This is a genomic window from Actinomadura livida (assembly GCF_014648675.1).
Taxonomy (GTDB): domain Bacteria; phylum Actinomycetota; class Actinomycetes; order Streptosporangiales; family Streptosporangiaceae; genus Spirillospora; species Spirillospora livida.
Genome location: NZ_BMRO01000024.1, coordinates 33,356 through 74,633, shown reverse-complemented (window position 1 = coordinate 74,633; position 41,278 = coordinate 33,356). Strand labels below are relative to the sequence as shown.

At 74.3% G+C, this 41,278-nt stretch carries 40 protein-coding genes; 32 read left to right on the top strand and 8 right to left on the bottom strand.

Annotation, left to right across the window (positions count from 1 at the left end; all coding sequences use genetic code 11):
* Nucleotides 1-401 precede the first annotated feature (401 nt).
* The 8 genes from IEZ03_RS35650 to IEZ03_RS35615 all read left to right on the top strand — a co-directional run bounded on the left by IEZ03_RS35650 (nt 402) and on the right by IEZ03_RS35615 (nt 8,224).
* Nucleotides 402-1,424: a 3-oxoacyl-ACP synthase III family protein gene (locus IEZ03_RS35650; RefSeq protein WP_184887339.1), complete on the top strand. Its 1,023-nt coding sequence runs from the start codon at nt 402-404 to the stop codon at nt 1,422-1,424.
* Between the two features lie 2 nt (nt 1,425-1,426).
* Complete coding sequence (locus IEZ03_RS35645; RefSeq protein ID WP_229808787.1) at nt 1,427-2,191, top strand: glycosyltransferase family 2 protein; 765 nt, start codon at nt 1,427-1,429, stop codon at nt 2,189-2,191.
* Nucleotides 2,188-3,372, top strand: a complete 1,185-nt coding sequence (locus tag IEZ03_RS35640) for a cytochrome P450 (protein WP_229808786.1) — start codon at nt 2,188-2,190, stop codon at nt 3,370-3,372. The genes IEZ03_RS35645 and IEZ03_RS35640 overlap by 4 nt, the downstream gene beginning before the upstream one ends.
* Nucleotides 3,369-4,874 carry a class I adenylate-forming enzyme family protein gene (locus IEZ03_RS35635; protein ID WP_184887337.1) on the top strand — a complete coding sequence of 502 codons (1,506 nt, stop codon included), beginning with the start codon at nt 3,369-3,371 and terminating at the stop codon, nt 4,872-4,874. The genes IEZ03_RS35640 and IEZ03_RS35635 overlap by 4 nt, the downstream gene beginning before the upstream one ends.
* The gene (locus IEZ03_RS35630) at nt 4,871-5,800 is read left to right on the top strand and encodes an NAD-dependent epimerase/dehydratase family protein (protein ID WP_184887335.1); all 930 of its coding nucleotides are present in this window, start codon (nt 4,871-4,873) and stop codon (nt 5,798-5,800) included. The genes IEZ03_RS35635 and IEZ03_RS35630 overlap by 4 nt, the downstream gene beginning before the upstream one ends.
* Before the next feature lie 49 nt (nt 5,801-5,849).
* Nucleotides 5,850-6,578, top strand: a complete 729-nt coding sequence (locus tag IEZ03_RS35625; protein ID WP_184887333.1) for a Clp protease N-terminal domain-containing protein — start codon at nt 5,850-5,852, stop codon at nt 6,576-6,578.
* A 30-nt stretch (nt 6,579-6,608) separates the two neighbouring features.
* Nucleotides 6,609-7,487: an alpha/beta fold hydrolase gene (locus tag IEZ03_RS35620; protein WP_184887331.1), complete on the top strand. Its 879-nt coding sequence runs from the start codon at nt 6,609-6,611 to the stop codon at nt 7,485-7,487.
* An 86-nt stretch (nt 7,488-7,573) separates the two neighbouring features.
* Nucleotides 7,574-8,224 (top strand): NIPSNAP family protein, encoded by a 651-nt coding sequence (locus IEZ03_RS35615; protein ID WP_221480851.1) that lies wholly within the window; start codon nt 7,574-7,576, stop codon nt 8,222-8,224.
* Here the strand turns inward: IEZ03_RS35615 and IEZ03_RS35610 are convergent.
* Nucleotides 8,165-9,652 (bottom strand): PucR family transcriptional regulator, encoded by a 1,488-nt coding sequence (locus IEZ03_RS35610; protein ID WP_184887329.1) that lies wholly within the window; start codon nt 9,650-9,652, stop codon nt 8,165-8,167. The genes IEZ03_RS35615 and IEZ03_RS35610 overlap by 60 nt on opposite strands.
* Nucleotides 9,653-9,752: 100 nt before the next feature.
* Here IEZ03_RS35610 and uraD point away from each other — a divergent pair, with 100 nt between their 5' ends.
* Genes uraD through alc form a run of 9 tightly spaced genes read left to right on the top strand, consistent with a single transcriptional unit; the run spans nt 9,753 to nt 18,827 of the window.
* Nucleotides 9,753-10,238 carry a 2-oxo-4-hydroxy-4-carboxy-5-ureidoimidazoline decarboxylase gene (gene uraD, locus IEZ03_RS35605; RefSeq protein WP_184887327.1) on the top strand — a complete coding sequence of 162 codons (486 nt, stop codon included), beginning with the start codon at nt 9,753-9,755 and terminating at the stop codon, nt 10,236-10,238.
* Entirely contained in the window at nt 10,235-10,549 is a 315-nt protein-coding gene (gene uraH, locus IEZ03_RS35600; protein ID WP_184887325.1) for a hydroxyisourate hydrolase, read from the top strand. Before uraD ends, uraH begins: the two co-directional genes overlap by 4 nt.
* A gap of 5 nt (nt 10,550-10,554) precedes the next feature.
* Nucleotides 10,555-11,421 (top strand): factor-independent urate hydroxylase, encoded by an 867-nt coding sequence (gene pucL / locus IEZ03_RS35595; RefSeq protein ID WP_184887323.1) that lies wholly within the window; start codon nt 10,555-10,557, stop codon nt 11,419-11,421.
* Between the two features lie 19 nt (nt 11,422-11,440).
* Nucleotides 11,441-12,328 carry an FAD binding domain-containing protein gene (locus IEZ03_RS35590; RefSeq protein ID WP_184887321.1) on the top strand — a complete coding sequence of 296 codons (888 nt, stop codon included), beginning with the start codon at nt 11,441-11,443 and terminating at the stop codon, nt 12,326-12,328.
* Nucleotides 12,328-12,813: a (2Fe-2S)-binding protein gene (locus IEZ03_RS35585; RefSeq protein WP_184887319.1), complete on the top strand. Its 486-nt coding sequence runs from the start codon at nt 12,328-12,330 to the stop codon at nt 12,811-12,813. Before IEZ03_RS35590 ends, IEZ03_RS35585 begins: the two co-directional genes overlap by 1 nt.
* Nucleotides 12,810-14,198, top strand: coding sequence for an 8-oxoguanine deaminase (locus IEZ03_RS35580; RefSeq protein WP_184887317.1), 1,389 nt, complete (start codon nt 12,810-12,812; stop codon nt 14,196-14,198). The genes IEZ03_RS35585 and IEZ03_RS35580 overlap by 4 nt, the downstream gene beginning before the upstream one ends.
* Nucleotides 14,198-16,531, top strand: a complete 2,334-nt coding sequence (gene pucD / locus IEZ03_RS35575) for a xanthine dehydrogenase subunit D (RefSeq protein WP_184887315.1) — start codon at nt 14,198-14,200, stop codon at nt 16,529-16,531. Before IEZ03_RS35580 ends, pucD begins: the two co-directional genes overlap by 1 nt.
* Entirely contained in the window at nt 16,519-17,835 is a 1,317-nt protein-coding gene (gene allB / locus IEZ03_RS35570) for an allantoinase AllB (protein ID WP_184887313.1), read from the top strand. The genes pucD and allB overlap by 13 nt, the downstream gene beginning before the upstream one ends.
* Nucleotides 17,832-18,827, top strand: a complete 996-nt coding sequence (gene alc, locus IEZ03_RS35565; RefSeq protein WP_184887311.1) for an allantoicase — start codon at nt 17,832-17,834, stop codon at nt 18,825-18,827. Before allB ends, alc begins: the two co-directional genes overlap by 4 nt.
* Nucleotides 18,828-18,882: 55 nt before the next feature.
* Here alc and IEZ03_RS35560 read toward each other — a convergent pair whose 3' ends face one another.
* Entirely contained in the window at nt 18,883-19,119 is a 237-nt protein-coding gene (locus tag IEZ03_RS35560; RefSeq protein ID WP_184887309.1) for a DUF397 domain-containing protein, read from the bottom strand.
* A 207-nt stretch (nt 19,120-19,326) separates the two neighbouring features.
* Here IEZ03_RS35560 and IEZ03_RS35555 point away from each other — a divergent pair, with 207 nt between their 5' ends.
* Both IEZ03_RS35555 and IEZ03_RS35550 read left to right on the top strand, forming a co-directional pair.
* On the top strand, nt 19,327-19,902 hold the full coding sequence (locus IEZ03_RS35555) for an RNA polymerase sigma factor (RefSeq protein WP_184887307.1): 576 nt from the start codon (nt 19,327-19,329) through the stop codon (nt 19,900-19,902).
* Nucleotides 19,902-20,906 carry a CU044_5270 family protein gene (locus tag IEZ03_RS35550; protein WP_184887305.1) on the top strand — a complete coding sequence of 335 codons (1,005 nt, stop codon included), beginning with the start codon at nt 19,902-19,904 and terminating at the stop codon, nt 20,904-20,906. Before IEZ03_RS35555 ends, IEZ03_RS35550 begins: the two co-directional genes overlap by 1 nt.
* Before the next feature lie 55 nt (nt 20,907-20,961).
* Here the strand turns inward: IEZ03_RS35550 and IEZ03_RS35545 are convergent, their stop codons facing one another.
* The gene (locus IEZ03_RS35545; RefSeq protein WP_373293726.1) at nt 20,962-21,603 is read right to left on the bottom strand and encodes a TetR family transcriptional regulator; all 642 of its coding nucleotides are present in this window, start codon (nt 21,601-21,603) and stop codon (nt 20,962-20,964) included.
* 234 nt (nt 21,604-21,837) lie between these two features.
* Here IEZ03_RS35545 and IEZ03_RS35540 point away from each other — a divergent pair, with 234 nt between their 5' ends.
* The 3 genes from IEZ03_RS35540 to IEZ03_RS35530 are packed head-to-tail and all read left to right on the top strand — an operon-like array spanning nt 21,838 to nt 25,022.
* Nucleotides 21,838-22,743, top strand: coding sequence for an AMP-binding enzyme (locus IEZ03_RS35540; protein WP_184887301.1), 906 nt, complete (start codon nt 21,838-21,840; stop codon nt 22,741-22,743).
* The gene (locus IEZ03_RS35535) at nt 22,744-23,850 is read left to right on the top strand and encodes an acyl-CoA dehydrogenase family protein (protein WP_184887299.1); all 1,107 of its coding nucleotides are present in this window, start codon (nt 22,744-22,746) and stop codon (nt 23,848-23,850) included. It begins immediately after the preceding gene.
* The gene (locus IEZ03_RS35530; protein ID WP_184887297.1) at nt 23,850-25,022 is read left to right on the top strand and encodes an acyl-CoA dehydrogenase family protein; all 1,173 of its coding nucleotides are present in this window, start codon (nt 23,850-23,852) and stop codon (nt 25,020-25,022) included. The genes IEZ03_RS35535 and IEZ03_RS35530 overlap by 1 nt, the downstream gene beginning before the upstream one ends.
* A 58-nt stretch (nt 25,023-25,080) precedes the next feature.
* Here IEZ03_RS35530 and IEZ03_RS35525 read toward each other — a convergent pair whose 3' ends face one another.
* Nucleotides 25,081-25,755 carry a TetR family transcriptional regulator gene (locus IEZ03_RS35525; RefSeq protein WP_184887295.1) on the bottom strand — a complete coding sequence of 225 codons (675 nt, stop codon included), beginning with the start codon at nt 25,753-25,755 and terminating at the stop codon, nt 25,081-25,083.
* 155 nt (nt 25,756-25,910) lie between these two features.
* On the opposite strand from IEZ03_RS35525, the gene IEZ03_RS35520 reads away from it, so the two are divergent.
* Complete coding sequence (locus tag IEZ03_RS35520) at nt 25,911-27,530, top strand: MFS transporter (protein WP_184887293.1); 1,620 nt, start codon at nt 25,911-25,913, stop codon at nt 27,528-27,530.
* 41 nt (nt 27,531-27,571) lie between these two features.
* Here the strand turns inward: IEZ03_RS35520 and IEZ03_RS35515 are convergent, their stop codons facing one another.
* A complete protein-coding gene (locus IEZ03_RS35515; protein WP_184887291.1) occupies nt 27,572-28,852 on the bottom strand; it encodes an RNA polymerase sigma factor in 1,281 nt (426 codons plus the stop codon).
* A gap of 251 nt (nt 28,853-29,103) precedes the next feature.
* Between IEZ03_RS35515 and egtA the strand changes: the two genes are divergently transcribed.
* The 4 genes from egtA to egtD all read left to right on the top strand — a co-directional run bounded on the left by egtA (nt 29,104) and on the right by egtD (nt 33,480).
* Complete coding sequence (gene egtA, locus IEZ03_RS35510; protein WP_184887288.1) at nt 29,104-30,312, top strand: ergothioneine biosynthesis glutamate--cysteine ligase EgtA; 1,209 nt, start codon at nt 29,104-29,106, stop codon at nt 30,310-30,312.
* A complete protein-coding gene (gene egtB / locus IEZ03_RS35505; RefSeq protein ID WP_184887286.1) occupies nt 30,309-31,727 on the top strand; it encodes an ergothioneine biosynthesis protein EgtB in 1,419 nt (472 codons plus the stop codon). The genes egtA and egtB overlap by 4 nt, the downstream gene beginning before the upstream one ends.
* The gene (gene egtC / locus IEZ03_RS35500; protein ID WP_184887284.1) at nt 31,728-32,462 is read left to right on the top strand and encodes an ergothioneine biosynthesis protein EgtC; all 735 of its coding nucleotides are present in this window, start codon (nt 31,728-31,730) and stop codon (nt 32,460-32,462) included. It begins immediately after the preceding gene.
* A gap of 64 nt (nt 32,463-32,526) precedes the next feature.
* Nucleotides 32,527-33,480, top strand: a complete 954-nt coding sequence (gene egtD / locus IEZ03_RS35495) for an L-histidine N(alpha)-methyltransferase (RefSeq protein WP_184887282.1) — start codon at nt 32,527-32,529, stop codon at nt 33,478-33,480.
* 22 nt (nt 33,481-33,502) lie between these two features.
* On the opposite strand, the gene IEZ03_RS35490 is transcribed toward egtD, so the two are convergent.
* Nucleotides 33,503-34,276, bottom strand: coding sequence for an SGNH/GDSL hydrolase family protein (locus IEZ03_RS35490; RefSeq protein WP_184887280.1), 774 nt, complete (start codon nt 34,274-34,276; stop codon nt 33,503-33,505).
* Nucleotides 34,277-34,565: 289 nt separating this feature from the next.
* The gene (locus IEZ03_RS35485) at nt 34,566-35,105 is read right to left on the bottom strand and encodes a cysteine dioxygenase (protein WP_229808785.1); all 540 of its coding nucleotides are present in this window, start codon (nt 35,103-35,105) and stop codon (nt 34,566-34,568) included.
* Nucleotides 35,106-35,239: 134 nt separating this feature from the next.
* On the opposite strand from IEZ03_RS35485, the gene IEZ03_RS35480 reads away from it, so the two are divergent.
* Nucleotides 35,240-36,247: a LacI family DNA-binding transcriptional regulator gene (locus tag IEZ03_RS35480; protein WP_184887277.1), complete on the top strand. Its 1,008-nt coding sequence runs from the start codon at nt 35,240-35,242 to the stop codon at nt 36,245-36,247.
* 4 nt (nt 36,248-36,251) lie between these two features.
* Here the strand turns inward: IEZ03_RS35480 and IEZ03_RS35475 are convergent, their stop codons facing one another.
* Nucleotides 36,252-37,715: an aromatic amino acid ammonia-lyase gene (locus tag IEZ03_RS35475; protein ID WP_184887275.1), complete on the bottom strand. Its 1,464-nt coding sequence runs from the start codon at nt 37,713-37,715 to the stop codon at nt 36,252-36,254.
* 155 nt (nt 37,716-37,870) lie between these two features.
* On the opposite strand from IEZ03_RS35475, the gene IEZ03_RS35470 reads away from it, so the two are divergent.
* The 4 genes from IEZ03_RS35470 to IEZ03_RS35455 all read left to right on the top strand — a co-directional run.
* Nucleotides 37,871-39,001 (top strand): ABC transporter ATP-binding protein, encoded by a 1,131-nt coding sequence (locus tag IEZ03_RS35470; protein ID WP_184887273.1) that lies wholly within the window; start codon nt 37,871-37,873, stop codon nt 38,999-39,001.
* A complete protein-coding gene (locus IEZ03_RS35465; protein WP_184887271.1) occupies nt 39,001-39,651 on the top strand; it encodes an ABC transporter permease in 651 nt (216 codons plus the stop codon). The genes IEZ03_RS35470 and IEZ03_RS35465 overlap by 1 nt, the downstream gene beginning before the upstream one ends.
* Before the next feature lie 55 nt (nt 39,652-39,706).
* Nucleotides 39,707-40,393 (top strand): ABC transporter permease, encoded by a 687-nt coding sequence (locus IEZ03_RS35460; RefSeq protein ID WP_132047983.1) that lies wholly within the window; start codon nt 39,707-39,709, stop codon nt 40,391-40,393.
* Between the two features lie 23 nt (nt 40,394-40,416).
* On the top strand, nt 40,417-41,278 hold an 862-nt coding region (locus IEZ03_RS35455; RefSeq protein WP_189241273.1), incomplete at its 3' end, for an ABC transporter substrate-binding protein.

Sequence of the window (41,278 nt, the reverse complement as noted above, 5' to 3'; positions counted from 1 at the left end):
CATCACCAACCGAGGCCGCCGCATCGCCGCAGTCGTCCCCGTCCCCATCGCCGAAACCGCCGACCAAGACCACGACGCCCCCTGAACCAGCCCGGTCAGAGCAGGCTCGGGCCTGACGGCCCTCCCGCGCGGGCCTTCACCCCCGGCCTGAAGGCCGGAGCACTGGCCCGCACACCGGTAGCGGCCGCCGTTCTCGATCTTCCCGCTGGTCAGCCCGCCGACCCGCCGACTGGCGGAGCCGCCGGAAACCCGGTAGTACTCAAATCGGATGAGTGGCGGTACTCACGGCGAACCGGGGTACAACGCCCACCCCTGGTTCCGTAGGGTCGCTCTCGCCGGAGCGTCCGGGGTCGGCGAGTCTGATCGTCCACCGAGCACGAGGAACCGGGGGACCCCAGCCCATGAGAGCCCGCATCGCCGCCGTCGCGGCGCACCTGCCCGAGCGGACGGTCACCAGCGCCGAGGTCGAGGCGCGCGTCGCGGCAGAGAGCGCCGCCGAGAGCGCGGCGGACGGCGGCTACCGGCCGCATCCCACGATCGTCGAGCGGATGACCGGGATCCGCGCCCGGCACGTCATGCGGGACGACGAGCAGGCGTCCGACCTGGCCGTCGCCGCGGCCCGCGACGTCCTCGCGCAGCGCGGGCTCCGGCCCGCGGGCGTCGACCTGCTGATCTTCGGTTCGGCCTCGCAGGACCTGATCGAGCCCGCTACCGCGCACATCGTCGCGGCCAAGCTCGGCGCGGCCTGCCCGGTCTTCGACGTCAAGAACGCCTGCAACAGCTTCCTGAACGGCCTGCAGATGGCGGACGCGCTGATCCGCACCGGGCAGCACGAGCGGGTGCTGGTCTGCACCGGCGAGAGCCCGTCGCGGGCCGTCCGCTGGAAAATCCGCGACCGCGCCCAGTTCGTGGACGCCTTCGCCGGCTACACCCTCTCCGACGGCGGCGCCGCGGCGCTCGTCGAGGCGGCCCCCGACGGCGGGATCTTCTACCGCGACTTCGCCGCCGTCTCCAGCGCCTGGCGGATCGGGACGCTGCCCGCCGGCGGCTCGATGCACCCCCGCGACCCCGAGTACACCTACTTCAGCGGGGACGGGCGCCGGCTCAAGGACGCGTTCCTCGCGGGCGGGCCGGAGATCTTCACGACCGCGCTGGAGAAGACGGGCCTGGCGTGGGACGACTTCGCGGTCGTCGCCGTCCACCAGGTGACGCTCCCGTACCTGGAGGTGCTGCGGTCGGTCCTCGGCGTCCCGGCGGACCGGCTCGTCGTGACGCTGCCCGAGCACGGGAACGTCGCGTCGGCGAGCCTCCCGCTGCAGCTCGCCACCGCGCTCGCCGAGGGGCGCTGCGGCCCCGGCGACCGCGTCGCCATGATCGGCCTCGCCGGCGGCATCAGCCTCGGCGTCCTGTTCGCGGAGCTGTGACCATGGATCTGCCCATGGATCTGTGGGTCGTCGTCCCCGCCTACGACGAGGAGCGGTCGATCGGCGCGACGCTGCGCCGCCTCGCCGCGCAGACCGACACGGGCTTCTCGCTCGTCGTGGTCGACAACGGCAGCACCGACGGCACGGCGCGGGTCGTGAAGGAGTTCGCGGCGGAGGAGGCTCCGTTCGACGTCCGGATCGTGCACGAGCCGGAGAAGGGCACGGGCGCCGCGTCCGACACCGGCGTCCGGCACGCGATCAGCGCCGGGGCCACGCACATCGCCCGCACCGACGCCGACTGCCTGCCGCACCACGGCTGGGTCGCGGCGGTGCGGCGGGCGTTCGGCGACGGCCTGGAGCTGGTGTCGGGGCCGCTGCTGCCCCGCACCGACGAGTTCCCGCTGAAGTTCTGGGAGCGGCGCCTGCTGCCCGCCGTCATCGATCTCGCCGCCCTGTTCGGGCGCTTCCGGCCCGGCAACCAGGACCCCGCCTACCTCGGCCCGTACGTGATGATGCCGGGCTGCAACCTCGCCATCACCGCGGACCTGTACCGGCGGGCCGGCGGTTTCCCGCGCACCCGGATCGAGGAGGTCCACGAGGACCGCGCGCTGGTCAACCGCGTCCGCTACATCACCGACGCCTACGGACTGCGCAAGGACGTGGTCATGTACGGGTCGGTGCGGCGGCTGCGCGCGTACGGCCTGGTCAAGACCCTCGGCTGGTACGCCGACCACCGCTACATGCCCGACGTCGTGGACATCCGGTGAAGCGGGGACGTCCGGTGAACTGGGAGCGGCGCCTCTACCTGACGGCGCATCCGTTCGCCTACCCGCTGCTGCGGGGGATCGCCAGGCGCGGCGCGATCGTCCGCGTCCCCGGCCTCGGCGTGGTGGTGAACGACGCCGCCCTGGCCCGGGACGTCCTCATGGACGGCGAGACGTTCCGCAAGGACGGGCCCGGCTCGCCCGGAGACCTGTGGACGCCCGTGCTGGGGCCGTCCGTCCTGCTCAACATGGAGGGCGAGGCGCACCGGAGGCTGCGGCGCCGCCTCACCGACCTGTTCGTCCCGTCCTACACCGAGGAGCTGTGCGACCGGGTGCTGGCGGAGCCGCTGGAACGGCTCGGCGGCCGGCTCCGGCGCGGCGAGGCCGTCGACCTGGTGGACGCGGCGCGGGTGATGGCGGCGGCGGTCATCAGCGAGGTCATCGGCCTGGACCTGCGCACGGAGGCGGCCCACCGGGACCTGTTCGAGCAGGGCGAGCGGGTCGTGTCGATGGTGTCGCTGCGGACCCGCCGGCTGTCCCCGGCGCAGGTGCGGCGCGCCCGCGAGGTGCTCGACCCGCTCGGCGACGCCGCGGAGAAGGCGTACCTGGGCGACGAGTCCACGGTCATGGGGCGGATGCGGGCGCTCGGCCTGTCCCGGGACGAGGCGCGCGGCGCCGCCGGGGCGTTCTTCCTGACCGGCACGGAGACCGTCGCGACCTTCATCCCGCGGCTGGTCGCCCTGCTGCACGACCACGGCCGGCTCGGCCAGGCCGCCGCCGACCCGGCGCTGCTCGACCGCGCCATCGAGGAGGCGATGCGGGTGACGACGCCGACCCCGGTGATGCTGCGCAGCGTGCACCGCCCGGTGGCGGTCGGCGGCGTCGCGGTCCGCCCCGGCGACCGGGTGCTGATCGCCACGCACAACTGCTGCCGCGCGCTCGGCCCGTTCGACCCGGGCCGCCCGCATCCGCCGGAGCTGCGGCGGCTGTGGTTCGGCGCGGGCCCGCACTTCTGCATCGGGTACCCGCTGGCCATGGCGCAGATCCGGCGGGTCGCCCGCGCGGTCCTCGGCGCCGCGCCGCTGGTCATCACGCGGCGGGCGGCGGCGCGGGGCGTGCTGATCCCGACGTACCGGCACCTGGCCGTCCGCTCGGAGTCCGCCCCGGCGGGGGAGGCGGCATGACGCTCGTGCAGCGGCTGCTCGACCAGGCCGCGGCGGCGCCGGGCGAGGTCGCCCTGATCGCGGGGGACGGCGCCGAACTCACTTACGGCGAGCTGCGGCGGCGGGTGCTCGCCGTCCGGCACGGGCTCCTGGCGGCCGGGCTCGCGCCGGGGGACGGGGTGCTGTTCTCGGTGCGGCCGTCGCCGGAGTCGCTCGTCCTCGCGCTGGGCGTCGTCGCGGCCGGGGGAGTGGTGGTGTTCGCCGACCCGGGCGCCGGGCCGGAGATGTTCACCGCGCGGCTCCGGCTGGCGCGCCCGCGCTGGTCGGCGGCCGAGTCGGTGCTGTACGCGGGGAGCCGGCTGCGGCCCGTCCGGGCGTACGCGCGGCGGCGCGGGCTGCTGCTGCCGAACCTCGCCGACCTCCAGATCCCCGGCGAGGAGCCGATGCGGCACATCCACGTCGGCCGCCGCCTGCCGGGCGTGCCGCGGAACGCCCTGTCGTTCGAGCGGCTCGCGTCCGGGGACGCGCCGGAGCCCGGCCCGGACGAGGACCCCGGCGCCCCCGCCGCGGTGATCTTCACCTCGGGGACGACGGCGGCCCCGCGCGCCGTCGTGCACACCCGGGCGTCCCTGGCGGCGGCGCTCGACCTGTTCCGGACGCGGCTGCCGCTCGGCCCCGGCGACGTCGTCCACACCGACCAGCTCATGCTCGGGCTGCCGACGCTGATCGCGGGCGCGCGGTGGTCGATGCCGCCGCTGTCCTGCCCGCCCGGCCGCTTCGCCCGGCTGATGCGGGAGCGGGGCGCCACGCACGTCTTCTGCGTCCCCGTCCACCTCGCCGACGTCCTGGACGCGTCGCCCGAGCTGCCGCCGACCCTGCGGTACGTGCTGCTCGGTGCCGCTCCCGCGCCCCCGGCGATCCTGCGCAGGGCGGTCGCGGCGGCGCCGTCCGCCGAGGTCCTGTCCGTCTACGCGATGACCGAGATCCTGCCGGTCGCGATCGCGTCGGCGGAGGAGAAGCTCGCCCACACCGGGGCCGGCGACCTCCTCGGCGCGCCGCTGCCGGGGGTCGGCGCGCGGATCGCGGACGACGGCGAGCTGCTGCTCTCCGGCCCCAACCTCTGCAGCGGCTACCTCGGCGCGGACCCCCATACGGAGCTGCCGACCGGCGACCTGGCCCGCCTGGACCGGCACCGCCTGATCCTCATGGGACGCAAGAAGGACATGCTGATCCGCGGCAAGTTCAACCTGTACCCGGGCCTGTACGAGCCGGCGATCGCGGCGCTCCCGGACGTCGCCGAGGCCGCCATCGTGGGCGTCCCCGACCCGGGGACGGGCGACGAGGAGGTCGTGCTGGCGGTGGTCGGCCCCGCCGACCTGCCCGCCCGGCTCCGCCGCGCCCTCCCCGGCGTCATCGACCACGACGCGCTGCCCGACCGCATCGTCGTCCTGGACGGGCTGCCCCGCTCCGGCCGGACCCGCAAGCTCGACCGCGACCGCCTGCGCGAGCTGGTGGGCGCATGAGGATCGCGGTGACGGGCGCCTCGGGTTTCGTCGGCGGCGCGGTGTGCCGGAGGCTGGCGGCCGACGGCGCCGTGGTTTTCGCCTACGGCCGCCGCGCCTCCGTGGACGCGGCCCACCTCGGCGGCGCGGTCTACCGGTCCTGGGACGTCACGCGCGGCCCGCTCGCGGACGCGCCCGAGGTCGACGCGGTCGTCCACTGCGCGGGCAGCGTCACCGACTGGGGGCCGGCCGCCGGGCTGTTCGCCGCGAACCTCACCGGCACCCGCAGCGTCCTGGCGGCCTTCCCCGGCGCGCGCTTCGTCCACGTCAGCACGGCGAGCGTGTACGACCCGTTCCGCCCGAGCGTCATGGCCACCGAGGACGAGGCCCCCGTGCGCCGCTACATGAACGCCTACGGCGCGTCGAAGGCCGCCGCCGAGCGCGCCGTCCTCGCCGCGCCCGGCACGATCGTCCTGCGTCCGCACGCGGTCTACGGCCCCGGCGACACGACCCTGCTGCCGCGCGTGCTGTCCGCGGTGCGGGGGCCGGTCCTGACCGCCGCGGGGACGGGCCGCCAGCGCATCAGCCTGACGTCGATCGGCAACCTGGTCCAGGCGTGCGTGCTGGCCGCGACCGGCCCGGCCGCCTCGGGCGTCTTCAACGTCGCGGACGCCGCCCCGGTGACGATCGACGACGCGTTCCGCGAGATCCTCCGCGAGCGGGGCGTGCGCGCCAGGCCCGTGTACCTGCCCGCCGCCGTCGCGCGCCCGCTGGCCGCCCTCGCCGAGGGCGCGTTCCTGCTGGCGAACCGTCCCGAGCCGCCGCGCATCACCCGTTACGCGATCAGCCATCTCGCCGTGGAGCGCACCCTCGACATCACCGCGGCCAGGGAGGTCCTCGGCTACGACCCGCGCCCCACGACGTTCGCCGGAGCCGCCGGCTGGTAATCGTCAACCTCGGGTTGACGATGGCGAAGCGTCAACCTAGAGTTGACGCATGACCGAACCCACCCGGCCCGTAGGGCAGATCCGGCTCGACGACCTGATCAACGGCATCAAGAAGGTGCACACCGACGCCCTCGAACAGCTCCGCAGCGCGGTGATCGCCGCCGAGCACCTCGGCGAGGTCGCCGACCACCTCATCGGCCACTTCGTGGACCAGGCCCGCCGCTCCGGCGCGTCCTGGACGGACATCGGCAAGAGCATGGGCGTCACGAAGCAGGCCGCGCAGAAGCGCTTCGTCGCCAAGGGGGCGTCGCCCGACCTCGACCCGCAGGACGGCTTCTCCCGGTTCACCCCGCGCGCCCGCAACATCGTCGTGGCGTCCATGAACGAGGCGCGGGCCGCGGGCAACGACCACATCGGCACCGTGCACATGGTCCTCGGGCTGCTGTCCGAACCCGAGGGGCTCGCCGCGAAGGCGATCGTCGGGCAGGACGTCCTGCTCGACACGGTCCGCCAGGCCGCGACGGAGGCGCTGCCGCCGGAGGCCGAGAGCGTCCCCGACCTCATCCCCTACGACGCGGACAGCAAGAAGGCCATGGAACTCACCTTCCGCGAGGCGCTGCGCCTGGGCCACAACTACATCGGGACCGAGCACATCCTGCTCGCCCTCCTCGAATTCGAGGACGGCACGGGCGTCCTCTCCGGGCTCGGCATCGACAAGGCGAAGGCCGAGGCGGACATCACCGAGGCGCTGAGCGCCATCGTCGCCGAGGAGGGATGAGTTCCGGGCGCCCGGGGAGTCCACCCAGGTATGAAGAAGCACATCAACGGAGTGGACCTGTGCGTCGAGACGTCCGGTGATCCGGCCGGCACGCCGATCCTGCTCGTGGGCAACACCGTGCTCACCTGGCCGGACGACCTCTGCGCACGCCTGGCAGCCCTGCGCCGCTTCGTCGTCCGCTACGACCTGCGCGGCACCGGGCACTCCCGCGCCCCGGGATCCGGCGCCGACCCCGAAGCACCCGAGTACACGCTGCGCGACCTGGTCGCCGACGCCGCCGGCGTCCTCGACGCCATGGACCTGCCCAGCGCGCACGTCGCGGGCTTCGGGGCCGGCGGCTGGATCGCCCAGCTCCTCGCCCTCGACCACCCGGACCGCGTGACCACCCTCACCCTCGTCGCCACCCGTCCCACCGCGCCCGGCCCCAGCGACCCCGACCTGCCCGAGCACGCGCCGGAGCTCATGGCCCACTTCATGAACCCGCCCGAGGTCGACTGGGCGGACCGCGAATCGGTCGTCGGCTTCATGCTGGAGAACGCGCGCCACATGGCCGGCCCGGAGTTCGATGAGGCCGAGTCCCGGGAGGCCATCGAACAGATCCACTACCGGACGCTCGCCACGCTCGACCCGGACGACGACCCGGGCGGGGCGCACCGCGCCGACCAGATGGGGACCGCCTTCGCCGCCCTCGACTGCGGCCCGCGCTGGCGCGAGCGCCTAGGCGCGATCAAGGCGCCGACCCTGGTGGTCCACGGCGCGGACGACCCGTTCTTCCCCGTCGGCAACGCCCGCGCGCTGGCCGCCGAGATCCCCGCCGCGGAACTGCTCGTCCTGCCGGGCACCGGGAACGGGCTTCCGCGCCGGACCTGGGACGCGGTCGTCTCCGCGATGCTCCGGCACACGTCCTGACCCGTGCCCGGGGTGGCCCGAAACTGACGGGAATCGGCCCGCCGGCGGCTCGCGGACAGACCGCCCGGCCGGTGATCCTTGCGTTCGTGAACGTGATCGAACTACGCCAGTACAGGCTGCACCCGGGCCGCAGGGACGAACTCGTCGAGATCTTCGACCGGGAGTTCCTCGAATCGCAGGAGGAGGCCGGCATCGCCGTCCTCGGCCAGTTCCACGACCTGGACGATCCCGACAAGTTCGTGTGGCTCCGCGGCTTCGCCGACATGGAGGCGCGGGGCGAGGCCCTGCCCGCCTTCTACGACGGCCCGGTCTGGGCCGAGCACGGCCTGGCCGCGAGCGCCACGATGGTCGACGCGTCGGACGCCCGCCTCCTGCGGCCGCTGCGCGGCCTCCCGGACCCGCCGCCCCGCCCGCCGGCCGGCGCCGCGCCGCCGCCGACCCGGGTGACCGCGTTCCTCTGGTCGTTCGGCGAAGGGCTGGCCGAGGCCGAGCCGGTCATGCGGGACGAGGTCGTCCCGCGCTTCGGCCCGGACGCCCTGGCCCTGGCCTCGCTGACCGCCGAGAACAACTTCCCGCGCCTCCCGCTGCGCACGGGCGACGGGCACGTCGTCGTCATCACGACCGGCCCCGACGCCGTCCCCGCCGGCCTCCCGGCGGGCATCCCGGAGCCGGAGCGGCTACGGCTCGCCCCCACCGGCCGGTCCCTCCTCGGGGCCGTCCATCAGGCGGAGGGCTAGGAAGAAGTCGACGCGGTCCTCCAGGCGGGAGAGGTCGCGGCCGGTGAGGTCCTGGACGCGCTGGATGCGGTAGCGGACGGAGTTGACGTGCAGGTGGAGCCGCTCGGCGCAGCGCGTCCAGGAGCCGGACACCTGCAGCCACGTCTCCAGGGTCCGGACGAGGTCGGCGCCGTGGACCCGGTCGTACTCGTGCAGCGGGTCCAGGAGGCGGACCTTGAACATGTGGCGGACGTCGTCGGGGACGCTCGCGAGCAGCAGCACGTGCGTGGCCAGCTCGTCGTGCCGGACCACGCAGACCGGGGACGGGCGCGTCGCGGCCAGCCGGCGCGCGTAGCGGGCCTCCTCGACGGCCGCGCGCAGGTCGGGGGCCGTCGCGACGTCGCTGACGCCGACCGCGATGCCGCCGCCCGCCAGGCCGGGCGCCAGGAGGTTCAGGGCGGCCTGGGCCTCGGCGGCGAGGTCATGGCCGGCGGCGGGGACGAGCGCGATGACCTCGTCGTCCAGGACCCCCACCGCACGCGGCCGGGGCAGGACCTCGGCGAGGACCGTGCGCAACTCCTCCGGACGCGGGGAGCCGCGCCCCGACGCGGCGACGGCCACGTACGGGTCGCCGGCCAGGCCCGCGTACCGCAGCCGGGCGGCGTCCCCGGCGGCGGCCGCGGCGACGACCTCCCGGTCCGGGTGCGCGGCGGCGTCCAGCCGGGCCTTCTCGATGGCGACGATCGCGGCGAGCTCGGAGGTGAGGGCGCGGCGTTCCGGGGGCCAGTCGCCGAAGTCGCCCTCGGAGGCGATGAACCAGTCCGCGACGCGCGACGCCGCGCCGGCCGCGACCGGGAAGACCGACATGCCGAGGTCCGGGACGTGGTGCGGCAGCCGCGGCGCGGTGAGGAACGCCGCGGCCAGCGCGGCGGGGTCGGGCGGGGGCGGCCCCGCGACGACCCGCCCGGCGGGCGTGAGGACGTGGCAGTGGCCGACCAGGTCGAGCACCGCGTCCAGGCCGGTGCCCTCGACCAGGCGGCGGTGCCGGTCCAGCACGGCGGTGAGGTCGGCGGCGCGGGCGCTGGACAGCTGCTGGACGACCTCCTCGGTCACCGTCGCGAACGCCACGTCCTCCGGCACCTTGAACAGCGGGAGCCGGTGCCGGCGGCAGGCGTCCACGAGGTCGCCCGGGATCGCGCCGAGCGTGAGGTCCCAGGCGGCGAGCGCCGAGACGCCCGCGTCGGCGAGGGCCCGGACGAACGTCTCCGAGTCGTCGGGGCCCGTCCGCCAGACCAGCCCGGTCAGCACCAGCTCCTGCCCGCGCAGGTAGCGGCCCGGGTCCAGGAGGTCGGTGGTGACGACCCACCGGATCGTGCGGTCCAGTTCGTCGTCCCCGGTGACCACCTCCAACCGCAGCCGCGGCATCGCGAGCAGAGAACGCAGCCTCATATGTAGCAAGCTACAAAAGCCGGGTGGGTGTGCGGGGGCGGAGTTCGGAGGTCCTGTCACTCGACCCGGTCGCGGGCGGCTGTGTGTACTGGCAGGCGTGATGGTCGGTGAGGATGAGCTGGCGGCGTGCTGCGCGTCCCGCCGGTGGCTGGCGGCGGTCGCCGCGGGGCCCCGCGGTGATCTCGGGGCGCTGCGCGAGACCTCCAGGCGTGTGCTGCGCGAGCTGGAGTGGGCGGACGTCGAGGAGGCGCTCGCCGCCCATCCCCGCATCGGGGAGCGCGCGGAGGGCCGGACCAGGGAGGCCGGCTGGTCGCGGGAGGAGCAGTCCGGGGTGGACGGCGCGGAGGCGGGCCTCAAGGCCGCGCTCGTCGAGGGCAACCGCGCCTACGAGGAGCGTTTCGGGCACGTGTTCCTGATTCGGGCGTCCGGCCGAAACGCGCTGGAGATGCTGCGTGAGCTGCGCGAGCGGCTGGGTAATGACGCGGAGACCGAGCGGCGGGTGGTCCGGGCGGAGCTGGCCGAGATCGTCGACCTGCGGCTGGCGCGGCTCGCCGGGGGAACGGACGCCGAGGGGGAGGGCCCATGAGCCTGTCGACGCACGTGCTGGACGCGGCGAAGGGCCTGCCGGCGGCGGGCGTGACCGTCCGGCTGGACCGGCGGGCGGACGACGGCACCTGGACGACGCTGGCAGAGGCGCACACCGACGACGACGGCCGCGTCAGGGAGTGGGACGCGCCGCCCGGGGCGGGCGTGCACCGGCTGACGTTCGACACGGCGGGACTGTCGGACTTCTACCCGGAGGTCACCGTCGCGTTCACGATCACCGATCCGGGGCGGCACCACCACGTCCCGCTGCTGATCAGCCCGTTCGCGTACTCGACCTACAGAGGGAGTTGACGGCGATGGCCGTCGTGCTCGGACCCAACCGCTACGGCAAGGCGGAGACGCGGGTCGTCCGCGTCACCCGGGACGGGGGCGCGCACCGCGTCAAGGACGTCAACGTCAGCGTGGCCCTGTCGGGCGACATGGAAGACGTGCACCTGACCGGCGACAACGCGGCCGTCCTGCCGACCGACAGCCAGAAGAACACCGTGTTCGCGTTCGCGAAGAAGCACGGGATCGCGGCCATCGAGGACTTCGGCCTGCTGCTCGCGCGGCACTTCGTCGACTCCCAGCCGACGATCTCCCACGCCCGGGTCGAGATCCACGAGTACGGCTGGGAGCGGATCACGGGCGGGCACTCGTTCGTGCGGAGCGGCGGCGAGGTGCGCACGGCGGTCGTGCACGGCGACGGCGAGGGCGGCGGCGAGTCGGTGGTCTCCGGGCTCAGGGACCTGGTCGTCCTCAACTCGACCGGCAGCGAGTTCCACGGGTTCGTCGAGGACGAGTACACGACCCTCGCCCCGACCGGCGACCGGATCCTCGCCACCGCCGTGACGGCCCAGTGGCGTCACCGGGGAACGGACACCCGCTGGGACGACTCCTACCGCGCCGCCCGAGAGGCCCTGCTCATGGCGTTCGCCGAGACGCACAGCCTGTCGCTCCAGCAGACCCTCTTCCAGATGGGCCGCCGGGTCCTGGAGGCGCGGGCGGAACTCTGCGAGGTGCGGCTGTCGATGCCCAACAAGCACCACTTCCTCGTCGACCTGGAGCCGTTCGGGATGGACAACGACAACGAGGTCTATTTCGCGGCGGACCGCCCGTACGGGCTCATCGAGGGCACCGTCCGCGCCGACGACGCCCCGCCCGCCCCGGCCGCCTGGAACTGAGAGAACAAGGGGCTGCACCATGGACTTCCTGCGACCGGCGACCTGGGCGGACGCCCTCGCCGCGAAGGCGGAGCGACCCGGCGCGCTGCCCCTGCAGGGCGGCACCGACGTCATGGTCGAGATCAACTTCGACGTGCACCGGCCGGAGGCGCTGCTGGACCTGACCCGCGTCCGCGAGCTGGCCGGCTGGGACACGGTGGACGGGGACACGGGCGGCGGGCGGCTGCGCGTCGGCGCCGGGGTGACCTACACCCGGCTGATCGAGGAGCTGGGCGGCCGGCTGCCCGGCCTCGCGCAGGCGTCCCGGACGGTCGGCTCGCCGCAGATCCGCAACCGCGGCACGGCCGGCGGCAACCTCGGCGCGGCGTCCCCCGCCGGGGACGCCCATCCGCCGCTGCTGGCGGGCGGCGCCGAGGTCGAGGCCGAGTCGGCGGCGCGCGGCGTCCGGATGATCCCTGCGGCGGACTTCTTCACCGGCGTGAAGCGCAACGCGCTGGAGCCCGACGAGCTGATCCGCGCGTTCTGGACGCCGCCCGCGTCCGGCCCGCAGTACTTCTCCAAGATCGGCACCCGGAACGCGATGGTGATCGCGGTGTGCTCGTTCGCGGTCGCGCTCCATCCGGGGGAGCGGCGCGTCGGGACGGGCCTCGGCTCGGCCGCCCCGACGCCGCGCCGCGCCGCCGCCGCCGAGGAGTTCGCCTCCGCCGAGCTGGACTGGGACGGCCGCGGCCCGCTGGGCGAGGCGGCGGCGCGGCGGTTCGGCGAGTTGGCGGCGGAGGCGGCGTCGCCCATCGACGACGTCCGCGGGACGGGCGACTACCGCAGGCACGCCTTGGCGGTGCTGGCCCGCCGCACCCTGACCTGGGCCTGGAACGACCACCGGAACGCGGGAAGGAGGGCCTCCTGATGCGCGTGAACGTCACCGTCAACGGATCCGCCGAGGCCGTGGACGACGTGTGGGAGGGCGAGAGCCTGCTCTACATGCTGCGGGAGCGGATGGGCCTGCCCGGCTCGAAGAACGCGTGCGAGCAGGGCGAATGCGGGTCCTGCACCGTCTACCTGGACGGTGTCCCGGCGTGCGCGTGCCTCGTCGCGGCCGGGCAGGTGGAGGGCCGGGACGTCCGCACCGTCGAGGGGCTCGCCGAGGGGCCGCCCGGCGACGAGTGGCTCGACCCCGTGCAGGAGGCGTTCGCCGAGACCGGCGCCGTCCAGTGCGGGTTCTGCACGCCCGGCCTCATCGTCCAGTCGCACGACCTGATCGAGCGGAACCCCGCGCCGACCGACGCCGAGATCCGCGAGGCGCTCGCCGGGAACCTGTGCCGCTGCACCGGCTACGAGAAGATCCTGGACGCGGTGCGCCTCGCCGCCGAGCGGAAGGCCGCCGCGACATGACCCCCGACACGGCCCGCGAGACCACCCGCCGCGGCACGATCGTCATCGAGAACGCCCACGTGGCCACCGTCTCCGGCGAGGAGTACCCGGGCGGGCACATCGTGATCGACGGCGACCGGATCACGGCCGTCGGCCCGGGACCGGCGCCGCCCGCGCCCGGCGCGGAGCGGATCGACGGCACCGGATGCCTCGCCACCCCGGGTCTCGTCAACACCCACCACCACCTCTACCAGTGGGCGAGCCAGGGGCTGGCGGTCGACAGCACGCTGTTCGAGTGGCTGACGACCCTCTACCGGCCCTGGTCGAAGATGGACGCCGAGGTCGTGTCCGGCGCGGCGTCCGCCGGCCTCGGCTGGCTCGCCAAGTCGGGCTGCACCACGTCCACCGACCACCACTACCTGTTCCCCAGCGGGCGCGGCGACCTGCTCGCGGCGGAGATCGACGCCGCGGCCGAGATCGGCGTGCGGTTCCACCCGTGCCGGGGCTCGATGGACCGCGGGCAGTCGCAGGGCGGACTGCCCCCGGACGAGGTCGTGGAGGACCTCGACACGATCCTCGCGGAGACGGCCGCCGCGATCGACCGGTACCACGACCCCTCGCCCGGCTCCATGCTCCGCGTCGCCGTCGCGCCCTGCTCCCCGTTCAGCGTCAGCCGGGACCTGCTGGTCGAGTCGGCGCGGCTGGCCCGCGACAAGGGCGTCCGCCTGCACACCCACCTCGCCGAGACGCTCGACGAGGAGGAGCACACCGCGGAGCAGTTCGGCATGACGCCGACCGAGTTCATGGACTCCCTCGGCTGGCTCGGCCCCGACGTGTGGTTCGCGCACTGCGTCCACCTCCACGACACCGACATCAAGCGGCTCGCCGAGACGGGCACCGGCACGGCGCACTGCCCGAGCTCCAACGCGCGCCTCGGCGCCGGCATCGCCCGCGTGTCCCGCCTGCTGGAGGAGGGCGCGACGGTCGGCCTCGGCGTGGACGGCTCCGCGTCGGCGGAGCTCGTCCCGCTCGCCGGGGAGATCCGCCAGGCGCTCTACATGCAGCGCGCCCGCCACGGCCCCACCGCGCTGACCGCCCGGCAGGCCCTGCGCATGGCGACCCTCGGCGGGGCCCGCTGCCTCGGCCGCGAGGACGAGCTCGGCTCCCTCGAACCGGGCAGGCTCGCCGACATCGCGCTGTGGCGGGTGGACGGCTTCCACGCGGCCGTCGACGACCCCGTGGTCGCGTTCGCGTTCGGGAAGACCCCGCCATTGCAGCGGCTGCTCGTCGGCGGGCGGACGGTCGTGGACGACGACACGCTCGTGACCGTCCCGCAGGACGAGGCAGGGCGGCGCGGCGCCGCCGCCCACCGCCGCCTGATGCGGCTCGCGGAGGAGGTGCTCTGATGGCGTCGCCGGTGCGAAGCCCCGGCCAGGTCGCCGCCCCGGGGCAGGGCGGCGTCGGGGACAGCCCCCTGCGGCCGGACGGCACGCTCAAGGTCGCGGGCGAGTTCGCGTACGCGTCCGACCTCTGGATGGACGGCATGCTGTGGGGCGCGACGCTGCGCAGCCCGCACCCCCGCGCCCTGATCACGTCGATCGACGTCGGGCCCGCGCTGGCGGTGCCCGGCGTCCGGGCCGTCCTCACCCACGAGGACGTGCCGGGACGCAAGACGTTCGGCATCGACCGCACCGAGGACCAGCCCGTCCTCGCCGTCGACCAGGTCCGGCACGAGGGCGAGCCGGTCGCGCTCGTCGCCGCCGACCACCCGGAGACCGCGCGGCGCGCGATGGAGCTGATCGCCGTCGGCTACGAGGTGCTCGCGCCGATCACCGACCCGCGCGCGGTGCTCGCCGACCCGGAGGGGCTGAAGGTCCAGGAGCGGGGCGGAATCACCCGCCACCAGCCGGTCCGCGTCGGCGACGTGGCCGCCGCGCGGGCGGCGGCGGACGTCGTCGTGTCCGGCGAGTACGAGGTCGGGATCCAGGACCAGGCGTTCCTCGGGCCCGAGTCCGGGCTGGCGGTCCCCGCCGAGGACGGCGGCCTCGACCTGTACGTGTCCACGCAGTGGATCCACAACGACCTCAAGCAGATCGCGCCGTGCCTCGGCCTCGCCGAGGACCAGATCCACATGACGCTGGCGGGCGTCGGCGGCGCGTTCGGCGGGCGCGAGGACCTGTCGATGCAGATCCACGCGGGGATGCTCGCGCTGCACACCGGCAGGCCCGTGAAGATGTCGTACAACCGGTACGAGTCGTTCTTCGGGCACGTCCACCGGCATCCCGCCCAGATGCGGTACGAGTACGGCGCGACGGCGGACGGGAAGCTCCTCTACGCCGACGTGGAGATCGTCCTGGACGGCGGCGCGTACACCTCGTCCACGATGAACGTCACGGGCAACGCGGCCTCGCTCGGCGTCGGCCCGTACGAGATCCCCAACATCAAGATCGACGCGTACGGCGTCTACACCAACAACCCGCCGTGCGGCGCGATGCGCGGGTTCGGCGCCGTGCAGGCGTGCTTCGCCTACGAGTCGATGATGGACCGGCTCGCCGCGGCCTGCGGGCTCGACCCGGTCGAGATCCGCCGCCGCAACGCCGTCACGCAGGGGTCCAGGCTCGCGACCGGGCAGGTCATCGACTCCCCGGCGCCGCTCGCGGAGATGCTGACCCGGCTGGAGGCGATGCCGCTGCCGCCGCCGCTCGACCCGTCCGACCTGCGGAACCTGCCGGGCGGGGTGGCGCAGACCACGCACGGCGAGGGCGTCGTGCGCGGCGTCGGCTACGGCGTCGGGATCAAGAACATCTGCTTCTCCGAGGGGTTCGACGACTACTCCACCGCGCGCGTCCGGCTGGAGGTCATCGGCGGCGAGGCGACCGCGCTCGTGCACACCGCCGCCGCCGAGGTCGGGCAGGGGCTCGTCACCGTCAAGGCGCAGATCGCGCGGACCGAGCTGGGCGTGCAGAGGGTCACGATCGCCCCGGCCGACGACCGGGTGGGCGACGCGGGCTCCTCCAGCGCGTCCCGGCAGTCGTACATGACGGGCGGCGCGGTCAAGGCGGCCTGCGAGGCGGTGCGCGCCGAGCTGCTCGCGCTCGCCGCCCGCCGCCTCGGCGGACGGTGGGCCGCCGCCGACCTCGCCGTCGTCGGCGGGAAGATCGTCTCGCGGGCGGACGGCGTGCTCGGCACCATCGAGGAGGTCCTCGGCGACGAGGTCGTCGAGGAGACCCGCGAGTACCACCACCGGCCCACCACCGCCCTCGACCCCGTCACCGGGCAGGGCAGCAGCCACACCCAGCTCGCCCTGTGCGTGCACCGGGCCGTGGTCGACGTGGACGTCGACCTCGGGCTCGTCAAGGTCGTGGAGATGGCCGCCGTCCAGGACGTCGGCAAGATCATCAACCGGACGGGGGTGGAGGGCCAGATCCACGGCGGGTCCGCGCAAGGCCTCGGCCTCGCCGTGATGGAGGAGATCGTCGTGTCGGACGGCCTCGTCCGCAACCCGTCGTTCACCGACTACCTGATCCCGACGATCCTCGACATGCCGCCGATGCGGCTCGACATCCTCGAGAACCCCGACCCCGCCGCGCCCTACGGGCTGCGGGGCGCCGGGGAGCCGCCGACGCTGTCGTCCACACCCGCCATCGTGGCCGCGATCCGGGACGCGACGGGCAAGGCCCTCAACCGGGTCCCGGTCAGGCCCGAGCACATCGTGCGAGGCGCCCCATGGACGGCCTGACGATCAGGTCGCGGCGGACCGTCCTGCCCGAGGGGGAGCGCCCGGCCGCCGTCTCCATCCGGAACGGGCGGATCACGGCGCTCTCCCCTTACGAGTTCCGCGACCCGGCCGGTGCCGTCCTGGACCTGGGTGACGTCGCGCTGCTGCCGGGCCTGGTCGACACTCACGTCCACGTCAACGAGCCGGGACGCACCGAGTGGGAGGGCTTCGCCACCGCGACCCGCGCCGCCGCATCGGGCGGCGTCACCACCATCGTCGACATGCCGCTGAACTCGCTGCCGCCCACGGTCGACCCGGCCGCGCTGGCGGCCAAGCGCGCCGCCGCCGAGGGGGCGTGCGCGGTGGACACCGGCTTCTGGGGCGGCGCGATCCCGGGGAACCTGCCCTCGCTGCGGCCGCTGCACGAGCTGGGCGTCTTCGGGTTCAAGTGCTTCATGTCCGACTCGGGCGTCCCGGAGTTCCCGCCGCTCCCGCCGGACGGGATGCGGGACGCGTTCCGGGAGGTCGCCTCGTTCGGCGGGCTCGTCCTCGTCCACGCCGAGGACCCCGCGTCGCTGGCCGCGCCGTCCGGGGGCGGCTACGCGGAGTTCCTGGCCTCGCGCCCGCCGTCCGCCGAACGCGTCGCCGTGGAGCGCGTCGTCCGGCTGGCGGAGGAGACGGGGGTGCGCGCGCACATCCTGCACGTGTCCGCCGCCGACTGCCTCGACGTCCTGGCGAAGGCGCAGGCCGACGGCCTCCCGGTGACCGCCGAGACCTGCCCCCACTACCTGACGCTGACGGACGACGACGCCCGGGGCACCGCGTCCAAGTGCTGCCCGCCCATCCGGGACGCCGCGAACCGCGAGGCACTGTGGCAGGGGCTCGCCTCGGGCGTCCTCTCCTGCGTCGTCACCGACCATTCGCCCTGCACGCCCGAGCTGAAACGCGGCGACTTCGCCACCGCGTGGGGCGGCATCTCGTCGCTGCAGCTCGGCCTTCCCGTCGTCTGGACGGCCGCGCGGGCGCGCGGCCACACGCTCCACTCGGTCGTCCGCTGGATGTCCGAGGCACCCGCCGCCCTGGCCGGGGTCTCAGGCAAGGGCGCGATAGCGGTCGGCAACGACGCCGACCTCGTCGCCTTCGCCCCGGACGAGACCTTCACCGTCACCCCCTCGGCTCTGCATCACCGCCACCCCGTCACCCCCTACGAAGGCCGCACGCTGGCCGGGGCCGTCCACACCACCTGGCTGCGCGGCGTCCCCGTCACGGGCTCGTCCACCACGGGCTCGCCCGCCGGCCGGCTGCTCACCAGGCAGGAGCGATGAGCGACTTCACGTCCCTTCCGGACCTGGCCGTCCGCACCCTCGGCGGATCCGTCATCGCCGCCAGCGACGAGTCGTTCGCGGAGAAGGAGAACCTCCTCAACCCGTGGGCTCCGGCGTTCTCCCCGGAGACGTTCGGGCCGAAGGGCCAGCTGTACGACGGGTGGGAGACCGCCCGCCGCCGCGGCCCCGGCCACGACTGGGCGCTGGTCCGGCTCGGCCTGCCCGGCGTCGTCCGCGGCGTCGTGATCGACACCGCCTGGTTCCGGGGCAACTTCCCGCCGCACGCGTCCGTCGAGGCGTGCGCCGTGGACGGCCACCCGGCCGACCTCACCGGCGCCGACTGGGTGGAGATCCTCCCGAAGAGCCCGCTGAAGGGCGACAGCGCCCACGCCTTCGCAGTCGACGAGGAACGACTGTTCACCCACGTCCGGCTCAACATGTTCCCCGACGGCGGCATAGCGCGGCTCCGCGTGCACGGCGAGGTCGTCGCCGACCCGCGCCTCCTGACGGGCCTCACGGTCGACCTGGCCGCTCTGGAGAACGGCGCACGCGTCGTCGAGTGCTCGGACATGTTCTACTCGTCGCCCGACAACATGCTGTTCCCGGGTCTCGCGCGCAACCAGGCAGAGGGCTGGGAGACCGCCCGCCGCCGCGACGGCGGCAACGACTGGGCCGTGATCCGGCTCGCGGCACCCGGCACCATCCGGCTCGCCGAGATCGACACCACGAACCTGAAGTTCAACGCCCCCGCCCAGGCCGCGCTGTCCGGCATGGACGCTCGCGTGGGGGACACCTGGAGCCGCCTACTCCCGAGAACGGACCTTCTGCCCGACACCCGCCACCGCTTCCGCCTCACCACACCGGAGGTGACCCACGTCCGCCTGGACATCCACCCGGACGGCGGCATAGCCCGCCTCCGGCTCCTCGGCGACCTGGCCCCGGACGCGGAACGGGCCCTCACCGCCAGGTGGGATCGGCTGCGCGGCGCCTGAGCGCGCCGCGTCCCGGCGGTGGGGCCCGTCTCCGAGGCTCGCCTCCGAGGCCGGTTCAGTCGGTCTCGGTGGGGTCCTCCTCCAGGAGGTCGTCGAACTCGCCGTCCTTGACGCCCGCGATGAAGGCGTCCCACTCGGCCTCGGTGAAGTAGAGGATCGGGCCCTCCGGCTTCTTGGCGTCGCGCATGACGACGGCCCGCTCACCGAAGTCCTTGTGCTGGACGGGGACGTCCTTGCCATCGATGAACTCGATGATGACCCCGTCGCTGAGGATCGGTTCCTGCTCGGTCACTGGCACACCTTCTTCGTCCTGGTCGTGGGATTCAAGGCTAGTAGGGATGAGACCCGCGGCACATGGAAAGCGCCCCGGCGACGGCGGCGTTCCGGGAGCCCCGTGAACGCGACACGGGGCGTCGGCGAAGCAAGGTGAACGACTCGCCGAATCCGGAGGGCACGACATGACCCGAGAAAGACCGGCCGCGACCCGGGGAAGACCGGCATGGTCGCGGTGACCGCCGGCGACGCCGAGATCCTGCGGCGGTCCCGGCACGAGCCCGAGTGCTTCGCCGTCCTCTTCGACCGCCACTACACGGCGATCCACGGGTACGCGGCGCGGCGGCTCGGCGCGGGACCCGCCGACGACGTCGCCGCCGAGACCTTCCTGATCGCCTTCGACCGGCGGGAGCGCTACGACGCGTCGAAGGGCGACGCGCGGCCCTGGCTGTACGGGATCGCGTCCAACCTCATCGCCCGGCACCACCGCGCCGAGGTGCGCCAGTACCGGGCCCTCGCCCGGTCCCTGGGCCGCGACGCCGTCGAGGGGCACGCCGACGGCGTCGCCGGGCGGATCGACGCCGAGGCGGCGCGCGGCCCGCTGGCGGCCGCGCTCGGCGGGCTGTCCCGCGGCGACCGGGACGTGCTGCTGCTGGTCGCCTGGGCGCAGCTGAGCCTGCAGGAGGCGGCGGAGGCGCTCGGCATCCCCGCCGGGACGGCGAGGTCGCGGCTGCACCGGGCCCGCAGGAAGGTCCGCGCCGCGCTGGGCGCCCCCACCGACTTCGGAAAGGACATGGACTGATGAACGATCTGGACATTCTGCGAGACGCGTGGGCGGACTGCGAGCCGCCCGCGGACACGGCCCGCGCCGCCGCCCGCACGGCCCTGCTCGAACGCGCGGCCGGGCGCGAGCGCCCCCGCGCCGCATCCCGGGCGGGCGTCCGCCTGCCGCGGTTCGGCGTCCGGCTCGCCGCGGTGGGCGCGCTGGCGGCCGCCGCCGCCGTCGGCGTGACCGTCGTGCAGACCGGCGGGGGGACAGACGAGGACGGCAGGCCCCGCGCGGTGCTCCCCGGCATCCCGGCGGGTCCGGTGGCCAGCGCCGGGGAGGCGCTGGAACGCGCCGCCCTCGCCGCGGAGGCACGGCCGTTCACGCCGCCCCGTCCCGACCAGTGGATCTACGTCGAGTCCACGCTGCGGACGGGAGCGCGCCCGAACGGCCCGGTGTCGCAGGACCCGCGCGACACCGTCGTGAAGCGCAACTGGAAGCGGGCCGACGGCACGAAGTCGGCGGCCCTGGACAAGGGCGAGCTCGTGTACAGCGGGATGCTGCCGACGACGCCGCCGAGCGACTACCGCTCGCTGGCGGCGCTGCCGACCGACCCGTCCGCGCTGCTCCAGCGGATGTACCGGGAGGCGGGCGGGCTCGGCGAGACGCCGGAGGGGCGGTACTCGACCGCGTACACGATGCTCGGCGCGGTCCTGCGGGACAACGTCCTGCCGCCGAAGACGGAGGCGGCGGTGTTCCGCGCGATCAAGCTGATCCCGGGCGTGACGCTCGCCGAGGGGCGGGCGGACGCGGCGGGACGCCCGGCGCTCGGACTCGGGCGCGTCGCCGAGGGCTGGCTGCACCAGGAACTGCTGCTGGACCCGGCCACCTACGCCTACCTGGGCGAGCGGTCGGTGGCGCTCAAGGATCACACCGCCCGGGGGACGGACGCGACCATGCGGGTGAAGAAGGGCGACCTGCTGAACATCACGGTCCGCGTCAAGGCGGGCATCGTGGACGAGGCGGGGCAGCGGCCCTGAGCCGTTGCCCGCCGGATCGAGGCGGGCGGGCCGGGACCGTCCGGCCCGCCCGTCCTCAGGGGTCGATGAGCAGGCGGGCGGCGGAGATCTCCAGGCGCGCCTGGATCTCCTCGGCCGTGGCGTTGCCGCGCAGCATCTCGATCATCTCCATGGTCCAGATGCCGGACAGGGCGCGGGCCACCAGGCGGCGCGGGTCGTCGGCGGAGAAGGTCTCCGGGCGGCCGGACGCGGCGAGCAGCAGCATCCCGGTCATCCGGTCGCCGAAGTCGGTCTTGACGTCGGAGAGCAGCAGCGAGCGGATCAGCGCCTCGGCCAGCTCGGGCTCGCGCATCAGGCCGCGGGTCGCGCGCATCAGCACCTCCACCGCGCGCTGCGGCGCGTCGCCCGCGCGGGGCGGGCGGCGCTCGATGCTGGCCTCCAGGAGGTCGAGCTCCTCGCTCACGACCGCGACGACCAGGTCCATCTTGGACGGGAAGTAGCGGTACAGGGTGCCGAGGGCGACCCCCGCGCGCTCGGAGACGGTGCGCATCTGCATCGCCTCGATGCCGCCGCGGGACGCCAGCGCGGCCGCCGCCTGCACGATACGCTTGCGCCGCTGGTGCTGGCTGCGCGAGCGCACGCTCTGCCCCGGCTGCGCCGCCTGTCCCGCGGGCTGACCCCGGGTCTCGTCCCCGGTCACCGTCGGCTCTGCGGTCACGGTCGATCCCTCCTGAGCGGGCGCGGTCGCCCGACGTGTCCCGCCCAGGATACAGCCCATGAGAACGTGTTATCTGATCCGTGGCGAGGGGCGGTCCGGCCGGTGCCTTCTCCCGGCCGGCGAACCTAGACATGCCTGGAGAATCTGCCCGGGATCGAGCCCGATCATGCCTCTGGACACAGACTAGAATCTGTTCTACTTTTTCGCCGTGGGGTCGGCCCGGGAGGTGGCAGGGTGAGCGTCGCGGCACTGCTGGAGGCGAGGGCGGACGACGGCCGCCCGGGACTGCGCCGGGCCGGCGGCGACGGCGCCTGGACCTGGCGCGAGGTCGTCGCCGAAAGCGCGGCCCGCGCCGCCTGGACGACGTCCCTGGGCGACACGGCTGCGGGTGGCCGCGACCGCCCGGTCCACGTGGGCGTGCTCCTCGACAACGTCCCCGAGTTCGTGTTCCTCCTCGGCGGGGCGGCGCTGTCGGGGTCGGTGCTCGTCGCGCTGAACCCGACGCGGAGCGCCGCCGAGCCGGCGGGCGACGCCGAGCGCGCCGACTGCGACCTCGTCCTCACCGGGCCCGGGCACGCCGACCTCGGGCTGTTCGACGGCTACTACCGGGAGGACGCGCCCGACCGGCTCCGCGACGGCATGTTCTGGAGCGGCGACCTCGCCTACGCCGACGCGGACGGCTACATCTTCTTCGCCGGCCGCAGCGCCGACCGGCTCCGGGTGGACGGCGAGAACTTCGGCGCCGCCCAGGTGGAGCGCGCCCTCGCGGAGCTGCCGGGCGTCCGGCAGCTCGCGGTGTACGGGGTGCCGGACGCGGCGTCCGGCGACCAGGTGATGCTGGCGCTCGCGGCGGACGGCTTCGACCCGGCCGCGTTCGCCGCGTACCTGCGCGGCCGCGCGGACCTGAGCCCGAAGTGGCCGCCGCGGTACGTCCGGGTCATGCGGGACCTGCCCGCGACCGCCTCCAACAAGATCCTCAAGCGCCGGCTGGTCGGGGACGGCTGGCAGACCGACGACCCGGTGTGGTGGCGGCCCGGCCGGGACGTCGCCTACCGCCGGATGACCGCGGAGGACGCGGCCGGGCTCCGGGCGGAGTTCGAGAAGCGCGGCCGGCTGCACCTCCTGGAACGGAGCGGATGAGTGGACTTCAACCTTGACGAGACCCAGCAGGAGATCAAGAAGCTGGCCGCCGGGCTCCTGGAACGCGAGGCGACCCGGGAGCGGCTGGAGGCTTTCGAGAAGAGCGGCGCGGCGTATGACACGGTGACGTGGAAGGCGCTCGCCCAGGCCGGGCTGCTCGGGCTCGTCCTGCCGGAGGACGCGGGCGGCGCGGGCCTCGGACCGGTCGAGCTGGCGGTCGTCCTGCGGGAGGTCGGCCTCAAGGTCGCGCCCGTGCCGGTGTACGCGTCGCTCGCGCTCGCGGCCGTCCCGATCGGGCTGCACGGCACGGCCGAGCAGAAGGCCCTGCTGGGCCCGCTGACCGAGGGCGAGGCGGTGCTGACGGGCGCGTACCGCGAGGTCGGCCCGGCCGGGGAGATCGCCACCACCGCGCGCAGGGACGGTGACGGCTTCGTCCTGGACGGGGTGAAGACGTTCGTCCCGTACGCGCGCGAGGCGTCGCGGATCCTCGTGCCCGCCCGCGTCGAGGGCGAGGGCGTCGGGGTCTTCCTCGTCGAGCCGTCCGCCGCGGCGATCACCGCGCAGCCGTCCGCGACGAGCGAGCCGCTGTCGCGCGTCGCGCTCGACGGCGCGCGGGTCGGCCCGGACGCCCTCCTCGGCGGCGCGGCCGACGGCGCCGCGTGGGACGCGCTGCGCCGCTCGGCGGTCGCGGGCGCGGTCGCCCTCGCGTCCGGCGTCATCGAGGGCGCGCTGGCGCTGACCACGGAGTACGTCAAGACGCGGGAGCAGTTCGAGCGCGCCCTCGCCCAGTTCCAGGCCGTCACGATGCAGATCGGCGACGTCTACATCGCCAAGCGCGCGCTCGACGTGGCCGTCTGGGCGGGCGTGTGGCGGCTCGGCGAGGGCGCCGCCGACACCGACGAGGTCCTCGCCGTCGCCGCCTACAACGCCTGCGACCCCGTCGTGCAGGCCCTCTACACCTGCCAGCACCTGCACGGCGGCATCGGCCTGGACGTCACCTACCCGCTGCACCGCTACTTCGCCTGGGGCAAGCAGTGCGCGCACATGCTCGGCGGCGCGGAGGAGACCCTGGATTCGCTCGGCGCGCTCGTGGCACAGGAGGCCTGATGTTCATCGACCTGACCGAGGAGCAGAAGCGGCTCCGCGCCGAGCTGCGCGAGTACTTCGAGAACTGCCTGGACGCGGAGCAGCGCGCCGCGATCCTGGAGGACCCGTTCGGCCCCGCCTACATGGAGCACTGCCGGCGCCTCGGCCGCGACGGGATGCTCGGCGTCGCGCTGCCGAAGGAGTACGGCGGCCGCGGCTACGGCCCCGTCGAGCAGACGATCTTCGCCAACGAGATCGCCCGCGCCGAGGTGACCTACCCGCTCATCACGCTGAACTCCGTCGCCCCGACGATCCTGCAGTACGGGACGGACGCGCAGAAGGAGTTCTTCATCCCGCGCATCCTCGCGGGGGAGTGCCACTTCGCGATCGGCTACAGCGAGCCGGGCGCGGGCACCGACCTCGCCGCCCTGCGCACCACGGCCGTCCGGGACGGCGACCACTACGTCGTGAACGGCCAGAAGATCTTCACGTCCGGCGCGCAGACCGCCGACTACGTGTGGCTCGCCGCCCGCACCGACCCGGACGCGAAGAAGCACAAGGGCATCTCGATGCTCATCGTCGACTGCGAGGACCCCGGGTTCTCCTGGACGCCGATCATCACGATGGACGGCCGCCACCACACCAACTCGACGTACTTCGAGGACATCCGCGTCCCGGCGGACATGCTGATCGGCGAGGAGAACAAGGGCTGGGACCTCATCGTCAACCAGCTCAACCACGAGCGGGTCACGCTCGGCCCCGCCGGCAACATCGGGCACACCCACGTGCGGTTCGAGCGCTGGGCCCGCACCACCCCCGGGCGGGACGGCCGGCCGCTGATCGCGGAGCCCGCCGTCCGCCGCGCCGTCGCCCGGGTCTACGCCTACCTGCGCGTCAACGAGCTGCTCAACTGGCAGGTCGCCGCGAACCAGGACCTCGGCTGGCTGGGCGCGGCGGACGCGTCCGCCACCAAGATCTACGGCTCGGAGCGGGTGCAGGAGGTCGGCCGGATCGTCGGCGACGTCCTCGCCCGGTACGGCGACCCCGGTGACCCGGCGACCGCGGAGTTCATCGAGGCCACCGACCGCCTGGCCAAGGGCGCGCTGGTGCTGACGTTCGGCGGCGGGGTCAACGAGATCCAGCGCGAGCTGATCGCGATGATCGGCCTCGGCCTGCCCCGCGCCCCCCGCTGACCCGTGCCCCGGCGGTGATCGAGCGCCCCGGCGGTGATCGCGTCCGCCTCCGCGCCGATCACCGCTGGGGGTAGTTGAGGCTCTCCTCCAGCAGCGCGAAGGCCTGGTCGACGGTCTGCGACATCGAGCCGAACGCGTCGCCGTGCCGGCGGATCGTCTCGGCGGCGGCCTGGAAGGCGCCGGTGGCCGCGCCGGCGATGACGTGCGGGCGCAGGTCGGTCGCGGGGTCGACGCCGAGCCGCTCGGCGACGAAGTCGATCAGGATGGTCTGCTTCTTCTGCGCGTGCTCCAGCGAGCCCGCCATCAGCGCGGGGCTGTCGTTCATCATCGACAGCATGCACTGGAAGCGCCCGGGGTCGAAGCCGAGCTCGCCCGCCTCGCACGCGCGGGCGATCACGACGACGGCGCGGCGCAGCGCCGTCATGATCGGCTCGTCGGCGGGCCGCTCGGCGAGCGCCGCCATGATCGCGCGGGTCTGCTCCTCCTGGAAGGTGAGCGCCACGTCCTCCTTCGAGGCGAAGTAGCGGAAGAACGTGCGGGACGAGACGTCCACGGCGTCGGCGATCTCCTCGACGGTGGTGGCGTCGAACCCCTTCGCGGAGAACAGGTCGAACGCCGCGTCGACGAGGGCCTCGCGCGTGCGCTGCTTCTTGCGTTCGCGCCTGCCCGGGGGCCGGGGGCCGGGACCGGAGGCGCCCTGCCCGGCGCCGGTCTCGGGGGCGGTCGCGGTCATGTGCGCAGTGTAGCCAGCCGCCGGTCCCGCGCCAAGAGACAGCGGGTGAATGTTGTCTCCATGTGACTGATGTCTCTTCGCGCCAAGAGTCGGTTGACGACAACTGTCATCTCATGACACTTTGGCCATCTGCCAATCCGGAGGGATATCGATCGATGACTCATTCCACCGGCGCCGGCACGCTCGATCCCGGCGCCGTCCGCGTACCGCCGCACGGGAAGGCGCCGCGCCGCGCGGCCAGGAGGGGCCACGGCCATCCATGGCTCACGCTCGTCGCCGTCGCGCTCGGCGTGATGATGGTCGGGCTGGACGCGACCGTCGTGTCCATCGCCAACCCCGCGATCGCCGCGGACCTCGGCGCGAGCCTGTCCGGCCTCCAGTGGGTGACCAACGCCTACCTGCTGGCGCTCGCCGTCACGCTCATCCCGGCCGGGAAGATCGCCGACCGGTTCGGACGGAGGCGGACGTTCCTGGCCGGCGTGGTCGGGTTCGCGGTCTCCTCGGTATTGATCGGCCTGTCCGGCGGCCTCGGCACGGTCATCTTCTGGCGCGTCGTGCAGGGCTTCGCGGGGGCGCTCCTGCAGCCCGCGAGCCTCGCCATCCTGCGCAACACGTTCCCCGCCGAGCGGCTCAACACCGCGATCGGCGTCTGGGGCTCCACGCTCGGCATCTCCATCGCGGGCGGGCCGATCGTGGCCGGGCTGCTGGTCGAGAACGTCAACTGGGAGTCGGTCTTCTTCCTCAACGCCCCGCTCGGCCTCGTCGCGCTCCTCGTCGGGCTCTGGGTGATCCGCGAGTCGCGGGACGAGGGCGCCGCCGGCTCCTTCGACCTGCCCGGCGTCGCGCTGCTGACCGGCGCGCTGTTCGGCCTCGTCTGGGGCCTGATCAGGGCGGGCGAGGACGGCTTCGGCGACGTGGTCCCGCTGGTGTCGTTCGCCGTCTCGGCCGTCCTGTTCGCCGCGTTCGTGTGGAACGAGCTGCGCGTCGAGCGTCCGCTGCTCCCGCTCGGGCTGTTCCGCTCGGTGTCGCTGTCGGCGGCGACCGGGCTCATCGTCCTCGGCTTCTTCGCGATGTTCGGGACGATCTTCTTCATCACCCTCTACCTGCAGCAGGTCCACGGCATGAGCCCGGTGGAGGCCGGGGTGCGGATGCTGCCGATGACCGCCGTGTTCATCGTCGCGTCACCGATCGCGGGCGCGCTGACGAGCCGCTTCGGGCCGCGGGTGCCGCTCGCGCTCGGCATGGCCTTCACCGCCGCCGCGCTGCTCGGCCTGTCGCGCATCGGGGTGGCGGCCCCCTACGTCGAGCTCTGGCCGTGGTTCGTGCTGATCGGCCTGGCGTTCGGGATGGTGATCGTCGCCGGGACCGAGGCGATCGTGGGCAACGCCCCCGCGCACCTCGCCGGCGTCGCGGGCGGGCTGCAGCAGACCGCCGCGCAGGTCGGCGGCGTCCTCGGGACGTCGGTCCTCGGGGTGCTGCTGTCCACGAGGGTCGGCGACGTGCTGTTCGGCAGGCTGACGGACGCGGGCGTCCCCGGCGGAGCCGCGCGGCAGCTCACGAGCCAGGGCGGGATCGTCTCGCAGGGCGGCGCGCCCGTCCCGCCCGGCACGCCGGAGCCGGCCGCCGAGGCCATCACCACCGGAAGCCACCTCGCGTTCATGGACGGCTTCCAGACCTCGCTGACCGTCGCCGGGATGGTCGCCGCCGCCGCGATCCTCGCGGCCCTGCTCGTCCGGCGCGGATCGTCCCCGGTCGAGGGCGCCGCGGCGGTGTGAGCCGTGCGCGGGTCAGTCGTGCGCGGGTCAGTCGTGCGGGGTCAGCCGCCGCTCGGGGACGGCTCCGGGTTGGACGTCGGGCTGGGGGCGGGGGTGCCGGAGTCCCCGTCGCCCGGGTCGTCGGACGGCGGGTCCGTCGGGGTGTCCGGCGGCGGGGTCGTGGGGTCGCCGGTGCCGGGCGGGGTCGTCGGGTCGCCGGGGGTGTCCGGGGGCGTCGTCGGCGAACCGCCGGTCGGCGGGGGCGTGGTCGGGGCGTCCGGCCGGGACGGCGTGCCGGGCGCCGGCCGGTCCGTCTCCTTGGCGGGGGTGCCGGCCGGTGCGGTCGCCGTGGGCGCCGGGTCCGCGCCGCCACCGGCGGGCGCGCCGCCGGTCTGCGGCGCCGGGCCGGCGGCGCCGCCGCCCGCCGGGGCGCCGGGAGAGCCGGGCACCTCGCCCGTCGCCCGCTCGGTGCCGGACAGGCCGGGCATCGGGTGCCGGGGGCCGCTGTTCGCCGCGGACGCGGGGTTCGCCCCGCCGCTCGACGACGTCGGGACGATCGAGGCGGAGCCGCCGCTCTTCGGCGTCGGCCAGGTGGCGAGCAGGCCGATGACGGCCGCGGCGGAGGCGGCCACGCCGGCCGCGGCGCCGAGGCCGCGGTGCAGACCGCCGGACAGCCCGCGCCGTGCGCGGTCGCCGGCGCCGCGGCGGGGCCGGTCGGCGCCGATCACCACGAGCGGGCTCGGGGACACGACGCTCGGCAGCGGCCGGACGGCCTCGTCCTCGCAGGCGGCGAGGACCTGGTCGCGCAGCCAGCCGGGCGCGCGGGACGGGGCCCGCCGGGCGAGCAGCTGCGGCAGCCGCTTCTTCTCGAACGCGGTGATGAGGTCGTGCCGCGCGTCGGCCGTGCCGCGCATCAGGATGTCGAGAACGGACCGCTCCAGACGCGTCCGCGCCGCGTCGAGCAGCTGGACGACCGTGTCCGGCGCGATGCCGAGGACGCGGGCGATGTCGTGCGGTTCGAGCCACTCGCCCGCCCACAGCAGCAGCACCTCGCGGTGGTCGGAGCGCAGGGCCCCGGCGGCGCGCAGCAGCGGGTCGGCGTCGGCGAACAGCACCCCGCCGCGCCCGTCGAGGTTGCCGGCGAACGCGCCGCGCTCGGCGCAGGCCGACCGCGACAGCGAGTACAGCCACAGGACGGTGTCGCCGCGCGGCGGCTGGTGGACGGCCGCGGTGAAGGCGTCCCCGACGGCCGCCGCCGCGCGCTGGTCGCCGACCAGCGACCAGCAGTACGCGTACAGGCGGTCTGCGTGCGCGTCGTAGAGCGGACCCATGTCTCCGCGCATGTGACCTCCCCGATCGTCTGCCCGGCATCCACAAATGGTGCATACCGCTGGTTGACGGACTCTAGCGTCTCCGGTCAATGCCTGAGAAGTCCGGGATTAGGCGTGGCGTCGAATAGTACGGAAGGTAACGGAGACGCGTGCGGACGGTGATGTTCATGGAGATTTAGCGAAGTTCGCGAATTCAGTCGGATTTCTGATCCGGTTCAGGTGGGAAGGTTCGGTTCCGCCGTCACCCAGGTGAGGAGTGAGCCGTGTCCCGGTTGACCGTGGAGGACGTCTACCAGCACGTTCGCGGTGTCTGCTTCAAGACCGGCCCGCCCGGGACGGTCGGCGCCGAGACCGAGTGGTTCGTCGTCGACGCCGCCGACCCGGCCGCCCACGTCCCCGGCGACCGGGTGCGCGCCCTGGTCGGCGCGGCGGGCCCGCCGCCCGGCGGCAGCCGGATCTCCTACGAGCCGGGCGGCCAGCTGGAGCTCAGCTCCGCGCCGTTCCCCGGGCTCGGGGAGCTGCACGCCGAACTCGCCCGGGACGTCGCGCACGTGCGGGCCGCCCTCGCGCCGGACGGCCTCGCCCTCGCCGGGCACGGCGTCGACCCCGTCCGCCGGCCCCGCTACCAGGCCGACCATCCCCGCTACGACTGCATGCGCGACTACTTCCGCGCGGGCGGTTTCCGGGACGCCGGCCTCGCGATGATGTGCTCGACCGCGTCAGTCCAGGTCAACCTGGACATCGGCGCCGACCCCGATGACGCGTGCCGCCGCTGGCGGCTCGTGCACGCGCTCGGCCCGGTGCTCGTCGCCGCGTTCGCGAACTCGCCGCTGCGCGCCGGCCGCCGGACCGGGATGCGCTCGTCCCGGCAGGGCATCTGGACCGAGCTCGACCCCTGCCGCACGCTGCCCGTCCTGCGGGACGGCGCGGACGCAGACCCCGCCGAGGCGTGGACGAGGTACGCGCTCGACGCGCGGGTCATGCTCGTCCACACCGCCGAGGGCGAATGGGTGTCCGACCCCGGGATGTCGTTCCTGGAGTGGCTGGCCAAGGGCGAGCCCTGCGCGGACGACCTGGCCTACCACCTGTCCACCCTGTTCCCGCCGGTCCGGCCGCGCGGCTGGCTGGAGCTGCGCATGATCGACGCGCTGCCCGGCCCGTACTGGCCCGTCCCCGTCGCGGTCGCGGCCGCGCTGCTGGACGATCCCGCGGCCGCGCGCGCCGCGGCGGAGGCCGCCGAGCCGGTGGCCCACCGGTGGGCGGAGGCCGCCCGGCTCGGCCTCGCCGACCCGCCGCTGGCCGCCGCGGCGCGGGCCTGCTTCGCCGCGGCGCTGGACGCGCTGCCCCGGCTCGGCGCGCCCGGCCTCGTCCCGCTGGTGGACGAGTACGCCCGCCGCTACGTCGAGCGGGGGCGCTGCCCCGCCGACGACCCCGCTCCGCCCCCGATCCCGTCCGAGGAGGATGCGACATGACCCGGACGAACCCCCGGGACGCGCCCGCCGCGCACCCGGCCGCCGCGCACCCGGCCGCCACGTACCCGGCCGCCACGTACCCGGCCGCCGCCGACGAGGACGCGCTGAAGGAGCTCATCGCGGGCGAGCTCGGCGCGGTGCGCGACCGCAGCTTCGGCCTCACCACCGACGTCCTGGACGAGGCGGGCCTCACCTCGCAGGTGTCCCCGCTGATGTCACCGCTCGTGTGGGACCTCGCGCACGTCGGGAACTACGAGGAGCTGTGGCTGCTGCGCGCGGCGGCCGGCGCGGACGCGATGCGCCCGGAGATCGACGGGCTGTACGACGCGTTCGAGCACCCGCGCGCGGAGCGGCCGTCCCTGCCGCTGCTGCCGCCGGACGAGGCCCGCTCCTACATCGGCACGGTCCGGGCCAAGGTGCTGGACTCGCTGCCGTCGGTGCGGTTCGACACCGCGGACCCGCTCACCTCGGGCGGGTTCGTGTACGGGATGGTCGTCCAGCACGAGCACATGCACGACGAGACCATGCTGGCCACGCACCAGCTGCGCGAAGGCGCTCCGGCACTGCTCGACCCGGTCGCCGAGCCCCCTCGGATGCCCCCTTCCGCAGGCTCCGGGATAGGCGAGGTCCTGATCGAGGCGGGGCCGTTCCGAATGGGCACGTCGGACGATCCTTGGGCGTACGACAACGAACGCCCCGCCCATGTCGTCGATCTTCCGGCGTACTACATCGACGTCGAGCCCGTCGCCAACGCCGCCTACATCTCCTTCATGGAAGCGGGCGGTTATGACGACCCGCGATGGTGGGATGCCGCCGGTTGGGAATGGCGCAACGCCGGCGGCAAACGCGCACCCGCCTTCTGGCACCGCGAGGGCGGCCGATGGCTGCGGCGCCGCTTCGGGCGGACCGAACCCGTCCCGCCGGACGAGCCCGTCCAGCACGTGTCCTGGTACGAGGCGGACGCCTACGCCCGGTGGGCCGGCAAGAGGCTGCCGACCGAGGCCGAGTGGGAGAAGGCCGCGCGCTGGGATCCGGCGGCCGGGCGGTCGCGCCGCTTCCCCTGGGGCGACGCCTACGAGGAGGGGCGCGCCAACCTGGGGCAGCGGGCGCTCCGCCCGTCCGAGACGGGCGCCTACGCGTCCGGGGCCTCGGCGTACGGGGTCAGGCGCCTCATCGGGGACGTGTGGGAGTGGACGTCGTCCGACTTCGGCGGCTACCCGGGCTTCCGGTCCTTCCCCTACAAGGAGTACTCGGAGGTGTTCTTCGGCCCCGAGTACAAGGTGCTGAGAGGCGGCTCCTGGGCCACGCACCCGCTCGCCGTGCGCGGGTCGTTCCGCAACTGGGACTACCCCGTCAGGCGGCAGATCTTCTCCGGTTTCCGGTGTGCGCGTTCCGTAGACGGGGAGGGGCGCTAGATGTGCCGCCATCTCGGCTACCTCGGGCCTGAGCGGACGCTGCACTCGCTCGTCTACGAAGGTGAGCACTCGCTGGAGACCCAGTCGTACGCGCCGCGCATGACGCAGGGGTGCATCCTCAACGCCGACGGCTACGGCGTCGGCTGGTACCGGGACGGCGCGCCCGTCCGGTTCCGGCGCGCCCAGCCGATCTGGACCGACCAGTCGTTCCGCGAGGTCGCCGGGGCCGTCCGGGCGTCCTGCGCGGTCGCGGCGGTCCGGTCGGCGACGGCCGGGTTCCCGGTGGACGAGTCGTGCGCCCAGCCGTTCCGCGCCGGGTCCTGGCTGTTCAGCCACAACGGGAGGATCGACGACTACGGCGGCGCCGAGGGCCGGCTCCGGGACCTCGCCGGGGACCTCGCCGGGGTGCCCGACGCCCGCGCGCCGGTCGACTCGGCGCCGCTGTTCGCCCTCGCCGTCCGGCACTGGCGCGGCGGCGCCTCCCTCGGCGACGGCCTCGCCTCCGTCGTCGGGGAGATCACCGCGTTCGCCCCGGGCCGCTACAACCTGCTCGCCTCCGACGGCACGTCCCTGGCGGCCACGACCTGGGGCGACTCGCTGTTCGTCCGCGAGGACGCGGACCAGATCCGGATCGCGTCCGAGCCGCTGGACGGCGACGCCGGCTGGAAGGCCGTCCCCGACCGCTCCCTCGTCACCGCCGGGCTCGACGCCGGCGTGTCGATCACGCCGCTTTGAGGGCCCTTCGGGCGAAGCCCTGGGGTCCGGGGGGCCGCCCCCGGAAACAGCTAAGGAGAACCACGTGGACCGGTTCCTGACCGCCGACGACCTCGCCAAGTCGCTCCGCAACGACGTCTACGAGGGGCTGACCGGAACGCCCAAGACCCTGCCGCCCAAGTGGTTCTACGACGAGCGCGGCAGCGCGCTGTTCGAGGAGATCACCAAGCTGGAGGAGTACTACCCGACCCGCCGCGAACGGGAGATCCTCGTCGCGCGGGCGGCCGCCGTCGCGGAGGCCACCGGCGCCCGGACGCTGCTGGAGCTCGGCGCCGGGTCGGGGGAGAAGACCCGGCTGCTGCTCGACGCCCTCGCGGGCACGCTGCGCACGTACGTGCCGGTGGACGTGAGCGGCGACTTCCTGGAGGAGGCCGCGGCGGGCATCGCCGCCGACCATCCGGGCCTGGACGTCCGGCCCGTCGTCGCCGACCACGAGCGGCACCTGCACCTGCTGCCGGGCGGGGAGCGCCGCCTCGTCGCCTTCCTCGGCGGGACGATCGGCAACATGCCGCCCGCCGAGCGGGTCGGGTTCCTCGGCGGCGTCCGCGCGACCATGTCCGGCGGCGACTTCCTGCTGCTGGGCGCCGACCTGGTCAAGGACGCGGGGCGGCTCGTCCGCGCCTACGACGACGCGGCCGGGGTCACCGCCGAGTTCAACCGCAACGTCCTGCGCGTCATCAACGCGGAGCTGGACGCGGACTTCGACCCGGACGCCTTCCAGCACCGCGCGGTCTGGGACGGGGCCGAGGAGTGGATCGAGATGCGGCTCCGGTCGGTCCGCGACCAGGAGGTCCGCGTGGGCGGCCTGGACCTGGCGGTGTCGTTCGCGGCCGGTGAGGAGATGCGCACCGAGATCTCCGCCAAGTTCCGCCGGGACCGGCTGGAGGCCGAACTGGGCGCGGCCGGGATGGAGATCGCGGAGTTCTGGACCGACGCGGACGGCGACTTCTCGCTCACCCTCGCCCGCCCCACCGGCTGAGGCCCCGGCCGGCCGAGCCGCCTCAGTTCTTGCGGGACGGCTCGGCGAGGCCGAGCCGCCGCAGGTCCCCGGCGAGCCGGGTCGCCACGTACCGGTGGCCCGCCTCGTTCGGGTGGGTGCGGTCCCGCTTGATGTACTGCGGCGCGTTGCCGATGCCGGTCAGCGGGTCGCCGGTGATCCACTGCTCGCCGATCGGGTCGACGAACGGGATGCCGAGCTGCCCGGCGAGGTTCTGCAGCGCGTCCCGGACGGCGATCGCCCCCTGCGGCGGCGTCCCCGTCCCCCAGATCGGCCCCATCAGCACGATGTGCGTGCCCGGCCAGCGCTGCCCGGCGCGTTCGAGCAGCACGTGCGCGGCGGCGGCGACCTGCGGTGCGGGGACGCGGAAGTCGTTGTGGCCGCCGGACACGATCAGCATGTCGGGCGCCGGGCGCCAGCCGAGCTGGCTCTCGAACAGCCCGAGGAACGCGTCCCGGCGCTTCACGACGAACCCGGTGCCGGCCCGCCCGCCGACGACGACCTGCCAGCCGAGCAGCCGCGCCGTCGCGGACGCGTACGTGAACTCCGGCTGGACGCGCCCGTCCCCGACCGTGTAGCTGTCGCCGAGGAACATCACCACCGGGGGCGCTGCGGCCCGCCCGCCGGCCTGCTTGCCGCCCTGTCCGGGGCCGTCGGCGGCCGCGGAGCGGTGCACCTGGCCCCCGATCGGGGAGCAGCCGGTCGCGGCCGCCACCGCCGTCAGGCTCAGGCACAGCACCAGAGTCGCCGCGCCGCGTCGGGCGCGGCGAGATGTCATCGAGGACCACCTATCGTCCAGAGCCACCCGGGCTCGGGGATGAATCCGTATCTTACTGATCCACCGCCCCCGCCGAGTCCCCGTCCGCACCGGTGTGGCGGCCCCCACGGCGACCCCCGCGGCGACCCCCGCGGCGGGCGGGGGCGAGCGTGACACTTCGGCGCCGGTGCGCGCTGGGAAGGGTATGGGTGCTCGGCCGATGTGAGCGGGCTCGGGCGGGCGCCGTCCCCGGTGGGCCCGGGCTCCGGTGGCCGGGCCCGCCGGGGGTCCAGCCTCGGGGGGCCGCCCCTCAGCCGGCCGCCAGGGCGGGCTCCTCCTCCGGCGGGCGGAGCTCCTCGGTGTAGTCGACGGTCAGGCGGCGCAGCACGCCCGAGTCGTCGACGGAGTACTGGCCCAGGCGCGACAGCGGCGGCGAGTACGCGTGGATCGTGACGCTGGCGTCGGCCACGCCGGTGATCCGGTGGATGTGGTCGGGGCCGAAGCAGAACGACCCGCCCTCGGTGACGACGGTCCGGAGGGGCTCGCCGCCGATGCGGGGGTTGTTCTCCTCCACGGTTCCGGCGACGACGTGCACCGCCCCGGACGAGACATCGTGGTCATGCCATCCGGTGTCGTTCCGGGGCGTCCAGCAGAGCAGCCAGACGTCCACGTGCTGGTCCCGGTAGAGCGAGGCGTAGTGGCGGGCGCCCTCGGGGAACGCGACGTGCTCCCGCCACAGCTCCGGCCGGCCCGCCAGGCGGTCGACCAGCGCGCGCAGCTCCCGCCGGTCCAGGGGGCGGCCGGGCAGGTCCGCGAAACCGGCGGGACGGGGCAGTACCTCGGACGACACGTTCTCCTCCTTTTCGAACGGCCTGGCCATGGCCGCTGAACCGGATCAGTTAACCGCTTCAGTGAACCGGTTCAGGGCGGCCGCGGTCAAGTCGGTCCGGCGCGGTGTCGGTGGCGGGCTCTAGGGTTGGGTGGATGCCGGAGAAGCGCAAGCGCGCCACCATCCGCGAGGTGGCGCGGGCGACGGGGCTGTCGCCCGCCGCCGTCTCGTACGCGCTGCGCGGCATCCAGACCTCGGAGGAGACGCAGGAGCGGGTCCGGGCGGCCGCCGACGAGCTCGGCTACGAGGCGCACCCGATCGCCCGCGCGCTGGCCAGCGGCCGTACCGGGCAGGTCGGGCTGCTGTGCGGCTCCCTGGAGGACTACTGGCAGCAGTCGCTCGCGGTCGGCATCGGCCGGGCGCTGCTCGCCCGCGACCGCTACGCCCTGATCGTGGACGCCGGCGGCGACCCCGAGCGGGAGCTGGCCCTCGCCCGCCGGCTGCGCGACCAGCGGGTGGACGGCCTGATCGTCCAACCGCTCGACCCGGCCGCCGCGCTGTGGTCGGAGCTTGCCGCGTCGGTCCCCGTGGTGTCCATCGGCGACGCGCTGCACGGCGGGCAGGCGCAGGGCGAGGTCGTGTTCGACAACCGGCGGGGCGTCACGCTCGCGCTGGAGCACCTGCGCGACCTCGGGCACGAGCGCCTCACCGTGTTCACCTCGACCAGTGCCAGCACCCCCGACCGGCCCGCCGACGTGCACGTCAACGCCGAGGCCGAGCGCCTCGGCCTGGCGGTCGACGTGGTCGTCGTGCCGCAGTCGCTCGCCGCCGCCACCGAGGTCGCCACGCGCGTCCTCGCCGGCCCGGCGCGCCCCTCGGCGGTGTTCTGCTTCGCCGACTCCATCGCCTACGGCGTGTACGCCGCCACCCGCGAGCTGGGCCTCGCCGTCCCCGGCGACGTCGCCGTCTGCGGCTACGACAACCACCCGATGTCGGCGCTGCTCACCCCGCCGCTCACCACCGTCGACTGGGACATCGACGGCATCGTCCGGTCGGCCGTCCGGCTCGCCGTCGACGTCATCGACGGCAAGCCGCGCAAGCGGCGGGTCGTCCGCGAGCCGTCGCTGCGCGTCCGCGCGTCGACGGGCGGGCGGCCGGAGTAGGGGGTCAGGGATGCAGCCGGGCAAGTCCGGGCAGCAGATCCGCCGCGGCGGCGATGTCGGTGTCCAGCGGCCGGTCCTCCACGCGCGGGTCGAGCACGGCGCCGGCCATGTCGAACGCCGACCGCAGCGGCCCGCCGGACGGGGCGCGCCCCTGCATCCGCAGCGCCCGGACGGCGGCGAGCAGCTCGCAGCCGAGCCCGAGCCGGTACGCGGCGACGGCGTCGGTGGTCGCGCGGGCCGACTGGGTGGAGAAGCCCGCGTGCTCCTCGACGCCGCGCGACAGCACCGCGCTGCCGAGCGCGGCCGGGGTCGCCAGGCGGCGGACGTCGGCGAGGCAGGAGTGCGCCACGTACTCCAGGATCATGATCCCCGAGGACGCCTCCGTCGCGCCCTGGAACGGGTAGAGGCCGGTGAACGCAGGCTCGGCGAGCGTGCCGAGCCGGGCGGCGGCCAGCGCCATCGTCTGGAACAGCGCGGCGCGGGCCGAGTCCAGCGCGAGCCCGACGTAGGCGGTGTGGAAGTTGCCGCCGTGCCAGACCGCCCGGCCCTCGACGTCCACGAGCGGGTTCTCGGCCGCCGCGTTGATCTCGCGGGTCACGACCTCCTCGGCGTAGCCGGCGGCCTCCAGCGCCGGGCCGTGCACCTGCGGGAACGCCCGGTACCCGTACGGGTCCTGGATGCGCATGGGCGCGGGCCGGTCGAAGGCGAGCAGCGCCCGCATCGCCGCCGCCGCCTCGCCCTGCCCCGGATGCGGGCACGCGTCCTGCACCGCCTGCGCGTACGGCTCCTCCGAGCCGCGGACGGCGAAGTGCGACAGCGCCGCGGCGACCGTGGACGCGCGGAGCAGCTCGCGCAGGTCGGCCACCGCGAGCGCCGCCTCCCCGAGCGTGGCCGCGTTGGAGCTGATGAACGCCAGCGCGTCCGCCGAGCGCAGCCGGTAGCCGGGGCCCCGGCGCACCGTCCCGTCCGGGTCGGGGAGCCAGGCGCGCTCGCCGAGCAGGCACAGCGCGGTCGAGGCCAGCGCGGTCAGGTCGCCCGTCCCGATCGCCCCGTACACCGGAACCGGAGGAAGGAGCCCGAGGTTGAGCGCGTCCGCGAGGGCCTGCAGCACCCCCGGCTCGACACCCGAGCCGCCCGCCGCGATCTGGTTCAGCCGGATCGTCAGCATCGCCCGGACGATCTCCGGCGCGAGCAGCGGCCCCGCGCCCGCCGCGTGGCTGCGCAGCAGCCGCAGCCCGTGCGCGTCGGCGTCCTCCCACTCGACGTCCACCACGCGGTTCGCGCCGACGCCGGTCGTCCTGCCGTACACCGGCTGGGACGCGGCGACCTCGCCGGCCACCTCCCAGGCCCGCCGGGCGCGCGCGACGCCCTCCGGAGCGGTGACGATCGTCACGTCCTCGCGGGCGGCGCGCCGCACGCGGGCGCAAGTGAGGGATGTCCCATCGATAACGATTCGGCTGTTCTCCACGGGCTGAGGCTACGTTCCCGGTTTTCCAGGTAGGTAGGCTCCGAATTCGATGTTCCGGACAAGCTGGGACACTTCACTGACCGTACCCCCGGTTACGGTCGGGGAGAAGGACGAACCGATCACGGCGTCGCGGGCGCCCGGCGAGGACGAGAACCTTGATCACCTTTGAGGGCGTGACCAAGCGCTACCCGGGCGGGACCGTCGCCCTGGACGACGTCAGCCTCGACTGCCCGACCGGCCGCATCACCGTGTTCGTCGGTACGTCCGGCGGCGGCAAGACCACCGCGCTGCGCACCATCAACCGGATGGTCGAGCCCACGTCCGGCCGCGTCCTCATCGACGGGCAGGACGTCCGCGAGCACAAGCCCGCCGAGCTGCGGCGCGGCATCGGCTACGTCATCCAGCACGCCGGGCTGTTCCCGCACCGCACCATCGAGGACAACATCGCGACCGTCCCGTACCTGCTGCGCTGGAACAAGAAGAAGGCGCGGGCGCGGGCGCACGAGCTGATGGAGCGGGTCGGGCTAGAGCGCTCCATGGCGCGGCGCTACCCGTTCCAGCTGTCCGGCGGGCAGCAGCAGCGCGTCGGCGTCGCCCGCGCCCTCGCCGCCGACCCGCCGATCATGCTGATGGACGAGCCGTTCAGCGCCGTCGACCCCGTCGTCCGCGCCGAGCTGCAGGACGAGTTCCTCCGCCTCCAGGACGAACTGCACAAGACGATCGTGTTCGTCACCCACGACGTCGACGAGGCCATCAAGCTCGGCGACCGCATCGCGGTGTTCCAGACCGGCGGCAAGCTCGTCCAGGTGGACAGCCCCGAGACGCTGCTGGCCCGGCCCGCGGACGACTTCGTCGCCGGGTTCATCGGCCACGACCGCGGCATCCGGCGGCTGTCGTTCATCCCCGCCTCCTCGGCGCCGCTGAGCGAACGGGACGTCCTGCCCGCCGACGCCCCCGTCGAGCGGGCCCGCGACGCCGCCGGCGGATGGGTCCTGGTCGTGGACGCCGACCGGCGCCCGCTCGGCTGGGCCGCCGCGGCCGGCCTGCCCGCGTCCGGGGTCGTCGGCGACGCGTCCCTCGCGCCGATCGGGCACACCTTCGACGTCGCGGGCGACTCGGTCCGGGCCGCGCTCGACGCCGCGATCCTGTCGCCGTCCGGCCGCGCCGTCGGGGTGGACGCCGAGGGCCGCCTCGCGGGCGTCGCCGACCAGCAGGACCTGAGCACCGCCATCGCCCGCGCCGGCGCCGACCCGCGTCCCGCCGAGGCCGCCGAGGACGGTGGCTGATGGAGTTCGACTGGGACTGGATCGCCCGCAACACCGACTCGCTCGGCGAGCACGCCCTCGTCCACCTGCGGCTCGCGCTGCTGCCGGTGCTGTTCGGGCTGCTCATCGCGCTGCCGGTGGGGGTGCTGTGCCGCCGCTGGGGCTGGCTCTACCCGCCCGCGCTGACCATCGCGAACGTGTTCTACGCGATCCCGTCGCTGGCGCTGTTCATGATCTTCATCCAGTACACCGGGCTCACCGCGTCCACCGTCATGATCCCGCTGACGCTGTACAGCCTGTCGGTGCTCGTCCCGAACGTGGTGGACGGGCTGGCCTCGGTGTCCGACCCCGTCCGGCAGGCCGCGACGGCCATGGGGTTCGGCCCGCTGCGCCGCCTGCTGCGGGTCGAGCTGCCGATCGCCGTGCCCATCGTCATCGCCGGGACGCGCGTCGCCGCGGTCTCGTCCATCAGCCTCGTCGCGGTCGGGCAGCTGATCGGCCAGGGCGGGCTCGGCTACGACATCATCCGCGGCTACCAGCTGTCGTTCCCGACGCAGATCATCGCCGCCACCGTCCTGATCGTGCTGCTGGCGCTCGTCACCGACGCGATCCTGGTCACCGTCCAGCGGCTGCTCACCCCATGGGCGCGGGTGCGGGGGAAGGTCTCATGAACGAGCGAAGCGAGCGCGGGGGGTGTGGGGGGTCGTCCCCCCACGGGGAGGCAGCATGAACGACCTCTGGAACCAGATCGATCTGTTCTGGACGTGGCTGACCGCCTCCTCCCAGTGGGAGGGCGACGACGGCATCCCGCACCGGACGCTGGAGCACCTCTACTACACGGGGGTGGCGCTGTTCGCCGCCGCCGTGATCGGCCTCGCCCTCGGCCTGCTCGTCGGGCACACCGGCCGCGGCGGCTTCCTCGCGGTCAGCGTCGCCAACGTCGCGCGGGCGATCCCCACCTTCGGCCTGGTGCTGTTCATCGTCGTGATCGACTACAGCATCACGCCGGTGCTGGTCGCGCTGGTCGCGCTGGCCGTCCCGCCGATCCTGGTCAACACCTTCGAGGGCGTCCGCGGCGTGGACGCCGACGCCAAGGACGCCGCCCGCGGCATGGGCATGTCCGGCTGGGGCGTGCTGTGGCGGGCGGAGCTGCCGATGGCGCTGCCGCTGATCCTGCTGGGGCTGCGCACGTCCGCGATCCAGGTCGTCGCCACCGCGACCATCGCCGCCTACCCCGGTTTCGGCGGCCTCGGCCGCTACATCATCGACGGGCTGGCCCGCAACGACTACCAGCTCGTCGTCGGGGGCACCGTTCTGGTGGTGCTGCTCGCGCTGATCGTCCAGCTGATCTTCGCGGGCCTGCGCCGCCTCGTCGTCTCGCCGGGCCTGCTCGGCACCGCCCGTTCCTCCTGACCACCGAAACAGAGGAAAACGCAATGAAGAAACTGATCCGTGGCGCGGTCGTCGGCCTCGCGGCCGCGCTGGCCCTGTCGGCCTGCGGCGGCGGTGACTCCGGCGACGACAACCCCCTGGAGGGCGGCGGTGCGAGCGGCACCATCACCGTCGGCGGCGCCAACTTCCCGGAGAGCAACCTGCTCGCCGAGATCTACGCCCAGGCCCTGGAGGCCAAGGAGCTCAAGGTCACCCGCAAGTTCAACATCGGCGCCCGCGAGGTCTACTACGACCAGGTCGTCAAGGGCGGCATCAGCGTCATGCCGGAGTACAACGGCGCGCTGCTGACCACGTCCGTCGACGAGAACAGCAAGGCCGCCACCACCGAGGAGATCAACGCCGAGCTGAAGGCGAAGCTGCCGCAGTCGGTCGAGATCCTCGACTCGGCCGAGGCGGAGGACAAGGACTCCGTCACCGTCAACCCGCAGACGGCCGCCAAGCACGACCTCAAGTCCATCGCGGACCTCAAGGGCGTCGCGAACGAGCTCGTCATCGCCGGGCCGTCGGAGTTCGAGACCCGCCAGCAGGGCCTCAAGGGCCTCAAGGAGGCCTACGGGATCGAGTTCAAGGAGTTCCGGTCGTTCGACGCCGGCGCCCAGTCCACGCTGGTGAAGCTCCTCACCGAGAACAAGATCCAGGCCGCCGACCTGTTCACCACCGACCCGACGATCCAGGAGAACAAGCTGGTCGTCCTCGAAGACCCGGAGAACGTGTTCAGCGCGCAGAACGTCACGCCGCTGATCCACAAGGAGTCGGTGAACGAGACGGCGCGGGCGGCGCTCAACGCCATCTCCGCCAAGCTCACCACCCAGGACCTCCTCGACATGATGAAGCGCATCGTCATCG

Bases quoted from the DNA above. Each gene is read 5' to 3' on its own strand.
- IEZ03_RS35650 (WP_184887339.1), top strand. From the start codon at position 402: ATGAGAGCCCGCATCGCCGCCGTCGCGGCGCACCTGCCCGAGCGGACG.
- IEZ03_RS35645 (WP_229808787.1), top strand. From the start codon at position 1,427: ATGGATCTGCCCATGGATCTGTGGGTCGTCGTCCCCGCCTACGACGAG.
- IEZ03_RS35635 (WP_184887337.1), top strand. From the start codon at position 3,369: ATGACGCTCGTGCAGCGGCTGCTCGACCAGGCCGCGGCGGCGCCGGGC.
- IEZ03_RS35630 (WP_184887335.1), top strand. From the start codon at position 4,871: ATGAGGATCGCGGTGACGGGCGCCTCGGGTTTCGTCGGCGGCGCGGTG.
- IEZ03_RS35625 (WP_184887333.1), top strand. From the start codon at position 5,850: ATGACCGAACCCACCCGGCCCGTAGGGCAGATCCGGCTCGACGACCTG.
- IEZ03_RS35620 (WP_184887331.1), top strand. From the start codon at position 6,609: ATGAAGAAGCACATCAACGGAGTGGACCTGTGCGTCGAGACGTCCGGT.
- IEZ03_RS35610 (WP_184887329.1), bottom strand. From the start codon at position 9,652: ATGAGGCTGCGTTCTCTGCTCGCGATGCCGCGGCTGCGGTTGGAGGTG.
- uraD (WP_184887327.1), top strand. From the start codon at position 9,753: ATGGTCGGTGAGGATGAGCTGGCGGCGTGCTGCGCGTCCCGCCGGTGG.
- uraH (WP_184887325.1), top strand. From the start codon at position 10,235: ATGAGCCTGTCGACGCACGTGCTGGACGCGGCGAAGGGCCTGCCGGCG.
- pucL (WP_184887323.1), top strand. From the start codon at position 10,555: ATGGCCGTCGTGCTCGGACCCAACCGCTACGGCAAGGCGGAGACGCGG.
- IEZ03_RS35590 (WP_184887321.1), top strand. From the start codon at position 11,441: ATGGACTTCCTGCGACCGGCGACCTGGGCGGACGCCCTCGCCGCGAAG.
- IEZ03_RS35585 (WP_184887319.1), top strand. From the start codon at position 12,328: ATGCGCGTGAACGTCACCGTCAACGGATCCGCCGAGGCCGTGGACGAC.
- IEZ03_RS35580 (WP_184887317.1), top strand. From the start codon at position 12,810: ATGACCCCCGACACGGCCCGCGAGACCACCCGCCGCGGCACGATCGTC.
- pucD (WP_184887315.1), top strand. From the start codon at position 14,198: ATGGCGTCGCCGGTGCGAAGCCCCGGCCAGGTCGCCGCCCCGGGGCAG.
- allB (WP_184887313.1), top strand. From the start codon at position 16,519: ATGGACGGCCTGACGATCAGGTCGCGGCGGACCGTCCTGCCCGAGGGG.
- alc (WP_184887311.1), top strand. From the start codon at position 17,832: ATGAGCGACTTCACGTCCCTTCCGGACCTGGCCGTCCGCACCCTCGGC.
- IEZ03_RS35555 (WP_184887307.1), top strand. From the start codon at position 19,327: ATGGTCGCGGTGACCGCCGGCGACGCCGAGATCCTGCGGCGGTCCCGG.
- IEZ03_RS35550 (WP_184887305.1), top strand. From the start codon at position 19,902: ATGAACGATCTGGACATTCTGCGAGACGCGTGGGCGGACTGCGAGCCG.
- IEZ03_RS35530 (WP_184887297.1), top strand. From the start codon at position 23,850: ATGTTCATCGACCTGACCGAGGAGCAGAAGCGGCTCCGCGCCGAGCTG.
- IEZ03_RS35525 (WP_184887295.1), bottom strand. From the start codon at position 25,755: ATGACCGCGACCGCCCCCGAGACCGGCGCCGGGCAGGGCGCCTCCGGT.
- IEZ03_RS35520 (WP_184887293.1), top strand. From the start codon at position 25,911: ATGACTCATTCCACCGGCGCCGGCACGCTCGATCCCGGCGCCGTCCGC.
- IEZ03_RS35515 (WP_184887291.1), bottom strand. From the start codon at position 28,852: ATGCGCGGAGACATGGGTCCGCTCTACGACGCGCACGCAGACCGCCTG.
- egtB (WP_184887286.1), top strand. From the start codon at position 30,309: ATGACCCGGACGAACCCCCGGGACGCGCCCGCCGCGCACCCGGCCGCC.
- egtC (WP_184887284.1), top strand. From the start codon at position 31,728: ATGTGCCGCCATCTCGGCTACCTCGGGCCTGAGCGGACGCTGCACTCG.
- IEZ03_RS35490 (WP_184887280.1), bottom strand. From the start codon at position 34,276: ATGACATCTCGCCGCGCCCGACGCGGCGCGGCGACTCTGGTGCTGTGC.
- IEZ03_RS35480 (WP_184887277.1), top strand. From the start codon at position 35,240: ATGCCGGAGAAGCGCAAGCGCGCCACCATCCGCGAGGTGGCGCGGGCG.
- IEZ03_RS35465 (WP_184887271.1), top strand. From the start codon at position 39,001: ATGGAGTTCGACTGGGACTGGATCGCCCGCAACACCGACTCGCTCGGC.
- IEZ03_RS35460 (WP_132047983.1), top strand. From the start codon at position 39,707: ATGAACGACCTCTGGAACCAGATCGATCTGTTCTGGACGTGGCTGACC.